The following is a 52,664-nucleotide window of genomic DNA, read 5'->3' as shown; positions in this document are numbered from 1 at the left end:
CCGTCCCGTTTTATCCACCCGTCCCCGTAAAGGAAGCCGAGGAAATAAGCGAGTTCGGGGGTTATGTACGCGACTTTAAGGCGCTCCCTGCGATAGTTCGGACCATACGTTAGGGGCCTCTCGCGCCATTCATCATAGATTCCCAGCTTACGAAGTATCTTCCTGAACTTTCCAACACTTATAGAGCCCTTTCCGGAGAGGGAATCCCTCGAAACGTTGTACTTCCTGTTGAACTCAGCGAGGCTCTTAAATCTCTTAAGAACTTCGGCCTTCAGCTCTCTTTTCTCCTCAGGAGTCAGTTTGATCTTCCAAGTGGACGGCAAGATGTCAAGTATGTAAACCCTGTTTCTCACCGAGGGAAGCTTTAGCGGGGCAACTACCTTGTCTCCAACCCTGAACTTCTCTGCCTCCTTCCACTCAAGGGTCTGGCCGTCTATCAGGAGGTGGTCTGGAGTTAGGGTTACCTCGTTGCCGGAGCGGAACTTCAGCCTGAGTAGCTCGCCTTTCCAGGGCTTCCTGCGGATTATCGTGGCCGTGGAAGCCTTCGTCCTCATGCTTCCCAAATCTAGCGCGGTAACTCCCATCTCCTTCTCCTGAATGTCCACAACCTGACCGTCGGAGAGCGCCTTGTAGGATTTCTCAAGCTCGAAGAGGTCTTCGATGCGAACGTACTTCCCATCTGCCAATACCCTCGAATCGGGGTGCAGGCAGGCGAAGCCACCATCTGCTAAGACGAGAACACCAGCCTCCAGAACCCAAGATCCTGTGAACTCGTCCCGGACAGCTGCGGCCGTCAAACCGGCCGCCGAACTGCTCTTTCCGCTCGTGTAGATTGCCCTCGGCGCTAAATTGGCAACGTAGCGGAGGAGCTGGCTGTTGTGGACGAAGATGTCGTTGGCTATGAAGTTGTGGTGCTCTGGAACCTGGAGATCATAAACCCAGGGATGCTCTGGGTTGTACTCTTCGATTTCAACGACCCTGTCCCAGAAGATATCCGAGCTGGCTAAGAGTTCAAGAACTTTTAACTCTTTGGACTCCGATAAGTGTTGTTTAAGGGCTTCTACTACTATTTTGAGCTTCTCTCTGCTGGGCAGTCTGTCACCGCGCTCGTAGTGCATGTAAGTTGAGCGGTTAATTCCCATTTGCTTCTGGGTTAATCCTGCTTCACTCCGAAGCTTCCACAGAAGCTTGCCAACTCCGGGAACAATGTCCACGTTGGTGTTTGGCTTCATGCCCTGAGTAACCTGTTCAAGAATTTTGTGTTTCCTCGACACTTCTAACCCAATGAGTTCCTTAAATCTCACGGCATCTTCTCCAGTAATGAATAGGCGGTAATACTTTCTGGCGGTTTTCATTCTCCCGTTTGTTGCACGGGATCTGGTTTCGTGGAGCTGGGATTTTATGCCAAACCTGAGGAGCAGATGCTGAACGCCTTTAAGAAGCTCTTCTGAGGCAGAAACAACGGTGATCTTTGGTCTTTTCCGGTCCACTGTGGCTTCGGCGTCGAAGTAGCCTCTAAGGAACGCTTTAACATCCTCCAGTCTTGCTCCGAACAACTGGGGGGGTACTTTTTTCTCTGATAAATTCTGTGCGATACCGAGCCACTTCATGAGTTGGTAGAGTTCTATTCCGCTCGCATAGACTTCCTTGGCGGTTTTTCCTTTGTGAGGATCTCTGATGGTTGGATTTAATCCGATCTTTTTGAAGTACTCGTAGACCTTTTCGATAAGCCTGTCGTCGTTGTTCGTGAAATACACAGTTGCACTACTTCCTCTTTTCTGGGTGTACCCCTCTCCTGTCAGGAGCCCAATCACGTACCAGAACTCCTCATCGGCAAACTCTGGAAGCTGTAATCTGCTCTTTGCAGTTTTGGGCTTTTCAATGGGTACCTCTGAAAGCTTTACGGGCCTGCCACCAGCTGGAATAGCCCTTGGAACCGCAATGAAACAGCCTTCTTTAAGCTCCTCTGCCTTCCTCGTCCTGAACTGCCCGTCCTCGAAGGTGAAAAACGGATGGGTGGGTGTTACCCTTATCTCCCTTCCGCTCGCCGTCCTTATGCGGTACATCCGTTCGGGAGCGGTCCTCTTCCAGGCGATGTTGGCTCTAACCTTTCTGACCTTCAGGGTTTTCGCGTCGAGAGCGTACAGCTCAAGGTCTATTGGGGCATAAAAACCATCGTCTACCTTTTTGAGCTTTCCCTCTTCTTCTGCCCTCCTCACGGCCTCCTCCACTACATCTCCAATCTCCCTCAGGCTCCCGTCAGCGAGCAGAACCTTCGTGTGGTAGTCCACACATTTTGCAACACCAGGATCTCCGACCAGCAGAACGTGGCTCTCTCCCCTTAGCTTCGTTCCATCGGGGAGCGTCCTCTGCACGCCACCGAAGAGAGCTAAAGCTATGCCCTTCTTCACAGTCCTGTGGCCCCAGATTGCCGGGGCGATTGAGTCAACTATCGCATCGACGATGTCCTTTCTCTTTGCCAGCTCCCGTATCTTCTGCTCGTCCTCTGGCGAGATCTCAAGCTCCTCTATCTCCTTGCTGAGCTGCTCGATGTGGTTCACCTCGAGAACCTTCTTGAATATCGGCCTCTTGTCCTTCTGCTCCAGGATAACGCGCAGGATTCCCGTGACAAGAACCCTGTCGCCCGGCAGTGCCGTGTCCACCATGTCATCGAGCAGGATTGCATCAACGAAGCGCGGCATCTGGCCCCCTTTGAGGCTCTCGGGCCTGTCCTGAAGGCGGAAGCTCTGGAAGTTTATGAAACGGCTCTTCTCCACGTCGAGCTCTATGTTCCTTGAGCCGCAGGCGTCGCACTTGGCAGGCTTGACGAGGTTCTCGTAGGGCCTTTGGAGCCTGACCATCTCGTTGCCGCAGTCCTTGCAGACGAATACCGCTTTCTCGACGAAGGGCTTGACCTCGCTAACGCGCGTGATGATGCCCTCGACCTGAATCAGCCTGTTTATGTGCTCGCTACCCAGCTCCTTGACGAGTAGCGTGTGGGGGAGGTTGTAAAACCTCGCGTGGACCTTGAACTCTCTCTCGACGAGCAACGGAGGCTCGCGGAGAATTATCTGTATCGCATCTTCCGCCGCCAGAATGCTCTCCTCGGGGTTCTCAATCAGCTCCCCCGCCAGCTCGGGATCGAAGGAGTTGAGGTGGGTCCAGTCTATCGCGAGGGAGCGCTTTGGCGTGACGGTTAGCAGATCCTTCAGCTTGTTGAGGTAGACCTCCTTTCCGTCGTCGTCCACGTACTCCCTTAGAAACCTCGCGTACCGCTCGATCATCTCCTCCCTGTCCATCAGTCCTCACCGAGCCACTCGTTTCTTATCTTTGAGAGCTGGAGGTAAACCCTCCTCTCCTCCGGCGAAAGGCGGGAGAGGAGTTCGAGGCTGTTGGGCCTGAGCATGACCGCCTTGAGAATCTTGTTGAACCGTATCGTTTTGAGATGCTCAAGCTTTTTCTTCAGGTTGGCGAGCTTGGTGAGCTTGACGTTTATGGTTTCTATTCCTTCACCGGCGTTCAGCCTCACGTAGTTCTCGAGGTAATACATGTAAAACTCGGCCCTCTCGTACAGTCCTGCGGGAAGGGCGGTTATGGGTTCGCTCCCCCTCTCCTCGGCTATCGCCTTGTCTATCTCGCCTATCACCTTGTCCGTCTCGTCCACTATCTCAACTATCCCCGACTCCCAAAGCTCCTTGGCCTTCCAGTCCTCCACGAGCACTATATCCCCGGTCTTCCAGTCGCCGAAGGGCTTTAGCACCTTGACAGCTATGACCGCCCTCCCCGTGAACATCTCACCACCTTTAATCCGCTATGCCATAGGGCTAATAAACCTTGTTGGAACAGCCTGGGGCGCCGTTGCACTTGGCTATGCCAGTTCCGTTTCCATTCGAATGTGTTCATGTGTCCCTTCGAACACGCGATAACCCTATAAACTTGAACGGAAAGTCCGTTTTAGGTGAATGGTGATGTTGATAGGCATAATGAGTGACACCCACGACAACCTCCAGGCGATCGCGAAGGCGGTTGAACTGTTCAACCGGGAGAACGTCGAGCTTGTCATTCACGCTGGGGACTACGTTGCGCCTTTCGTTGCGCGGGAGCTGAAGAAGCTGAAGGCACCGCTCAAGGGAGTTTTTGGCAACAACGACGGCGAGAGGAAAGGCCTCTACGAGGCCCTTGGCATATACGACGAGCTGATAGAGCTGGAAGCTGACGGAATGAAGATAGCGGTGACCCACGGTACCAACGGGGTTCTGGTGAGGGCCCTCGTCAGGAGCAGGCTGTACGATGTCGTTGTCGTCGGCCACACCCACCGCTACGAAATAAGGGAGGAGGGGAGGACGATACTCGTCAATCCCGGTGAGGTCTGCGGCTACGTCAGCGGCGTCAAGAGCGTGGCCCTGCTCGACACGCGGAAGAGGGAAGTGAGAATAATCAACCTCGACACCGGGGAGCTGCTCGGGGCGATGAGTCTTTGAGGTTTTATTCTCTCCAATCAACGCTTCAACGGCGGTCGATATGGACGACATACTGGTTCCAAAGGAAAGAACCGATGCGGTAGTGTTCATAGGCGTGGACGACTCGGGGGGCGTTGAGTTCGTCAAGGTCTACGCCGTGGACGAGGAAAAAGCCAGGGCCGCTCTGGAGGAGTTCTTCAGTGCCAGGGGGCTCTTTCCTGCCGATTACCGGCTGGTCAGCAGAGGATTGGAAGACGTCTCCGGCAAGGGTGCAATAACCACCAGAAGCGAGGCCGAACTGAGCGCCTCCCTCGCGAGGTTGGGGTTAAAGCTTCTCTCCAACGGCGTCTTGGACGTCGGGGGCCTTGACAGGGTCTACCAGTTCACCCTGGTGAGCGAGGAGCTTTACCTCAAACTCAGGCGGAAGGAAGAGGCGGAGAAGGCCAAAAAGAGGGGGCTTGCCCTGACTATCAGGGCCGCTATCGAGCTCGGCTTTCACACCCTCATTGTGAACCTCAGGGGAATAAACCTCGAACCCCTCCTTCCTGAAGGTGCCAAACTGCTCCGCGAGCCGTCGCCGGGGGAGGTTCTGCGGGAGATGGGGCGGGGAGAGTTTCAAGTGGTCGTGGAGACTGTGTGGCCGGACAAGTACTACACCGTCCCCTTTGGGGCCAGGATAAAAATCCCTCCCATGTCGAGGCAGGAATTCGCCCGGGAGCTTGAGAACCTCGTAGGGGTTCCGGTTGATGAGGGGATTCTCGATGACTACCCTGAGTGGCTGTTCAACTACAGGAACCTTGAGATGATAGTCCAAATCTTCGAGAAGCTCAGGAAGAGGGGCATGGAAAAGGAGAAAGCTCTTGAAACCGCGATCTTTGTTAATCTCGGCTTTGTGCCATCTGAATTCGAGGGGCTGGACGACGGGATTAGACCCTCAAAGCCCTGAAGTAAGCCTTAACAGCTTCTCGGAACTCCGGCTTGTGCTTCCCCAGCGCGGCGTTTGCAAGCTCTTTCAGTTCTCCCTCTGCGAGATAGCTGAGGAGAAGTCCTTCGTCCACCGTAAGCTCTTCCACGAATTTGGAACCCCTGAGGAACTCCTCCCTGCTTTTGGCCCTTTCGTGCAGTTCCCTCAGCTTCTCCAGATACGGCTCGACCCTCTCGGACCTTCTCTTGAACTCCAGCCAGTTCACGGTGAGCCTCTCCCCAGGGCTAACGTATCTCCCCGGGCTCTCGAGGTATGGCCTGAGGCGCTCCCCCAGCTTCGAGCCGAGCATCTTTCTCCTGAAGCCCTCGATGGAGTCATAGTTATCGTTCAGCCGTTTCCTGTCCACCATGTCCAAGGCATCGAAGAGCGCTATGGAGGTGAGGTAACACAGGGCCGCGAAGGGAACCTTTGGGAGGATTATGAAGCCCCTTCCCACCTTGACCTTCTCGCCCTCCCTTCTCTCAAGCCCCTCTAAGAGCATTCCGAGGGGATAGCTGAGGCTCTTCACGCAGAACTCAAGTTCGTCCATGCCATCACCGCCCAAGGTTATTCGGCAACACTAAAAGAATTTCGTCAGGTTTTTAGGCCCTTTGCGGTTCGATTCACATGGGTGGGAGAATGAACTGGGTAGAAATAGACGGCTCCTACGGCGAGGGCGGGGGACAGATCCTGAGGACGAGCGTTGCTCTCTCGGTAATCACCGGAAAGCCGGTCAGGATTTACAACATCCGCGCCAACAGGCCGAATCCCGGCTTGAGGCCACAGCACCTCCACGGGATTTTAGCGTTGAAGGAGCTGAGCAACGCGAGGGTTAAGGGCGCTCAGGTCGGCTCAACGGTTCTTGAGTTCGTTCCCGGGAAGGCCAGGGCCAAGCACGTCCGCGTTCCGATAAAGACGGCCGGGAGCGTAACTCTTGTCCTCCAGGCCCTGCTTCCGGCGATGGCCTTCACCGGGGGAAGCTTCGAGGTAACCGGGGGAACCGACGTCCCCTGGAGCCCGCCGGTGGACTACCTCAGGAACGTTACGCTCTTCGCGCTGGAGAAGATGGGTCTTAAAGTTGAACTCGAAATCAGGCGGAGGGGTCACTACCCGAAGGGCGGCGGGCTGGTCACCGGAAGGGTCGAGCCCTGGGAGGAGAGGAAACCCCTGAAGGCCCTCGAGTGGAGCAGAATAGAGCGCTTCGCCGGAATAAGCCACGCCACCAACCTTCCTTCTCACGTCGCCGAGAGGCAGGCAAAGGCAGCCGAGGAGAGGCTGAGGGAGCTCTACGGCGTCCCGGTGGAAATTGAGACTGAACTTTCCCGCTCGCTCGGGCCGGGGAGCGGTATCGTCGTCTGGGCCGAGACCGATAAGTTAAGGCTCGGCGGCGACGCCCTCGGCAAGCGCGGGAAGCCGGCTGAGGTCGTCGGAGGAGAGGCAGCCGACGAGCTGATAGCACAGCTGACGCCCGGGAAGGCCGCTGATAGGTTCCTCGGCGACCAGCTGATACCGTTTTTGGCCTTTGCAGGCGGCGAGCTTGGGGTGGCGGAGGTTACCAACCACCTTGTCACCAACGTCTGGGTGGTTGAGCGGTTCCTGGGCAAGATCTTCGAGGTCGAGGGTGAAATCGGTGAACCCGGAATTGTGAGGGTGGTGAAGCGGGCAGAGTCCTGATTTCCTCTTTACTCTTCCAGCTCCACCCCGTAGACCTTCTCCGGGTTCTCGACGTGAATCTTGTAGACGTCCTCCTCGGTGAAGAGGCCGTTCTGAAGGAAGGCCTTAGTCCTCTTCGGCACGGTCTTCGGCCCGAGAACAGCCCCGGGACGGCGCTTGTCGTCTATGTAGTCGGTCTCCATCATGAACCTGTTGCCCTGCTTTATCGCCTCTTCGATGTTCTTCCTGCTCGCTATGATGCTCGGGAAGACGCCGACTTCCTCGGCGACCTTCACCAGCGGCGGCGAGAAGTGCTTTACCACCTTGTACGGCTTTATCCCGACCTCCCTCACGTACTCGCCGAGCTCCATGAACTTCTCCTCGTCGAAGCTCTCCGTGTGGAGCTGGACCGCGCAGTCGGCTTCCTTGGCAAGGCTCATCCCGTACTTCATCAGCTCTATGCTTGCCTCCCAGATTTCCTCGCTTACCTCGTAGTGGGGCCTGCCTATTTCGCCTATCGCTATGGCCTTCCCTTCCAGGCAAAGTCTCTGGACGTATTCGAGGGCCTTCATGACCTCGTTTTTGGCATAGTTTAGGCCCCTCTGCTCGGCCAGGTAGACGAACTCCGCGGGGTGAACGCCGACGACGGCATAGGCTTTAACCGGCGTTTCTCGGTTGATTTTCTCGACGAGCTCGATATGGAAATCCATCGCCTTGATGAAGTCCTCGGCCCTTAGACCTTGGAAGCCGTAGTCGTGGGCCGTCTTGTAGACAACCACCAGGTGGGTTCCTCCGGCCCTGTGGAACTGCTTGATGGCCTCAAGGAAAAGGCCCTTGAATGGGTCAACATGAAAGTGGTCGTCGAGGATTATCATACAATCACCTCACGAGCGGTAGACGTTGAGGACCTCCCCCGTCTTGACCTCCATATGCCCCTCGAGGAGCAGGGCCACCTCGTCGCCCCCGACGGCGAAGTCTATCTTCCTGTTCTGGATGTATATCTCCCTTATGAGCGCCACGTTCTTGCCCTTTAGCTTGTAGCCCGGGTATATGAGTCCCTCCTTCACTATCCCCGCGAGAACCTGCTTTCCGAGGACGTAGGTGACGCCGGCGACGATGAACTTTCCCACCGGCTCGCGGGATACGACCTCAACCTCACCCTTCTTTCTGAACCTGTCGAGTATCCCCATCGGGCTCCCCCAGAAAAAAGAGGGGCGGGAGGATAAAAGCTTTGCCGCTCAGAGCTTCGCGAAATGCACCGAGCAGGAGATGCAGGGGTCAAAGGCCCTTACCGTCTCCTCAAGCCTCCCGAGCATTTCCTCCTCTGGAACCTCGCCGTAAAGCTCCCTCGCCTCCCAGAGGAGCGCGCGCTCCATCATCGCGTGGTTCAGCGCGGTTGGGGTTATTATGTTGGAGTAGGATATGCTTCCGTTTCCGTCTATCCTGTAGTGGTGAATGAGCACGCCTCTGGGCGCCTCCACGTAGCCTATCCCCTCGCCCTCCCTGGCTTCAACAGGGACGTTCTCCCTTTCGATGCCCCCATCGAGGAGGGTCTTCGCTATCTCTTTCGCCCGTTCGAGGGAGTAAACCAGCTCTATCGCCTGGGCAAGGTTGTTGTAGCTGACGTAGCCGGTCTCCAGTTTTTCCCTGTGCTCCTCGAAGAGCCGCCTGGCAAGGGGCGTTAGGGAATCCCCCTTCAGGAGGAGCCTTGCGAGCGATCCCACGAGGAAGGGTCTTCCGTTGTAGAGGCTCTGCTTCGCAAAGCTGTAAACGAGTGGGCGCTCCTCTATCCGCTCGGTGTAGTGGAAGTTCTTCTCGATGTTTGAGATAAGGGATTCCCCCGTGAGGTAACCGTCGGTCGCCACAAAGAGCTCTGCCTTTCCGCCGTAGGGCCCTATCTCTGAGAAGAGTCGAACCGAGCGCCTGGCTATTGTCAGCAATCCATCCGCTTCCCTTTCTACCGCTTCCAGCTCCTCGGGGAGGGGCCACCTGCCGAAGCCGCCTGGCTTGACGTTTATACCGTGTATCTCCCGGCCGCCCACCATGACCCTTATCCTGTTCCCGAAGGACTTGAGGGCCAGGCCTTCCTTTACAAGCTCTCCGTGCTTCGTGGCCATTCTTATGGCGTCCGGATAGCCGAACAGGTCGGGGGCAACTAGGAGGTAGAGGTGGAGGGAGTGGCTCTCAAGGAACTCTCCTATCAGGCCAAGCTCCCTGATGAGCTGAATCTCCTCCGGAACCTCCACGCCGAAAGCCCTCTCAATGCCCAGAACCGAGGCGACGCTGTGGGAGAGGTAGCAGATGGCACATATCCTCGCTTCGAGATCGGGCACGTCGTAGTAATGCCTGCCAAGGGTTAGAAGCTCAAAAAAGCGCGGCCCCTCGATGATCTTAAGCCTGACGTCCTTTACCTCCCCGTCCTCTATGACGATCTCCGCCTTGCCGTTGCCCTCCACGCGGGTGAACTCCCTAGTCTCGATGATCATGGCTCCCACCTCGCGAAGGTCTTGAACTTCCTTATGATGTATTCGTCATCGTAGCCGAGCTCCCTGAGTACCTCGTATTCGCCCGCAGGGTTCACTTCTCCGGGCAGCGGACCGCGGCAGCCGATGCATCCCAGACCCGAGCGCACGCAGACGGCGTTGCAGCCGCCGTAGGTTATCGGGCCGAGGCAGGGAAGGCCCTTCTTCACCAGCACGCACTCGTATTCATTGAGCTTGCACTCGAGGCAGACAGGATAGTCTTTTTTAACGGGCTCGATGCCCTTGGCGATGTCCAGGAGCACTTGATAGACCTCGTTCTTGTCGTAAGGACAGCCCGGGAGCGCGAAATCAACTGCCACGTACTCCACCACCGGCTTTGAATCGAGGGCACGCATCGGATTGCCTTCATCTCCGTAAACGGCCTTCAGCTTTTCTCTGATTGGCAGTTCAACGCTGGCCTGAACTGAGCCGTGTGTTGCGCAGGTTCCGAGTGCTATCAGGTAATCGGAGTGGTTCCTCGCCTCCTTGAGCAGGTTCAGGTCGCGCTGGGTCGAGACCGTTCCGGTAACGAGGGCGACGTCGTAGTGGTTCCCCTCGCGCAGACTGGTTGCCATGTGGAACTCGGTTATCTCGTAGAACTCAAGGAGGTCGAAGAGCCTCTCGTAGAGGAAGAGCATGTTCAGGGCACAGCCGCCGCAGTCGGTAAGCTCGAAAACCCCCAGCTTGAGCTTGTCCATCATATCAACCCCCTCGTGGAGAGAGCGTCCCAGTAGGTGAAGACCGGGCCGTCCTGGCAGATGTACTTCATGGAGACGCTTGTTCCGACGACGCAGTGGCCGCATTTGCCGACTCCGCAGCGCATGCGCCTTTCAAGGGTCATGTAAATCCTGCCAGGTGAGAGCTTCCTGTCAAGGAGCTCCCTTATGACAAAGCGGTACATGACCGGCGGGCCGCAGATGAGGGCGTATGCCCTGTTAACGTCAAACTCCTCTCCCCTGAAGAGGTCGGTAACGACGCCTCTGCAGACCCTGTCCGAGAACCCCTGCTCTAGGTAGATGCACGATGGGCTTTCGACCTCGTAGGCCAGCTTGACCGTGCAGCCCATTGCGGAACCGTGCTTCAGGAGGTGAATTATCTCGTCGCGGAAGAGGATGTCCTCGTAGGCTTTGGTTCCGTAAAAGAGCCAGACGTGCTCGTATTTGCCGGTGTCGATGGCATACCAGAGCACCGAGCGGAGGGGAGCCATTCCAAGGCCACCTGCCACAAGAACCAGGTTCGAGCCCTCCATCTTCTCCATCGGGAAGCCGTTGCCATAGGGCCCGCGGATTCCTACTACGTCCCCTTCCTTCATCTTGTGGATGAACTTTGTCATCCTGCCCGCTTTCCTTATGCAGAGCTGGATGGGACTCCTCGTTGGGGGCGAGCACAGACTTATCGGGAACTCGCCGAAGCCCGGGACATCAACGATGACGAACTGCCCGGGCCTGAATGTGAACCTCTCGTTCAGATCTTCGTCAAGGAAGCGCAGGGTGAAGAGCTTCTCCCGCGGTGTCAGGTCCCTTACCTCAAGGATTCTCGCAGGGTGGCTTTCGTAGGGATTCATTCCAGAGACCCCCTTATTTCGTCGAGGACTTTAACGTGCTCTATCTTCGCCGGGCAGAACTCGTCGCAGCGACCGCAGCCGACGCAGTTGTAGCCCGAGGAGGGGTCAAAGTAGCTCTTGCAGTAGTAGCGGTGCCTGAAGCGGTCCAACCGCGTGGGCCTGAAGTTATGGCCTCCAGCAACGAGTCCGTGGTTCTCCATGAAGCAGGAGTCGTAGCGTCTCTCCCTCACCGCGCTGTAGGCGTCGACCCAGCGGTCGCAGACCTCGTAGCAGCGGCAGGTCGGACAGACCATGTTACAGTTGCCGCAGGCGAGACAGATGTCCGCGTACTTCTTCCACACCGGGCTGTTGTATGCCAAATCGAGCATGTCGGCGAGGCCTTCCTGCGGAAGCTCCTTTTGAAAGGAGTTGGCGCGCCTCTCCTCGAACTCCTTGAAGTTGGCGAGGTCTTCGTCGGTCACCTCCTCGAACAGCTCACCGTTCTCCCAGACTATCTCGTGGCCGCGGACGCTCCCGATTCTGACCAGCCAGCCGTCGGGAAGCTCGTGGAGAAACAGATCGAAGCCGTCCATCGCGAAGTGCGTTCCGAGGCTCTTGCAGAAGCAGTACTCATCGGGCATACAGCTTATTCCTATTACTAAAGTCTTCTCGCGCCTGCTCTTGTAGTACGGATCGGCCGGCTCGTCGAGGTATACCCTGTCGAGTATCTTAAGACCGTGAATGTCACAGGAGTGGAGCCCGAAGAGAACCGTCGGTTCCGCTTCAAGGTTTTCTTCCCAGTGGCCGTTCTTCAGCCTGAGAATAGCCTCTTTGGGTCTGAAGAAAAACTTCTTCGGCGGAAGCATGGTTCTGTTGTAGTCCAGCGCTATCTCCGCCGGGTCGTGCACTTCCTGGAAAGAATAGATACCCCCTCTTTTGACCGGGGCATACACACTGCCCCAGGCCTCAAGGGACTTGAAGAACTTCCCAAAGTTTTCGGAGGGCAGTTTTATATATCTCAAGGGCATCACCGCCTTAAATGGGATTACATTTTTAAGTTTGTAAAGAATTGATTTAAGAATTTTTCAAACGAATGGTTACCAACCAGATGTTACAAACTTGTACTTTAGTGCACGCTTATAAACATTGAAGTTGAGACTCTTTTGAGAAATCCCGTGGTGATGCGAGATGGAAGCCTCGTTCGATTACATGCGCTCTTATCCGCCGGAGCCGAGTTCTCTAATCCCTCTTCTCCAGAGAACCCAGGAGCGCTTTGGCTACCTTCCCAGGGAGGCCCTTGAAGAGATTGCGAACTACCTCGGGATTCCCCTCAGCAGGGTCTACGGGGTCGCGACTTTCTACGCCCAGTTCCGCTTCGAGCCCCTCGGGAAGTACGTCGTCAAGATCTGCCACGGAACTGCCTGTCACGTCAACGGTGCCGTCAACATAGCGCAGGCCATAACCGAGGAGCTCGGGATTGAGGAGGGTCAGACGACCGGGGACGGCCTTGTAACGCTGGAGCGCGTCGCCTGCCTCGGCTGCTGCAGCCTTGCCCCGGTGATAATGATAAACGAGAAGGTCTTCGGCAAGCTGAACCCTGACAAGGTGAGGAAGCTGATGAGAAAGCTCAGGGAGGGGAAGCTCGATGTCTGAAATCAGGGCCATAGCGGTCGGCATGAACTCCTGCGGTATAGCGGCTGGAGCCAAAGAGACGTACGAGGCGATAAAGGCCGAGCTTGAGAGGAGAGACCTTGATGTGAAGCTCAAGATAGTCGGCTGCGTTGGCATGTGCTACCGCGAGCCTCTCGTGGACATCATCACCGAGGACGAGATAATCACCTACGGCCACGTCGACCCGAAGAAGGTTCCGAGGATTATAGAGGAGCACGTCATTAATGGAAAACCAGTAGAGGAGTGGGTGGTCAAGCGCGACTGGTGGGAGAACGGGGAAAGAAAGACGTGGGACGTTGACGGCTACTTTGCCAAGCAGAAGAAGATAGTGCTCGAGAATTCGGGATACATTGACCCCGAGAACATCGATGAGTACATAGCTGCTGGCGGCTACGAGGCCCTCAAAAAGGCCCTCAAGATGGAGCCCGAGGAGATCATAGACGTAATCATGAAGTCAGGCCTTAGGGGAAGGGGCGGAGCGGGCTTCCCGACGGGACTGAAGTGGAAGTTCGCCCGCGAGGCTAAAGGGGACGTCAAGTACATCGTCTGCAACGCCGACGAAGGTGACCCCGGAGCCTTCATGGACAGGAACGTCCTTGAGGGCGACCCGCACAGGGTAATAGAGGGCATGATAATTGGAGCCTACGCGATCGGAGCGACGAAGGGCTTCATCTACGTCCGCGCCGAGTACCCGCTCGCGATAAGGAGATTGAAGATAGCGCTGAAGCAGGCCCGCGAGAGGGGATTCCTCGGCGAGAACATCCTTGGCTCGGGGTTCTCCTTCGACATCGTCATCAAGGAAGGTGCCGGGGCCTTTGTCTGCGGTGAGGAAACCGCTCTGATAGCCTCGATAGAGGGCAGGCGCGGAATGCCGAGGCCGAGGCCGCCGTACCCGGCTCAAAAAGGCCTCTGGGGCAAGCCCACGAACATCAACAACGTCGAGACGTGGGCAAACGTGCCGTGGATAATAAAGCACGGCTGGGAGGCCTACGCCTCAATCGGAACGGAGAAGAGCAAAGGAACGAAGGTTTTCGCCCTCTCAGGCAAGATAAAGCACGGCGGAAACGTCGAGGTTCCGATGGGCATGACCCTGAGGGAGATACTCTACGATATCGGCGGCGGGACGAAGACTGGCAAGAAAATCAAAGCCGTCCAGCTCGGCGGTCCTTCAGGTGGCTGTATCCCGGAGTACCTCTTTGACACTCCCGTTGATTACGAGAGCGTCAACGCAACCGGTGCAATAATGGGGAGCGGCGGAATGGTGGTCATGGACGAGGACACCTGTATGGTCGATGTCGCCAAGTTCTTCCTGGACTTTACAGTGAAAGAGTCCTGCGGGAAGTGCACCTTCTGCCGCCTCGGAACAAAGAGGATGTGGGAAATCCTCGACAAGTTCACCCAGGGCAAGGCCACCGGGGAAGACCTTGAGAAGCTCGAAAGGCTCGCCTACCAGGTCAAGGCCGGCTCTCTCTGCGGCCTCGGCCAGACGGCACCAAATCCAGTTCTAACAACGCTCCGCTACTTCAGGGACGAGTACTTAGCGCACATCGAAGGAAAATGCCCGGCCAAGGTCTGCAAGCCGCTCATCAGGTACGTCATAATCGCCGACAGGTGCACCGGCTGTACGGCATGTGCGATCTTCTGCCCGGTGAAGGCGATAAGCGGCGAGAGGCTCAAGCCCCACGTCATCAACCAGGACGAGTGCATCAAGTGCGGGACCTGCTACGAGGTGTGCCGGTTCAACGCCATCGAGATAGTCGATGCGGGGGGTGAGTGAGATGGTCAAAATCATAGTCAACGGTAAAGAGCTTGAAGCTCCCGAGGGAAAGCCGCTCATAGACTTCCTGCGTGAAATCGGGGAGCACATCCCGGGCTTCTGCTACACGAACGAACTCGACCCCTACGGCTCGTGCAGGCTCTGTCTCGTTTCAACGCCCAGAGGAGTGACAACCTCGTGCACGCTCAAACCAATGGAGGGGCTGAAGATAGAGACCCTCAGCGATGAAGTCGTTTCAATGAGAAAGACCGCGCTGGAGCTCATCCTCTCGGATCACTACGGCGACTGCATCGGCCCATGTCAGGACGGCTGTCCGGCGCACAGCGATGTTCAGGGCTATCTGGCGCTCATAGCGATGGGCAAATACCACGAGGCTGTTAAGCTGATGAAGGAGAAGTACATCCTTCCGGCGGTTCTTGGAAGGGTCTGCCCTGCCTTCTGTGAGGAGGCCTGCCGGAGGAACCTCGTGGATGAACCCCTGGCGATAAGGCAGCTCAAACGTTTTGCCGCCGACTACGACCTCGAGCACGGCCCGTGGATGCCGGAGATACCGCCCTCGACTGGAAAGAGGATAGCCGTCGTCGGCGGGGGACCAGCTGGCCTCGCCTGCGCCTATTACCTCAGGACCATGGGGCACGAGGTTACGATAATCGAGGCCATGCCCGAGCTCGGCGGAATGATGCGCTACGGGATTCCGCCCTACAGGCTCCCGAGGGACGTTCTCGACAGAGACATTGCGACGGTGATGAACACGGGCATCGAGGTGAAAACAAACACCGCCCTCGGAAGGGACGTTACCCTCGAAGAGCTCCGCGAGAGCTATGATGCCGTCTTCCTCGGCGTCGGTGCCTGGAGAAGCAGAAAGATGGGAATTCCGGGCGAGGAGCTTGAAGGCGTCATGCACGGCATAGAGTTCCTCCGGAAGGTCAACATGGGCGAAAAGGTCGAGCTCGGCGAGCGCGTCATAGTTGTCGGAGGCGGAAACACCGCGATGGACGTGGCGAGGACGGCTTTAAGGCTCGGTGCAAAGGTTACCGTCGTCTACAGGCGCTCAAAGGCCGAGATGCCCGCCAACGAGAGGGAAGTCGAGGAGGCGATGGAGGAAGGCGTTGAGTTCATGTTCCTCACCAACCCGGTCAGAATCCTTGGGGACGGCAGAGTCGAGGAAGTCGAGCTGGTGAAGATGAAGCTCGGCGAGCCGGATTCGAGCGGCAGGAGGAGGCCGATACCGATAGAGGGTTCGGAGTTCCGCGTTAAGGCCGACAACGTTATCCTCGCCATAGGTCAGTACTGCGACGAGGGGTTCCTGAATAGCCTTGGCATTGAGGCGAAGCGCGGAAAGGCTGTAGTTGATGAGGTGACACTTCAGACGAGTATTCCTGGGGTCTTCGCCGGCGGCGATCTCGTTCTCGGACCCTCAACGGTTATCGAGAGTATCGCAACCGGAAGAAGGGCCGCGATAATGATAGACCTCTACCTCAAGGGCAAGCTTGACAAGGCTAAGGCCGTGCTTACCGAGCCTGAGAAGCACATAGAGGAGGTCCTCAGCGACGACGACCTGTATAGGGTTCTCTTTGACCTCAGGCCCTACAACCACTGGAAGAGGGTCACGGAGAAGGACTACGAGGGTGTTGAAAGAAAGCCGAGGGCGAAGGTGAAGCTCCTTGAACCGGAAAGGAGGAAGAAGACCTTCGATGAGGTCGAGCCGGCCTTGAGTGAGGAGGAGGTTCTGAAGGAAGCCCAGCGCTGTATGAGCTGCGGCTGTATGGAGGTCTTCCGCTGCAAGCTGAGGGAGTATGCCACGCTCTACGGTGCCGAACAGCACGCCTTTGAGGGCGAGGGGAACAAGTTCGAAATAGACGAGAGCCATCAGTGGGTGACGCTCGACAACAACAAGTGCGTCCTCTGCGGCCAGTGCGTCCGCTTTACCCATGAGGTCGCTGGAGAGGGCGTCCTTGACTACCTGTTCAGGGGCTTTGCCACGAGAATCGGGCCTCCGCTCGGCGATAAGATGGCCGACCTAAGGGGGAGCTTCATCGGTGAGCTTGCCGACGTCTGTCCGGTAGGGGCTATAACCGAGAAGCTCCCCTTCGTCAAGCCCGGCCCGTGGAAGACGAAGCCGGTAAAGACCGTCTGCAACGGCTGCTCCTTCGCCTGCGAGATGAACGTGGAGGTCTACGACGGCATGCTCGTCAGGGCATCGAGCATAGCTGACTCATGGAACAGGCATATCTGCGACCACTGCAGGTTTGACAGGCCCTGGGCCGAGGATTTAACCCAGCCGCTCCTCAACGGAAAGCCCGTAAGCTGGGAGGAGGCAAAGCGCTTCATAGCTGAGAGGAGCTACGCCCTTATCCTGAGTCCCGACTTAACCAACGAGGAGATTGCCTTCCTGAAGGCCTTCGCCGAGCGGAAGGGGGTTACCATAGGCTCAACAGCGAGTGGAAGCCCCTCGACGGCTACGCTGGAGGACGTCAGAAACGCCAAGAGGGTTCTCCTGAAGGCCGACCCGGAGAAGTTCCCGCTCCTCAAGATACTGCTGAGGGGGAAGGAAATCGTTGAGGAGAACTATGATCTGGCTGTGCTCGAGGGCCCGGCGGAGCCGCTCGAAGTGCCAACACTGATCCTGCACGAAGGCGTCAACGCGGCCGGACTGCTGAAGGCCGGCGTTAAGGGAATCCCGGAGAGTGAAGCTTACGTGGTCATAGGCAGGCCGGGGAAGGAGCTACCTGGTGACGTCCTCGTGATTCCGGCCGGAGTGTGGGCGGAGAAGAGCGGAACGGTAACGAACGCCCTCGGAATGGAGCTGAAAATGGAGAGTGCGAGGGAGGGCTACTCGCCGCTGGGCCTTTTTGAGTGATTTTTGTCTTTACCCCTCCACTTTCTTCCGGACCTTTCCGGGATAGGTAGGTTCTGGCTTAGTCCTCTGGAACCCGTCTGGAAGTTGGAAATGCTCTCCGAAGTTTTTAAATAGCATAATGACGATTATATAATCATGATTACGCAAAAGTTCGTTGACAGGGAGGAGGAAATCGCGACCCTGCGGAGGGCATTTGAAAGGGGCGCCCTCATTGTGGTCTACGGAAGGAGGCGAGTCGGGAAGACGCGGCTTCTCATCGAGGCCTCGAAGGGCTTCGAAACCCTCTACCACCTGTGCAAGGAGGAAGAGCCGAGGGAAACCTTAAAGTCCCTCAACGCAAAGCTCTTCTCGCTGACGGGGGATGACTCTCTCCTCAGACACCCGGTCAGCTCCTTCGAGGAGTTTTTTGAGCGGCTTCCCGAAGGAGTCGTGGTGATATTCGACGAGTTTCAGGTGCTGGTCAGGAACCACCCGAGAATCCTCGGCGTCCTGCAGGAGTACTGGGACTTCGGGGGGAAGGGCAGCCTTGTCCTCTGCGGCTCAAGCGTCTCGATGATGGAGGAGCTGACCTCCTACGGGAGCCCGATCTACGGCAGGAGGACGCTCTCCCTGAAGGTTCAGCCCTTAAAGTTCCGCCACGTGGGGGAGTTCTTCCCGGGTTACAGCCTCGAAGATGACGTCAAGGTTTACGGCGCGGTGGGCGGTGTTCCGGAGTACCTCCTCCGCCTCGACCCCTCGCTTCCGCCTGAAGAGAACGTACGGAGAGAGTTCTTTGGCAGGGGTTTTCTCTACGAGGAAGCTGAGTACCTGCTCCGCTACGAGCTCAGGGATTTGAGCACCTACAACACGATACTTGAGGCAATAAGCTACGGCTACCGCTCATTCAACGAGCTGAAGACCGCGACGGAAATTGACGGCTCGAAGCTGACCCGCTACCTGAGCATACTGATAAACCTCGGCATCGTTGGGAGGGAACTGCCGGTCACGGCCACGGCAAAGAAGAGGCGGAGGAACTCCCGCTACTTCATAAAGGACAACTACTTTGCCTTCTACTACACCTTCGTCCACCCATTCAAGGAGGAAATCGAGCTCGGCATTCCGGATGTGGCTATTGAACATTTCGAGCGGAGCTTCAACCGCTACCTCGGCTTCACCTTCGAGGGCATCGCCAGGGAGTTCCTCCTGGAGATGAACAGGGCCGGAAAGTTACCGTTCAGGTTCACCAAAATAGGCCGCTGGTGGCACAGAGGAGAAGAAATCGATTTAGTGGCTCTGAACGAGAGGGAGAGGAAGGCGCTGTTTGTGGAGGTGAAGTGGAAAAGCCTGAGGGAGAGGGAAGCACGTGGGATTTTGAAGGACCTTGAAAGAAAGGCTGGGCTTGTGGGTCTTGATGGGTGGGAGAAGAACTATGGCTTGGTGGCGAGGAGGATTAAAGACAAAGAGAAGCTGAGGGAAGATGGCTACTTCGCCTGGGATTTGGGGGACTTCGAAAGGCTGAAAGGGGCGGAGGGGCTCTGAGTTTTCGAAACGTTTGCCCCTCAGATCACCGCCGGAACGCCCGGAATCCTCGGGAACGGCTGAACCTCGGCTATGTGCTTTGCCCCCACCATGTAGCGGATCAGCCTCTCGACGCCAATTCCTGCCCCGGCGCTCGGCCTCAGCAGGCCGGCTTTGGCCACCTCCAGGTAGGGTCTGAAAGCATCGAGGCTTATGCCGGCTCTCTTCATCTTCCTGACGATGACCTCGTACTCCCACTCCCTCTCGCCGCCGCTCGAAACTTCACCGTAGCCCTCCGGCAGGTAGAGGTCGTAGTTCCTGAAGTGGCCGGGTCTTTCCGGGTCCTCCCTGTCGTAGAACTCCCTTTCGATGTCCGTGACCCAGAAAGGTTCCTTCATAACCCTGCTGGCCTCGTCCTCATCTCCGAACTCCGCCTTTATCTCCTCCAGCGTGAAGCGCTTGAAGGGCGGCCTGACCCTGGGCACCTCCCTCTCGAGGCCCCAGCCCCTGGCCTCCTTGAACAGTCCGCTTATAAGACCCTCGATGAGCCCCATCACATCGTCCATACTTGCATAGGCCATCTCAAAGTCCAGCTGGGTGAACTCGTAGGCGTGCCTGCCGTCGTCTGCCGAGCGACCTTCAAGCCTGATGTTGGGCGAGAGGACGAAGAGCCTATCGATGCCCATCGCAACTGCCATCTGCTTGTGGAGTATCATGCTGTGGGTCAGCCTCAGCCTGGAACCATAGACCTCGACTTCGGGCGGCTTCAGCGCCTCTTCCGCCGCTGGATCCGGCCAGAGGGGGTCGGTTATGGAGCTGAGCATGACCGGAAGGAGCCACTTGAAGCCCTGGCTCACCATGTATCTTGTCATATAGTCAACCATTCTCGTCTGAACTTCCATAACTGGTTCAATTTTTCTGGTCACAATTTGGAGAGCGTTCATGTTTATCACCTGATTTCTGTCACTGACTTTTTCCTTTATGGCCTTTGTGCAAAAACTTTTGGATTTTGGGCAAGATATGACATTTAATTCCGGCCCTTTTTGGATATATGACAGTATACTGGGCTTTGTTTGACGTTCATCAAAGCCCTGCGGCGATAGCGTTATAACGCCCGCTGAGAACCCTGTATGGTGGTAAAGCATGGGAGTGTACATATTCACACCTGAGGACCTGATCCGCTACGGCGCCGCAACAGAGGAGCAGTTTGAGGTTCTGAAGAACGCGATTCTCTCCAAGAAGGACATCCTCGTGGTTGGTTCCAGCCGCTCCGGAAAGACCAAGCTGGTTGAGGCGCTGATGCACTTCATACCCGGCGACTGGAAGGTGGCCGTTATAACCGCCTACGGGGAGTTCAAGCCCTTCAAACCGAACATCGTTGTGGTGGATACTCAGTTCGACAGCCAGCCCCTGGAGAGGCGCACATCAAAGGTCATCTCAAAAATCAAGGCACTGAACCCGGACTACGTGGTCATAGACACCCTTCACACGGTAGATGTCGCGAGGATATTCCGCGAGCTTATAGACGACTACGCATTCATAGTGACCTCCCTTGCGCTGACCGACGACATAAAGGGCGAGGTTAAGCACTGGCTCCGCATAGACGACGAGACCTTTGACAAGTTCGACATAGTCGTCGAGCTCAAGAGGGACTTCAGGACAGGCAGAAAGAGCATAAACCGCATCTATGAGGTAAAGAACGGGGAGCTCAGGCCCGTTATTTAGAGCGTCCTTTCAGCCACTCCTTTACCTTTCCCCAGCCGTTATGGATTTCGTTTCTGACCTTCCTCTGCCGTTCTCTTGTAAAGTAGCCCTTCCTCCAGGCCGCGAACATCACCCCGTTGAATGCCAGGGTCGCCACTATGGCCAGGAAGAGGGAGTCGAAGGTTATGCCGGCCATCGAGTACTGGGTTCTCCTGAACATTCCGAGGGCAACGTAGTCGTCCGGGGTCATGTGCCTCATGGGGAGCACGACCCTCTCCGTCCCGTTTTCGGGCAGGAGGGACAGCATGTGGTTCCAGGTAACCACGTAGACCTTCACGTGCGTTCCGTTGACGGCGCAGTCGGGGACGACCGTGTTCTCCTCGATCCAGAGGCAGCTGCCATTATCGAGGAGCTGTCCGTTGACGTTGGTGTGTCCGTAGGTCTGGAAGTAGAAGGTTCCATTGTCCGGGTTCACCTTTACTACCTCTATGTCCTGCGTCGCCCCGCCGTAGACGAGGCCGCGGAAGAAGCGGTAGAGCTTGTCTATGAGCGAGTTGCTGAAGTACTCGTCCTCCCAGACGATGTAATAGTAGATGACGCCGTCGTAGTCCACCATGTAGAGGATTCCGACGGGCTTGTCGTCCGGGGCGGTGTAGACAACGGGGGTGTACTGATCTACCTTGTCGCTTTCTCCGGGCAGGTAGCCCTCCATGGAGTAGCCGCTCGAAGCTAAGCCGACGAACCAGAATATGAGGAAGTTGAGAACGAGCCACGTGGTTATCCATCTCTTCGATATCATGCCCCTCACTGGAATAAAGGGAAAGGGGCTCAGCCCTTAAGCTTTTCTATGACCTCGCGGAGGTTGGCGAGCATTTCCTCGATGTCCTCGAAGGTCATGTAGCCCATGTTTCCAATGCGGAAGGTTCTTTCGGCGACGCTTCCGTAGCCCTTGGCCAGCTCGAAGCCGCGCTCGCGCATCGCGTTGTAGACGTCGACACCCTTCATTCCTTCGGGGACGACGACGGCTGTAATGGTCGGGCTCTCGTAGCCGGGCTCGGCGAGTATCCCAAGCCCCATCTCCTTGACTCCCTCGCGTATCATCTCGCTCCTCTTCCTGTACATGTCGAGCCAAGCCTCTTTGCCGCCCATCTTCTCAACAATGCGGAGCACGACGTTGAGACCAAACACCTGCGGGAGCGGCGGAGTTGAGGGCGTTCCCTTCTTTTTCTCGTTGAACTTCTTGTAGAGCGGAAGGTCGAAGTACCAGCCGCGCTCGGGCATCTTCTCCGCTATCTCAAAGACCCTCTCGCTGACGGCAGCAACAGCTAACCCCGGCGGGACGCCGAAGGCCTTCTGCGAGCTGGCGAATATCATGTCGAGGCCCCACTCGTCAAACTTTATGTCTGCACCGCCCATCGCGGAAACAGCGTCGACGAAGAGCAGCTTGTCGTGCTCGTGGACGACCTTTGCCAGCTCGGGGAGCGGGTTCAGCACGCCGGTCGAGGTCTCGTTGTAGGTTATGGTTACCGCAACGACGTCGGGGTTCTTTCTCAAAGCCTCGTCGAGCTCCTCCGGCTTGATAGCTTTTCCCGGCTCCTTCTCGAGGATTATCGCTCTCCTTCCATTGGCCTCGACGACGTCTGCAAAGCGTTTTCCGAAGGCGCCAATGACGGTGACGAGAACTTTTCCGCCGTGAGGAACCGTGTTCCTGACCGCGGCCTCCATGAAGCCTGTACCGGAGCTGGGGAAGAGTATTATCTCGCCTTTCTCAGCTTCAAGGAACTTCCTGAGCCTCTCAAGGGTGTCAACGTGAACGGCCTTTGCCTCAGCAGAGCGGTGGCTGAACATCTGGACGCTCATTATCGCGAGAACCTCGGGGAAGCAGGCAACGGGTCCGGCGGTGAAGAGCTTGTACTTTGGCTTGACGAGCTCGTACAGCTCCCTGTAGGCTTCTTCATACTCCATTTCGAACCTGAGTTCCATCAACATCACCTCGGCGGGAGTTGAGCCGGGATCTATAAAAGGGTTCTCCCAGGCTTTGCGGGGGGTTTCTGAAGCTTTTTCCGTTGCCCGTGAACATAAATGAAAAGTTTTCAACCCTACTAAGACTTTTAAAAGCTACGCCCTAACGCTTAGAAGGTGGTCTGATGGAACGGAGACGCCTGGCTGGGATAGTCCTGCTCATCATTTCGGCCTTCACGGGGACGATAGCCTTCCGCCTGGCAACGCCTGCGATAGCCTTCTACACCCGTGACGTGCTCCAGGCTTCCATGCTCTCAATCTCGATAGTCTCGATGTCCTTCGTGCTCGCGAGGGCATTTTCGTCGATATTCGGGGGATGGTTCCTCGAGAGGGGGAAAAGGCTCGTCTACATAGGGGCCATTGCCATGATGGGAAATGCAATAGCCGTTCAGCTCTACCCCCTCACCTCGAGCTGGCTTCAGGTCGCCGGGATAAAGCTCCTGAACGGCTTCCTCAACGGTCTGAGCTGGCCGATGGCGCAGTTTGTAATAGCCGTTGCCACACCCAAGGAGATAAGGGCGAGGGTAACTGCCGTGTATTTCTTCTTCGGGAGCATAGCCTCCCTCCTCGGGAACTACGTCTACGCCTACACCATAGACCTGGGACTTGGAGGCCAGATGTGGATTTCCTCGGTCTTCTTTGTCCTCACTGGCCTGATAATGGTTGCCAGCTACGCTCTCCTCTACGGGCTGATAACGCCGAGGAGAAAGGAAACCCCCGGTGGAGAGGGGCCGAGCCTCGACCCGAAGAGGATTTTGATAATCGCATCGCTGATGGCGGTAATAGTTGCCTTCACCTCCGGCGAGATAACCTACGTCTACGTCTCCGAGGCCCTCGGGCTGGAGAAGGCAAGGACGGCCACGCTCATCGGCTGGGCTGGCTTTCTCTCCGCGATGCTGAGCTACTTCGCTTCCTGGCTCGCCGACGTCAGGAGCGAGAGGAGAATGGTCCTGCTCACCTCCATTATGGCGGCGGTTTCTCCGCTTCTGGCGGCCGTGAAGACAGCTCCTACGGTTTTCCTGGGGATATTCCTTGCTCTCTTTGCCTTCCAGAGCTTCAGGCCGATATCGAGAAAGGTTCTCGCTTCCTACCACCGCTCCTCCCTCGCGATAGGAGGGGTAAACGCGGTTCAGAACCTATCGACCTTCCTAGGCGGCATGCTCTTCGGCTTTGCCTATTCCCTCGGCGAGCTCCACGGTGCTGTAACGCTCAACCTCGCCCTGCTGGCGTTTCTTCCGGTGTCAGTGGCACTGCTCTGGCAGAGCGTTAAGCTTAAAGGTCGTGGCAAATAATCCCTGATGAGAGCAAGCGCTCCAAAACTTTTATAAAAGCGAGGTCAAGCTAAGTTTAGGCTTAGCTTACGCTCATTTGGAGGTGAGATAATGGGACTGAGACCAGCCAAGATTGATAGGGACGTTGATAAGCCCGCTTACACGAGGAGGGAGTACATACGCGGCGCGCCCGGACCGAAGATAACGATCTTCGACATGGGCAACCTCTCAGCCGAGTTTGAATACGAGGTCAGCCTTCACGCCGAGCAGGCCATGCAGATAAGGCAGAACGCCCTTGAGGCCATTCGTATCCAGGTGAACAGGTACCTCCAGAAGAACGTCGGAAGGAGCAACTACCACTTCAAGATCCGCGTTTACCCGTTCCAGGTGCTTAGGGAGAACCCTATGGCAACCGGAAGAAAGGCCGACCGTTACGGAAACGGTATGCGCAGGCCCTTCGGAAAGCCGATTGGCCTTGCCGCCCGCGTCAAGAAGGACCAGAAGATACTCACCGTCTGGGTGAACGAGAACCACCTCAAGTTTGCCCTCGGTGCCATGCACAGGGCCAAGATGAAGCTCCCCTACAGCGCTTACTTCAGGATATACGACAAGGAAGGCAACGACGTCACCACCAAGGTCCTCTCCACGATGAAGCGCTGAATCATTTTTCCCTATTATCTTGCCCTTTTCTCTGTTGTGATTCCAGGATTGGTGTGCGTTTGTCATATACTCATAATGATTATTAACGATGCCGTCCAAATTAGGTCGGTGGGACGATGGTAAGTTCCGACTTTAAGGCCATGCTCCTCAAGCTCGGCGTCCCGGAGGAGCGCCTTAACGTTCTGGAGGGCAAGGGCGGCATAGTTGAGGACGAATTTGGGGGCATCAGGTACGTTCGCTTCCGCGACTCCGCCAGGGGCTTCCGGCGCGGGACGGTGGTCTTTGAGAACGGCGACGTTGTTTTGGGCTTCCCCCACATAAAGCGCATCGTTCAGCTGGAGAACGGAATAAGGCGAGTCTTCAAGGGCAGACCCTTCTACGTCGAAGAGAAGGTGGACGGCTACAACGTGCGCGTCGTGAAGGTGAAGGATAAGATTCTTGCCCTCACGAGGGGTGGTTTTGTCTGCCCCTTCACGACGGAGAGAATACTCGACTTCGTGAACGAGGAGTTCTTCAGGGACTACCCGAACCTCGTCCTGGCGGGAGAGATGGCCGGACCGGAGAGTCCGTACATTGTCGAGGGACCCCCATACGTTAAGGAGGACATCCGGTTCTTCCTCTTTGACATACAGGAGAAGGGAACGGGGCGGAGCCTTCCAGTGGAGGAGAGGCTCAAGTTGGCTGAGGAGTACGGTATCGAGCACGTTGAGACCTTCGGCGTCTACGACCGCTCGAAAATCGACGAGCTGTACGAGCTAATCGAGAGGCTCAGCCGCGAGAGGAGGGAGGGCATCGTCATGAAAACACCCGACATGAAGAGAATCGCGAAATACGTCACCCCCTACGCCAACATAAACGACATCAGGATAGGCTCCCACATATTCTTTGACCTTCCTCATGGTTACTTCATGGGGAGGATTAAACGCCTCGCCTTTTACCTGGCCGAGAGGAAGGTGAAGGGGGAGGAGTTCGACGGGTACGCCAGGGCCCTTGGAAAGGCCCTCCTAGGGCCCTTCGTCGAGAGCATCCACGAGGTTGCCAGCGGCGGCGAGGTCGAGGAGGTCTTCACGGTGCGGGTGAAGAGCATCAGCACCGCACATAAGATGGTGACCCACTTCGAGAGGCTTGGGGTCAGGATACACATCGAGGACATCGAGGACCTGAAGAACGGCTACTGGAAGATAACCTTCAAGCGCGTTTATCCCGACGCCACGCGGGAGATGAGGGAGCTGTGGAATGGTTTGGCGTTTGTGGACTGAGATATTATCTGAGTGAAGATTATCCCGGGGAAGATAATCTTTATTTTAACTTGTACCCCCGCAAGCTACTCGTGGGGATACAAGTTGAGTTTACACATTTTTGCCCCATATTATAAGCTTTGAAACATCTTCCTGGCAGGGGAGCTGTTGGGACAACGGTTGCTTCTGTAAATTCCGCCAAAAGCCTGTGGCTCTTCACAACGTGAAGTCTGCTTTGCAAAAAAGTTTCACACCATCAACACCAAAAAAGGGTGGAAGGGTTCGAAAGCCTTTTAAATAGTCTCCATAGACCCCACTTCAGCGTTGAAGTTAGCACAGCGAAGGATGACGGAAAAATGGCCTGGCACGTCTTCATTCCCGATTCGCTCCTCGAGGAAACCGACGACCCAAAAATCAGGACGTACAAGGTTGGACAGATAGCCAGGAGCTGCGCGATATTCGGCGTCGAGCACGTCTGGATATACAGGGCGGGCGGCAGGGACGGGAGGTTCATCAAGACGATCCTGGAGTACGCGGAAACGCCCCAGTACCTCAGGAAGAGGCTGTTCCCGCTGATGCCCGAGCTCAGGTACGTCGGCGTTATCCCGCCGCTGAGGACGCCCCACCACAAGCTCAAAGGCAAGCCCAGGGTTGGGGAAATCCGCGAGGGCTTCGCCTTCCGGAAGGGCAGAAGGGTCTACGCGGACATCGGCCTCGACGAGCTCGCCCTGGTGGAGGGGGACGTTGAAGGGCGCACAACCTTCAGAATCGTCTCGGTAAGGCCGCTCAGGGTAGTGCCCGCGAAGCCAGAGAAGTACTGGGGATACAGGGTGCATCTCACGAGGAAGTCACTGGCAAAAACACTTAAAAAGGCCAGGCTGGATCTGACCATCGCGACCTCAAGGAGGGGTCGCGACGTCAGGGAGGTGAAGCTTCCCCCGCTCGAGGGGGAGGTCGGATTCGTCTTCGGCTCACCGAGGAAGGGCGTGATGGAGCTCCTCGGCGAGGAGGAATATGACTTTGATCTAATCCTCAACACCGTTCCAAATCAGCGGACTAAAACAGTCCGCACCGAGGAGGCACTCCTCGCTACACTCGCGGTGTTTAATCTCATAAGGAGGGATTGAGATGGGAAAAATACACAGGCCAAGGAGAGGTTCACTGGCTTACTCCCCAAGAAAGAGGGCCAAGAGCATAGTCCCGAGAATCAGAAAGTGGCCGCAGGACAGTGAGGTCAGGATGCTTGGTTTCGCCGGCTACAAGGCCGGCATGACCCACGTCCTTATGATAGACGACAGACCAGGACTCACCAAGGGCAAGGAGATATTCATGCCGGTCACGGTAGTCGAGGTCCCGCCGCTCTTCGTCTACGGCATCAGGGCCTACAGGCAGGGCTACCTCGGACTTGAAACGGCCACCGAGGTCTGGTTCCACGAGCTCAACGATTACGTTAGGAGGCGCATAAAGACCCTGCCGAAGAACTACGACGAGGAGGCTTTCAAGGCCAAGCTCGGCCAGCTTGAGGATCTCGTCAACGACGGCGAGATAGTTGACGTCCGCCTTCTCGTCCACACCCAGCCGTGGCTCATCAAGCTCAAGAAGAAGCCCGAGGTCATGGAGTACGCCATCGGTGGCGACGACGTCAGGGCCAAGTTCGACTACGCCAAGGAGAAGATCGGCAAGGAGCTCCGCGCGAGCGAGGTTCTCCACGAGGGCGAGCTACTCGACGTCATAGCGGTGACCAAGGGCAAGGGAACCCAGGGCCCGGTCAAGCGCTGGGGTGTCAAGATACAGTTCCACAAGGCCCAGCGCGCTGGAAAGGGCAGGCACATCGGTAACCTCGGCCCGTGGCACCCGACCAGGGTCATGTGGACCGTCCCGCAGGCGGGCCAGATGGGCTTCCACCACAGGACCGAGTTCAACAAGAGACTCATAGCCATAGGCGAGAACGGCAAGCTCAAGCTCGACGAGAAGAACGAGATCGAGATCACCCCGAAGGGAGGCTTCCCGCACTACGGAATAATAAGGAGCGACTTCCTCATGATACAGGGCACCGTGCCTGGTTCCTTCAAGAGGATCATCAGGGTCAGGCCTGCCATAAGGCCGCCGAAGAAGAAGCCGCCCGTTGAGAGGCCGCAGATAACCTACGTCAGTAGGGAGTCCAAGCAGTGAGGTGAGATAGATGAAGGTTAAGGTTTTCAATCTCGAAGGCGAGCCGGTGGAGGAGATAGAGCTTCCAAAGGTCTTCAGCACTCCTTACAGGCCCGACCTCATCAGGCGTGCCGTCATCGCTTCCTGGACCCACAGGATACAGCCCCAGGGCAGGGACCCGATGGCCGGCAAGAGAAGGGTCACCGAGAACATAGGCAAGGGCCACGGAATGGCCAGGGTTGAGAGGATAAAGACCTCCCCGAGGTTTGCCGCCTTCGTGCCGTTCGCGAGGGGTGGAAGGAGAACCCACCCGCCCAAGGTCGAGAAGATCATCTGGGAGGACATCAACAAGAAGGAGCGCAGGCTCGCCATAATGAGCGCGATAGCGGCTACGGCCAACTACGACCTCGTCAGGGCCAGGGGTCACATCGTTGACAACGTCCCGCAGGTTCCGATAGTGGTCACCGACGACCTCGAGAAGGTCTTCAAGACCGCCCAGACCAGGGAGATATTCAAGAAGCTCGGCGTCTGGGACGACATCGAGAGGGCCAAGAGGAACACCAAGATAAGGGCCGGTAAGGGTAAGATGCGCGGAAGGCGCTACAAGAAGGCCAAGGGCCCGCTCATCGTCGTTGCCAAGAACGAGGGCATCGTCCAGGGCGCGAGGAACCACCCCGGCGTTGACGTGGTCACCGTTGAGAACCTCAGTGCCGAGCTCCTCGCCCCGGGAACCCACCCCGGAAGGCTCACCATATGGACGAAGGGAGCCATAGAGAGGCTTAGGGAGATTTACGGGTGATGAGAGATGGATCCGTACAAGGTCATCATCAAGCCGGTCGTCACGGAGAAGGCCGTGGCGATGATAGAGAACGAGAACAAGCTCACCTTCATAGTTGACAGGAGAGCCACCAAGCAGGACATCAAGAGGGCCGTGGAAGAGATGTTCGAGGTCAAGGTCGAGAAGGTCAACACCCTCATAACCATGAGGGGAGAGAAGAAGGCCTACGTGAAGCTCAAGCCTGAGTACAGCGCAAGTGAGGTTGCCGCAAGGATAGGATTGTTCTGACGGGGTGAGTGAGATGGGAAAGAGTTTGATCCAGCAGAGGAGAGGTAAGGGAACCACGACCTTTAGGGCCCCTTCCCATAGATACAGGGGTGCCGTCAGGTACGTTCCACTCAACATTACCAAGGAGAAGACCCTCGTCGGCAAGGTCGTCGAGATACTCCACGACCCGGGCAGGACCGCTCCGGTCGCCCGCGTCAAGTTCGAGAACGGTATGGAGAAGCTCATCATCGCCCCCGAGGGACTCCTCGTTGGCGAGGAGATAGCGATAGGCCCGAACGCCCCGATAAAGATAGGCAACACCCTTCCGCTCGCGATGATACCTGAGGGAAGCTACGTCTACGACATCGAGGGTGTTCCGGGCGATGGCGGCAAGTACGTCCGCGCTGGAGGTGCCTACGCGCTCGTCGTCAGCAGGGAGAAGGACAAGGTCATAGTCCAGCTTCCGAGCGGTGAGCTCAAGCAGTTCAAGCCCGAGTGCAGGGCCACCATAGGTGTCGTCGCCGGCGGTGGAAGGCTCGAGAAGCCAATCGTCAAGGCGGGCAAGGCCTACTACATAGCCAAGGCCAGGAACAGGTTCTGGCCGAAGCCGAGGGGTGTCAAGATGAACGCGGTGAACCACCCGCACGGTGGTAAGGAGCACCACATAGGAAGGCCGAGCACCGTTTCGAGGCGCGCTCCGCCCGGAAGGAAGGTCGGTCACATAGCCGCGAGAAGAACGGGTAGGAGGAAGTGATGAAGATGGCGAGAAAGAAGGAGTTCAGGTATAGGGGTTACACCTTCGAGGAACTGCTCAACATGTCACTGGAGGACTTCGCCAAGCTCCTCCCGGCCAGGCAGAGGAGAAGCCTCAAGCGCGGTCTTTCCCCGGAGCAGAAGAAGCTCCTGAGGAAGATAAGGCTCGCCAAGAAGGGCAAGTACAAGAAGCCCATAAGGACCCACAGCAGGGACATGGTCATACTCCCCGAGATGGTCGGCATTACCATACACGTCTACAATGGAAAGGAGTTCGTCCCGATTGAGATCAAGGAGGAGATGATAGGCCACTACCTCGGCGAGTTCGCCCTCACGAGGAAGATCGTCCAGCACGGCTCGCCGGGTGTCGGTGCGACCAGGTCATCGATGTTCGTGGCGGTCAAGTGAGGTGGTTTAGATGAGCAGGGGCAGGTTTTCCTACTCATTCCAAAATTTTGACCCAGATAGAATGGCTCGCGCCAGCGGAAGGGATCTCAGGATATCCCCCAAGCACAGCGTCGAGCTCCTCAGGGAGATAAGGGGCATGATGCTCAACGACGCTCTCCGCTACCTCGACGACGTCATAAACCTTAGAAGGCCGGTTCCGATGAGGCGCTTCAACGACAGCCAGGGCCACAAGCCGGGCAAGGGCTTCGGTCCGGGACGCTACCCGGTCAAGGTCGCCAAGGCCGTTAAGAAGGTCCTCCTCAACGCCAAGAACAACGCCGAGCAGAAGGGCCTCGACCCGGACAGGCTCAGGATAATCCACGCCGCGGCACACAGGGGGCCCGTCCTCAGGGGTTACATACCGAGGGCCTTCGGCAGAGCCACGCCGTTCAACGAGCAGACCACCCACATCGAGATAGTCGTTGAGGAAGTTAGGAGGTGAGACTTTTGGCGATCGAGAGATACTTCATCAAGGAAGGCGTTAAGGAGATGCTCATCGACGAGTACCTTGAGAAGGAGCTCCGCAGGGCGGGCTACGGTGGAATAGACATCAAGAAGACTCCCCTTGGAACCAAGGTCACCATCTTCGCCGCCAACCCCGGCTACGTCATAGGCAGAGGTGGAAGGCGCATCAGGGAGCTCACCAGGATCCTTGAGAGGCAGTTCGGCCTTGAGAACCCGCAGATTGAGGTTGAGGAAATAAAGAACCCCTACCTCAACGCCAAAGTTCAGGCGGTTCGCTTGGCTCAGGCCCTCGAGAGGGGCGTCCACTTCAGGAGGGCTGCCTATTCAGCAATCAGGGCCATCATGAGGAACGGTGCAAGGGGCGTTGAGATTCGCCTGAGCGGAAAGCTCACCGGAGAGAGGGCAAAGAGCGTCCGCTTCTACCAGGGCTACCTCGCCAAGGTTGGCAACCCGGCCGAGACCCTCGTCAGCAAGGGCTACGCCCAGGCCAAGCTCAAGCTCGGTGTCATAGGTGTCAAGGTCTCCATCATGCCGCCCGACGCCAAGCTCCCGGACGAGATTGAGGTCCTTGAGAAGGTTCAGGAGGAAGAGGTGAGCACCAATGAAGCCGAGTGAGATTAGGGAGATGAGCATTGAGGAGATAGACAAGAAGCTCAGGGAGCTCCGCCTCGAGCTTGCCAAGGAGAGGGGTGTGCTCACCATGGGGGCCTCCATCGAGAACCCCATGGTCATAAGGAACCTCAGGCGCGACATAGCGCGCCTGCTTACCATAAAGAAGGAGAAGCTTAGGGAGAAAAGGTGAGGTTCGGTGCCAAGGATTGTTAACCCTCTGGATGAGATGCTCTTTAAGGAGGTCCTGAAGGAGCAACAGAGGATTAGGGTCTACATCGAGAAGGCCAGATACGGAAAGCTTAAAACCATAATCGAGGGCATAGACGAGAAGGAGTTTGACCTCGAGGACATAGCAAAGAAGCTGAAGGCGAAGCTGGCATGCGGTGGGACTGTAAAGAAGGGAAGGATAGAACTCCAGGGCGACCACAGAGAAAGGGTCAAGAAATTGCTCGCAGACCTTGGGTTTTCAGAGGAGCTCATAGAGGTCGAGTGAACCAGAAAAACATAATCTGGAGCGAGCTTATAGGGCTGAAAGCAAAAATTATAAGGGCATCTCATCCAGAGCTGGTTGGCATCGAGGGCTACGTCCTTGACGAGACTAGGAACACCCTCACCATCGGCGGTGAGAGGGTCTGGGTTATCCCGAAGGACGTGGTGGAGCTCGAGTTTGAGGTTGGCGATAAGAGAATCCGGATCAACGGAAAAGAGCTGATTGGAAGACCCGAGATGAGATTGAAGAAGAGGTGGCGAAAATGAGAGAGATTGGATTGAAGGTTCAGCCTCCCGCTGAGAAGTGTGACGATCCCCACTGCCCCTGGCACGGGCACCTCAAGATACACGGCAGGTACTTCGAGGGAATAGTCGTCAGCGACAAGGGCAAGAAGACCGTCGTCGTCGAGAGGCAGCACTACCACTACCTCAAGAAGTACGAGAGGTATGAGCTCAGGAGGAGCAAGGTTCACGCTCACAACCCCGAGTGCATAAACGCCAGGGTCGGTGACAGGGTCCTCATAGCCGAGACCAGGCCGATAAGCAAGACCAAGAGCTGGGTCGTCGTTGCCGTTACCAAGAGGGCTGGCGAGAGGTGATATGAATGGCGAAGAAGGGTGCAGGTGCTACGAGAGGAATTAGTCCAGTCAGGCCGACCCGCGCTCTCCCAATAGGTGCTTACCTCAAGGTTGCCGACAACAGCGGCGCCAAGGTCATCCAGATAATCGGCGTCGTCGGCTACAAGGGCACCAGGAGGAGGCTCGCTAGCGCTGGAGTCGGCGACATGGTCGTCGCCACCGTCAAGAAGGGAAGGCCCGACATCAGGCACCAGGTCGTCAGGGCGGTTATTGTCAGGCAGAGGAAGGAATACAGGCGCCTTGACGGCATGCGCGTCAAGTTCGAGGACAACGCGGCAGCGATAGTTACCCCTGAGGGTGTTCCGAGGGGAACCGAGATTAGAGGTGCCATAGCCAGGGAGGCCGCCGAGCGCTGGGTCAGGCTCGGCAGCATAGCGAGCATAGTGTTGTGAGGTGAGAAAGATGGAGTTGAAGACCAGGCAGCCGAGGAAGCAGAGGAAGTTCCTCTACAACGCTCCCCTTCACCTTAGGAGCAAGATAATGGCCGCTACCCTGAGCAAGGAGCTCAGGAACAAGTACGGCATCAGGAGCATGCCCATTAGGGAGGGCGACAAGGTTCGCGTTATGCGCGGCGACTTCAAGGGCAAGGAAGGAAAGGTCGTTGAGGTTGACCTCAAGAGGTACAGGATACACGTTGAGGGCGTCACCCAGAAGAGGACCGACGGGACCGAGGTGTTCTACCCGCTCCACCCGTCGAACGTTATGATAATCGAGCTCAACCTCGACGATGAGAGGAGAGAGAAGATAATTAATAGGAGGGCTGGTTGATGGCGAGGAAAGGAGCCAAGAGGCACCTTAAGAGGCTTGCCGCTCCCAATCAGTGGTATATACACAGGAAGGCCTACAAGTGGGCGGTCAGGCCGAGGCCGGGTCCGCACAGTATGAAGACCTCGATACCCCTGCTCTACATCGTGAGGGACTACCTCGGCTACGCCAGGACCGCCCGCGAGGCTAGGAAGATACTCAACGAGGGCAAGATACTCGTTGATGGCAGGGTTAGGAAGGACTACAAGTTCCCGGTCGGAATCATGGACGTCATCTCTATTCCCGAGACCGGCGAGCACTACAGGGTTCTTCCGAACAGGATCGGTAAGCTCATACTCCACCCGATAAGCGAGAAGGAAGCCAACATCAAGCCGCTCAGGATAAGCAACAAGCGCATGGTCAAGGGAGCCAAGGTTCAGCTCAACCTCCACGACGGAAGCAACCACCTGGTCACCATCGACGAGAAGGACAAGTACATGACCGCCTACACCGTCCTCATGAAGGTCCCCGACAGGGAGGTCATCGAAGTTCTCCCGTTCGAGGTCGGTGCCTACGTCTTCGTTACCCAGGGTAAGAACGTCGCGAGGAAGGGTAAGGTCGTCGAGGTCAGGCAGTTCCCGATGGGCTGGCCGGACGTCGTCACCATCGAGGACGAGAACGGCGAGCTCTTCGATACCCTGAAGGAGTACGCCTTCGTCGTTGGTAAGGACAAGCCGGAGATTTCCCTTCCGTGAGGTGAGATGAGATGCAGATCAACAGAGAGGCCATCCTGGCGGACTGGGAAGCTCACCCGATGAGAAGGCCCAGGATTGCGAAGGTCACCATAAACATTGGTGTCGGCGAGAGCGGTGAGAGGCTTACCAAGGCCGAGACCATGCTGGAGGGACTCGTCGGCCAGAAGCCGATAAGGAGAAGGGCCAAGCAGACCAACAAGGACTTCGGCATCAGGCGCGGCGAGCCGATAGCGGTCAAGGTCACCCTCCGCGGCAAGAAGGCCGAGGAGATGCTCGACAGACTCCTTGAGGCCGTAGACAGGAAGCTCAAAGCCAGCAACTTCGACGAGCACGGCAACTTCTGCTTCGGAATCCAGGAGCATATCAACATACCCGGCGTCGAGTACGACCCGGAGATAGGCATCTTCGGTATGGACGTCTGCGTCACCCTCGAGAGGCCCGGATTCAGGGTCGCCAAGAGGAAGAGGCAGAGGAAGAAGATACCGAACAGGCACAAGCTGACCAAGGAGGAGGGTATCGTCTTCGCTATGGAGGAGTTTAAGGTCACCGTGGAGGGATTGTGAGATGGCGAAGGCTGACTACAACAAGAGGAAGCCCAGAAAGTTTGGGAAGGGCGCGAGAAGGTGCGTGCGCTGCGGCCAGTACGGGCCGATAATCAGGATACACGGCCTTATGCTCTGCAGGCACTGCTTTAGAGAGATAGCCCCCAAGCTGGGCTTTAAGAAGTACGAGTGAGGTGAGAGGAGATGACTCTACTTGATCCGCTGGCGAACGCTCTCTCCCACATAACCAACAGCGAGAGGGTCGGGAAGAAGGAGGTCTACCTCAAGCCGGCCTCCAAGCTCATGGGAGAGGTTCTCAGGGTTATGCAGGAGAACGGCTACATCGGCGAGTTTGAGTTCATAGACGACGGAAGGGCAGGCATCTACAGGGTGCAGCTCATAGGCAAGATCAACAAGGCTGGCGCAATAAAGCCACGCTTCCCGGTCAAGGCCAGGGAGTTCGAGGCCTGGGAGAAGAGGTTCCTTCCGGCCTTCGAGTTCGGTATCCTTATCGTCTCGACCTCCCAGGGCGTCATGACCCACAAGGAAGCCATCGAGAAGGGAATCGGCGGAAGGCTGATAGCCTACGTCTACTGAGGTGAGAGCAATGCCGATAGACGCGTGGGTAAGGGAAGAGGTTGAGATTCCAGAGGGAGTCGAGGTCACCGTTGAGAACAACGTCGTCAAGGTCAGGGGTCCCAAGGGCGAGCTCGAGAGGGAGCTCAGGTACCCTGGCGTTCAGATTTTCACCGAGGACGGCAAGGTTGTCGTCTTCAAGGAGTTCCCGAGGAAGCGCGATATAGCCATAGCGAGAACCTTCAAGGCCCACATAGCCAACATGATCAGGGGTGTCACCGAGGGCTTTACCTACAAGCTTAAGGTTGTCTACAGCCACTTCCCCATGACCGTCAAAGTTCAGGGCGATGAAGTCGTCATCGAGAACTTCCTCGGTGAGAAGAACCCGAGGAGGGCCAAGATACTACCGGGCGTCACCGTCAAGGTTCGCGGTCAGGAGGTCATCGTGGAGGGCATCGACAAGGAGGCGGTCGGCCAGACCGCTGCCAACATCGAACAGGCAACGAGGATAACCAAGTGGGACAGGCGCGTCTTCCAGGACGGAATTTACATCGTTGAGAAGGCTGGTAAGCCGATAAAGTTCTGAGGTGTGAGAAATGAACGAGAAGGCGAGACTCCTTAAGATAAGGGCCAGGATCAAGAGGAAGAAGCCCCGCTTCCTCCGCCAGGAGTGGTGGCGCTATCCGAAGTTCAAGAACGACCCGAAGTGGCGCAGGCCGAAGGGAATCGACAGCAAGATGAGGCTCAAGAAGAAGGGCAAGCCCCGCTCACCCAGCATAGGCTGGAGTTCACCGAAGGCCGTTCGCGGGCTCCACCCGAGCGGCTACGAGGAAGTTCTCGTCCACAACGTCAAGGAGCTTGAGGCCATCGACCCGACCAGGCAGGCCGCAAGGATCGCGAGAACCGTTGGCGCCAGGAAGAGGGAGGCAATACTCGCCAGGGCGAGGGAGCTTGGAGTGAAGGTACTCAACCCGTGAGGTGAGGCTCATGCTCAAGATGCAGAGAAGGATTGCCGCTGATTTGTTGAAGTGCGGTGAGAACAGGGTCTGGATCGACCCCGAGAGGATTGACGACGTTGCGGCTGCCATCACCAGGGAGGACGTGAGAAGGCTTATTAACGACGGTGTCATCAGGAAGAAGCCCGTCAAGGGCCAGAGCAGGGCAAGGGCGAGGGCTTTCCAGGAGGCCAGGAAGAAGGGCCGTCACAGGGGGCCTGGAAGCAAGAAGGGTAAGAAGACCGCCAGAATGGGCAAGAAGGAGCGCTGGATAATGACCATTCGCGCCCTCAGGAAGGAGCTCAGGAAGCTCAAGGCCGAGGGCAAGATCGACGAGCACACCTACAGGAGGCTCTACATCAGGGCCAAGGGCGGCCAGTTCAAGAACAAGAGGCAGCTCTACCTGTTCATGCAGGAGCACGGTATCTTGAAGGAGTGAGGTGAGAGAGATGGCACACGGACCGAGGTATAGGGTTCCGTTCAGGAGGAGGAGAGAGGGTAAGACTAACTATCACAAGAGGCTAGCCCTCCTCAAGTCTGGAAAGCCTAGGCTTGTGGTGAGGAAGACCCTCAACCACCACATTGCCCAGATAGTGGTTTACGACCCAAAGGGTGACAAGACGATAGTTTCGGCTCACACCAGAGAGCTCATGAGGGACTTCGGCTGGAAAGGCCACGGAGGAAACACTCCATCTGCTTACCTGCTCGGTCTCCTCATCGGCTACAAGGCCAAGAAGGCCGGCGTTGAGGAGGCCATACTGGACATAGGCCTCCACCCGCCGACCAGGGGTTCCAGCATATTCGCCGTCCTCAAGGGTGCCGTTGATGCTGGCCTCAACGTCCCGCACAGCGAGGAGATCTACCCGGAGGACTACAGGATAAACGGTGAGCACATAGCCAGCTACGCCAAGGCCCTCAAGGAGGAGGACGAGGCGCGCTATAGGAAGCAGTTCTCCGGTTACCTCGTCAAGGGCCTTGAGCCCGAGAAGCTCCCCGAGCACTTTGAGGAGGTTAAGGCTAAGATAATCGAGAAGTTTGAGGGGGCGAGAGAATGAGCGACCCGAGAGAGATAGCCCAGCGCGTCCTTGAGGAGTGGGAGCCGAGGACCAAGCTCGGTATGCTCGTCAAGGAGGGCCAGATAACTGACATTCACGAGATATTCCGCAAGGGATACCAGATCAAGGAGCCGGAGATAGTTGATGTGCTCCTTCCCGAGGTGAACCTCAGGGAGAACCAGGAGGTTCTTGACATAGCCCTAACCGTCAGAATGACCGACAGCGGCAGGAGGATCCGCTTCCGCGTTCTCGCGGCAGTTGGCAACAGGGACGGCTACGTCGGCCTTGGCATCGGCCACGGGAAGGAGGTTGGAATAGCCATCAGGAAGGCCATCAACTACGCCAAGATGAACATCATCGAGATAAAGCGTGGCTGCGGTTCCTGGGAGTGCAGGTGCAGGAGACCACACTCGATTCCGTTCGCCGTCGAGGGCAAGGAAGGCAGCGTCCGCGTCAAGCTCATGCCGGGACCGCGTGGACTTGGTCTCGTTATAGGTGACGTCGGCAAGAAGATACTTAGCCTCGCCGGCGTCCAGGACGTCTGGTCCCAGACCCTCGGTGAGACGAGAACCACCGTTAACTTCGCCAAGGCAGTCTTCAACGCCCTCTACAACACCAACCGCGTTGCCATTAAGCCCGAGGACATCGAGCGCTACGGTATCATAGTTGGAAGGGAGATGCCAACAAGCTTCCAGGTTGAGTGAGGTGAGAGAAGATGGCAAAGCTCGCACTCATCAGGCTTAGGAGCGGGATAAGGGCGAGGGGTGAAGTTAGGGACACCCTCGCCATGCTCCGCCTTCACAGGATCAACCACCTCGTCCTCGTCGACGACACCCCTAGCTACAGGGGTATGGTTCAGAAGGTCAAGGACTACATCACCTGGGGCGAGATTGACAAGGAAACCCTCGCCAAGCTCATCAGAAAGAGGGGCAGGCTCATCGGTAACAAACCGGTTACCGACGAGTACGTCAAGGAGAAGCTTGGAATGACCATCGAGGAGTTCGCCGAGAAGGTCGTCAGCGGTGAGATGAAGCTCACAGACCTGCCGAACATCAAGCCGGTCTTCAGGCTCCACCCGCCGAGGGGAGGGCTGAAGGGCAGCAAGAAGCGCAGCTTTAGGGAAGGCGGAGCACTCGGCTACCGCGGCGAGAAGATAAACGAGCTCATTGAGAGAATGCTCTGAGGTGGCGAGAGATGATAAGGAGAAGGAAGAAGGTTAGGAAGCTCCGCGGAAGTCACACTCACGGGTGGGGCTGCAAGAAGAAGCACCGCGGCGGCGGTAGCAAGGGCGGTAAGGGAATGGCCGGAACCGGTAAGAGGAAGAACACCAAGTGGACCTGGACCATCAAGTACGCCCCGGACCACCTTGGCAAGAGGGGCTTCCACAGGCCAAAAGCAGTTCAGTACACCCCGAAGACCATAAACCTCAGCGACATCGATGAGAACCTCCAGCTCTTCCTCGACATGGGCGTCGCCTACGAGGAGGAGGGGAAGATAGTCGTCGATGTTACCCAGCTCGGCATCGACAAGGTTCTCGGAACCGGGAAGCTCACGAGGCCCATTACCATCAAGGCCTACTACGTCACCCCAAAGGCTGAGGAGAAGATCAAGGCCGCTGGCGGCGAGGTTCTCCTCGCCTGATTCCCCTTTAATTTAACACTTTTGGCGGGTGTTAATCATGGGGTTCAGAAACGTAGTGTTCGCGATTGAGAGGTACTTCCCCGAAGTCGAGCGGCCCAAGAGGCACGTGCCGCTCAAGGAGAAGTTCATGTGGACGGGCATTGTTCTACTGTTATACTTCATTCTCGCGGAGATTCCCCTCTACGGAATCCCCGCTCAGATTCAGGACTACTTCGCCACTCTGAGGTTCGTGCTCGCTGGGAGAAGTGGTTCGCTCCTGACCCTTGGTATCGGTCCAATCGTCACCGCCAGCATCATTATGCAGCTTCTCGTTGGTTCTGAAATCGTTCACCTCGATCTCTCGAATCACGAGGATAGGAGGTTTTACCAGGCCGCTCAGAAGCTGTTTGCAGTATTCATGAGCTTCTTTGAGGCGGCCATCTACGTGTTCGCTGGAGCCTTTGGTAAAGTGGACATGGGGCTTGGTGCCTTCCAAACCGTCACGACACCCGCCGGACAGGTTTACATTGGCCTGGGCCTGGGAATACTCATCATACTCCAGCTTGGATTTGCCTCGACAATACTTATCCTCCTTGATGAGCTGGTGAGCAAGTGGGGAATAGGGAGCGGTATAAGCCTCTTCATCGCAGCTGGTGTCTCCCAGACCGTCATCACCAAGGCATTCAATCCCTTCACCACCAACGAGTACATAGACCCGGTCACCGGTGGACCGGCGATAATAGGTGCCATTCCGGCCTTCATACAGCACCTTATCCACGGGGACCTCACTGGTGCGCTCTACAGGGGAACCCTCCCGGACATGCTGGACGTTGCAGCCACTGTATTGGTGTTCCTCGTGGTCGTTTACCTGGAGAGCATGCGCGTTGAGATCCCGCTTAGCTACGGCCGCGTTACCGTTCGTGGAAGGTACCCGATAAGGTTCATGTACGTCAGCAACATTCCGATTATCCTGACCTTTGCCCTCTACGCCAACATACAGCTCTGGGCCAGACTGCTCAACAACTACGGCTACACCTTCTTGGGAACCTTCGACCAGAACGGCTACCCCCTGACCGGATTCGTCACCTATCTCTACCCGCCCAGGGACATCTACCACGTCATAGCCGACCCGGGAAGGGCACTGGTCTACGCGCTGATGACAATATTCTGGTCAATAATCTTCGGTTTCCTGTGGGTCGAGCTCACCGGCTTGGACGCCAAGAGCATTGCCAGACAGCTCCAGAGCGCGGGCCTTCAGATACCGGGATTCAGAAGGGACCCGAGGATACTGGAGAGGGTGCTCAACAGGTACATCCCCTACGTTACCTTCTGGGGATCCTTCACACTAGCATTGGTAGCGGTGCTCGCGGACTTCCTCGGGGCGCTCGGTACCGGAACGGGAATCCTCCTTACGGTGGGCATACTCTACAGGTTCTACGAGGAGATAGCCAGGGAGCAGGCCACCGAGATGTTCCCGGCACTGAGGAAGTTCTTTGCCAAGTGACTTTCTTTTCTTTCACAAAACCTTTTAAACTCGGGTCTGTTACTTTCTCCAGAAACCTTCCTGGGTGAGCATGATGCCGTTTGTGGTCATGATAACAGGAATTCCAGGGGTGGGAAAGAGCACCATAACCCGGCTGGCACTCAAGAAGGCCCGGGCCAAGTTCCGGCTCGTGAACTTCGGCGACATAATGTTCGAGGAGGCCGTTAAGGCAGGTTTGGTCAAGCACCGGGACGAGATGCGGAAGCTCAACCCCAACGTTCAGAAGGACCTTCAGATGAAGGCCGCGAGGAGGATAGTGGAGATGGCCCAGAGTGAGCCCATTCTGATAGACACCCACGCGACCATAAGGACACCCGTTGGCTACCTTCTCGGCTTCCCCAGGGAGGTTATCGAGGTTATAAACCCAAACTTCATCGTGATCATCGAGGCCACCCCGAGCGAGATCCTCGGAAGGCGCCTCCGCGACCTGAAGCGCGACCGCGATGTAGAGACCGAAGAGCAGATACAGAGGCACCAGGATCTGAACCGTGCCGCTGCCGTGAGTTACGCCATGCACTCGAACGCGCTTATTAAGATAATTGAAAACCATGAGGATAAGGGCCTTGAGGAGGCCGTCCACGAGCTTGTTGAAGTACTTGATCTGGCGGTGGGAGAGTATGATTGAGGGGATATACGCTTTCCTTGATAGTGTATTCGGACCCATGATACAGTCCTACCACCCGATATGGGTAGTTACGGTATCGGGAATAATACTCGGTGGCTTCTTCACGATACTGAACTACGTTCTGGTCGACCAGAACAAGGTGAAGATGCTTCAAAAGAAGAGCAAGGAGTTCCAGAAGAAGTACAAGGAGGCCCAGGCTGCCAAGGACGAGAAGAGGCTCAAGAAGCTCCAGCAGGAGCAGATGGAGCTCATGAAGCTCCAGAGTGAGGTCATGAAGGACACGATGTTCAAGGTCACCCTCCTGACGCTGCCGATATTCTGGATATTCTTCGGCTGGCTCAGGAGATGGTACGTCGAGGTGGGCATAGTTAAGTCCCCCTTCGACTTCTTCCTCTTCGACTGGTTCCACGGCCTCTACCACTCCGCACTACCAGCGAGCGAGCTAGGCTACGTCGGCTGGTACGTTCTGACGTCGATGATAACCGGCTATGTCCTTAGGAAGCTCCTTGACATGGGTTAAATTTAAAAACACTCCGAAAATAGGGGTTGCGAGGTGAGAGGAATGAAGCCGATGTACAGGTCAAGGTCATGGAGGAGGAAGTACGTCAGGACTCCGGGCGGAAGGACGGTTATCCACTTCGAGCGCAGGAAGCCCAAGGTTGCCCACTGCGCTATGTGCGGAAGGCCCCTCAACGGCGTTCCGCGCGGAAGGCCGAGTGAGCTCAGGAAGCTCCCGAAGACTGCGAAGAGGCCCGAGAGGCCCTACCCGAACCTCTGCCCGAGCTGCATGAGGAAGGTCATGAAGGCTCAGGTCAGGGCTGGCATAGCCCTTTGATACGCTGAGGTGCTAACATGCCGAAGGGCTGCCTCGTCATAACTGTCAGCGGCTTGGCCGGTTCCGGGACGACCACTCTCTGCAGGAACCTGGCCAGGCACTATGGATTCAAGCACATCTACGCGGGCCTAATCTTCCGCCAAATGGCCAAGGAGATGGGTATGTCCCTGGAGGAGTTCCAGCAGTACGCCGAGCTTCACCCCGAGATCGACCGAGAGGTGGACAGAAGGCAGGTCGAGGCAGCCAAGGAGTGCAACGTCGTTATTGAGGGCCGCCTCGCGGGCTGGATGGTGAAGGAAGCGGACCTCAAGATATGGCTCGACGCTCCGATAATGGAGCGCGCCAGACGCGTCGCGAGGAGGGAAGGTATCTCCGTTGAGGAGGCCTTTGTCCAGATTGCCGAGCGCGAGAAGGGCAACAGGAAAAGGTATTTAAACCTCTACGGGATTGACATCGACGACAAGTCGATTTACGACTTGATAATCAACACCGCCCACTGGGATCCCGATGGGGTCTTCGCTATAGTGAAGGCCGCCATCGACCACCTATACCCCGACGGTGACGCGGGGTCGGGTGCAAACCCGGGCAACAAAAAGAAGGAGGTGGGATGAATGCCAGCTATTGAGGTTGGAAGGCTCGCGGTTGTTATAGCCGGAAGGAGGGCAGGTCAGAAGGTCGTCGTCGTGGACATCATCGACAAGAACTTCGTCCTCGTTACAGGCGCCGGCCTCAACAAGGTCAAGCGCAGGAGGATGAACGTCAAGCACCTCGAGCCCCTTCCGGAGAAGATCAGCATCGAGCGCGGCGCCGACGACGAGGCCGTCAAGGCCGCCCTCGAGCAGGCTGGAATCAGCCTCGAGTGAACGGGGGAGCTTGCCTCCCCAACTTCTCAACGCTTTTAAGTCTCTTCTCCAACACCCTTCGGTGGTTCCATGAAAACCGCTCTTGTGACGGGTGCAACCGGGGGCATAGGCAGGCTTCTGGTGGAAGGGCTTGTTGAAAAAGGCTATCTGGTCGTAGGAGTCGGCAGGAACAGGGAGCGGCTAGAGAGTCTCAAAGGCCTGGGGAACTTTGAGTACATTGTTGCGGATCTCCGCGACCGGAACTCTCCGGAGAGGATAGCCGGGGCCCTGCGTGAGCTGGGCATTGGCAAACTCGATCTGCTCATCAACAACGCCGGATTCGCCCTGAGAAAGCCCCTCCTTGATCACTCGGGAGATGAGCTGGAAGGCGTTTTTAGGGTCAATGCCGTGGCCCCGGTGGAGCTTACCCGAGAGCTTCTCCCCTTCCTCAGCGAAGGCTCCACGGTGGTGTTCATAATCAGCGGCGTCGCCTTCGTCAACGTCCCCGAGCTGCCCTCTTACTGTGCCGCTAAGGGTGCACTCCACTACCTGGTGGTGAACCTCGAAAAGGAGCTTCTGGATAGGGGAATCCATGTTATGAGGGTGTATCCCAAGCAGGTCAGGACCGGATTCTGGAACGGAAAGGTTCCGAAGGGCTCGATAGAGCCGGAAGGGGTTGCAAGAGCGGTATTGAAGGGGCTTGAAAAGGGCAAGCGGGAGGTTTTCGTGCCGGGCTACTTGAAACTCGTCAAATACCTCCCGAACTGGCCGGTCTTTACTTACCGGTTTAAATACTAAGCTCAGGTTTATAAGGCGCTATTCCGAACTTAGGGCGATAACGCTCATCGGGTGATGCTCATGGCGAGGGACGAAGTGAGGAGAATACTCCCTGCTGACATAAAGCGAGAAGTCCTTGTCAAGGACGATAAGGCCGAGACAAATCCAAAGTGGGGCTTTCCGCCGGAGAAGAGGCCCATGGAGATGCACATGCAGTTTGGCATAATCAACCTCGACAAGCCCCCTGGACCGACGAGCCACGAGGTGGTCGCGTGGATCAAGAGGCTGTTCAACCTGAACAAGGCCGGCCACGGCGGAACCCTTGACCCCAAGGTCAGCGGTGTTCTTCCAGTCGCTCTGGAGAGGGCCACGAGGGTGGTTCAGGCACTTTTGCCGGCCGGGAAAGAGTACGTGGCTCTAATGCACCTCCACGGTGAGGTCCCGGAGGACAAAATATACGCCGTCATGAAGGAGTTCGAGGGAGAGATAATCCAGAGGCCGCCCCTGAGGAGCGCAGTCAAGAGAAGGCTCAGGACGAGGAAGGTGTACTACATTGAGATACTCGAGATAGACGGCAAGGACGTGCTCTTCCGGGTTGGAGTTGAGGCGGGAACCTACATAAGGTCGCTTATCCACCACATCGGCCTGGCCCTTGGAGTCGGTGCCCACATGGCCGAGCTGAGGAGGACGAGGAGCGGTCCCTTCAAGGAGGACGAGACGCTGGTGACGCTTCACGACCTCGTGGACTACTACCACTTCTGGAAGGAGGACGGCATCGAGGAGTACTTCAGGAAGGCGATACAGCCTATGGAAAAAGCGGTGGAGCACCTCCCAAAGGTCTGGATTAGAGATTCTGCCGTTGCGGCGGTAACCCACGGTGCTGATTTAGCCGTTCCGGGGATAGTCAAGGTTCACAAGGGCATCAAGAAGGGAGACCTCGTCGCGGTCATGACCCTTAAAGACGAACTCGTGGCTTTGGGCAAGGCCACCATGACGAGCGGCGAGATGCTCCAGAGGAGCAAGGGCATAGCCGTCGATGTAGACAAGGTCTTCATGCCGAGGGACTGGTATCCGAAGATGTGGTAGAAACTTTGCGGAGCAAAGTTTCATCAAAGTTGGTAGCTCCTTCCCAAAGTTCCTTTTTTGAATGATTCCTTGATTAATGGGTTGTTTGAAAGGGAGAACTAAGTTAGGTACTCTTTTGCTGAGGTTTAGCTCTAAAAAGACGCCCGAAGGGCGTCAAAAGAAAAGCAAACCTATACAAAAGGGCCCCTGCAAAAGGATTCTCACTTAAAACGTCGGGCTTTAAGTTGGAAACCAGCCCTTCAGGGGTAACGCAATGGAGGAGCTACAATTTTTGGTCAAGCTTTTGCGCAAGCAAAGGTTGATAAACCCCTCAACGAACCACCGCACATGAGCCACTACTACTCAGAAGAACCGAACGTCCCGCTGAAGACGAAGACCATAGAGGTCTGTCTTAGAGGGCACTGCTTCCGGTTCATCACAGCGAGCGGTGTCTTCTCCTTCGGCAAGCTCGACAGGGGAACGGAGTTGCTCATAGAGAGTATGGTACTTGATGATGGCTGGCGCGTCTTGGATTTGGGTTGCGGCTACGGGGCGATTGGGATAGTGGCTTCTCGCTTCGTGGACTACGTGGTGATGACCGACGTGAACAGAAGGGCCGTAAAAATGGCGAGGAAAAACTTAAAAATCAACGGCGTTAGAAACGCCGAGGTTAGGTGGGGAAACCTCTACGAGCCTGTTGAAGGCGAGAAGTTCGACGCAATCATCACTAATCCCCCGGTGCACGCGGGAAAGGAAGTGCTGAGGGAAATAGTTATAAACGCTCCCCGGCATCTCAACGATGGAGGCCTCCTGCAACTGGTAATCAAGACCAAGCAGGGGGCAAAGTATATTAAGGCTCTGATGAATGACCACTTCACCGAAGTGAGAGAGCTGGCTAAGGGGAGCGGCTACCGCGTGTATGCCGGGATCGCCTAGCCTGGGATGGCGCGGGCCTTGAGAGCCCGTGTCCGTATGGACACCGGGGTTCAAATCCCCGTCCCGGCGCCAAAATCCTCTCTGAAGGATTGAGACGGAGGTGTATTCGTAATGACGGACAACTTCAGACACATCGTCCGTGTAGCGGGAGTTGATCTGGACGGAAATAAGCAGCTTAGATGGGCCCTTACGGGCATCAAGGGTATAGGCATAAACTTCGCGACCATGGTGCTCAGGGTTGCAGGGATCGACCCGTACATGAAGACTGGCTATCTGACCGACGAGCAGGTCAAGAAGATTGAGAAGATACTCGAGGACCCGATCGCCCACGGCATTCCTGCCTGGGCAGTGAACAGGCCGAAGGACTACGAGACTGGCAAGGACATGCACCTCATCACCGCCAAGCTCGTCATGGCCTGGCGCGAGGACGTCAACAGGCTCAGGAGAATACGCGCTTACCGCGGCATAAGGCACGAGCTCGGCCTGCCGCTCCGCGGACAGAGGACCAGGTCGAACTTCAGGCACGGTAGCACCCTCGGTGTGAGCAGGAGGAAGAAGTGAGGTGGTGTAAATGGGAGACCCGAAGAGGCAGAGGAAGAAGTACGAGACTCCCTCTCACCCCTGGATTAAGGAGAGGCTCGACCGCGAGAGAGTCCTCATGAAGAAGTACGCCCTCAAGAACAAGAAGGAGCTTTGGAGGCATGAGACCCAGCTCAAGGAGTTCAGGCGTAGGGCGAGGCGTCTCCTCGCCGCTCGCGGCAAGCAGGCTGAGATTGAGAGGCAGCAGCTCCTTCAGAGGCTCAACAGGCTCGGACTCCTTCCGGCCGACGCGGTCCTCGATGACGTTCTCTCCCTTACCGTTGAGGACGTCCTTGACAGGCGCCTCCAGACCATCGTCTACAAGAAGGGCCTCGCCAGGACCATCAGCCAGGCCAGGCAGCTCATAGTCCACGGCCACATAGAGGTGAACGGCCAGATAATCCGCTCGCCGGGCTACCTCGTCCTTCGCGAGGAGGAGGACACCATCACCTACTCGAAGACCTCTCCTTTCGCCAAGGAGAGCCACCCCGAGAGAATGGTTATCGAACAGGCCAAGCAGGGTGGTGAGGCATGAGCGAGGAGCAGCAGATTAACATAAAGAAGAAGGAGAAGTGGGGAGTGGCTCACATCTACTCGAGCTACAACAACACGATAATCCACATCACCGACCTCACCGGGGCCGAGACGGTCAGCAGGTGGAGCGGTGGTATGGTCGTCAAGGCTGACAGGGACGAGCCCTCCCCGTATGCGGCTATGATCGCCGCCAGGAGGGCCGCTGAGGAGGCCATGGAGAAGGGCTTCGTCGGTGTTCACATCAAGGTCCGCGCCCCGGGAGGAAGCAAGAGCAAGAGCCCGGGACCGGGTGCCCAGGCCGCCATCAGGGCCCTCTCCAGGGCTGGTCTCAGGATAGGAAGGGTTGAGGACGTCACCCCGATTCCGCACGACGGCACCAGGCCGAAGGGCGGAAGAAGGGGCAGGCGCGTCTGACCCCATAACTTCTTTTTTGGTGATGCCGATGGAGCCAAAGTTTCAGATTCTTGAGAAAAGGGAGGACTCGATTAAGTTCATCGTCGAGGGGATAGACGTTCCCTTCGCCAACGCCCTCAGGAGGACCATTCTTGCCGAGGTTCCCACCTTCGCCGTTGATGAGGTCGAGTTCTTTGAGAACGATTCCGCCCTCTTCGACGAGATAATCGCCCACAGGCTGGCGATGATTCCGCTCACCACCCCTGCCGAGAGGTTCTCTCTCGATGCGCTCGAGCTCGACGACTACACCGTCACTCTGTCCCTTGAGGCCGAGGGTCCCGGAATGGTTTACTCCGGTGACCTCAGGAGCAGTGACGAGGCGATAAAGCCGGCAAACCCCGACATACCAATAGTCAAACTGGCAGAGGGACAGAGGCTGACCTTCAACGCCTACGCGAGGCTTGGCAGGGGTAAGGATCACGCCAAGTGGCAGCCGGGCTTCGTCTACTACAAGTACCTCACCAGGATTCATGTGAGCAAGGAGGTTCCCGACTGGGAGGAGCTCAAGGAGCTCGCCGAGAGGCGCGGTCTTCCAGTGGAGGAGACCGGGGAGGAGCTTATCATCACGACCATCAAGGCCTTCTACCTTCCGAGGAAGTTCGAAGGTTATGAGGGGGACAAGATCCGGGAAGAGGTAGTGCCCGGTGCCTTCGTCTTCACCGTCGAGACCAACGGAGAGCTTCCTGTGGAGGAAATAGTGGCCACAGCGCTCAAGATACTCATGAGGAAGAGCGATAGATTTATAAACGAACTCCATAAATTAGCCGACTGACGCGGGGGTAGCCGAGCCTGGCCAAAGGCGCGGGATTCAGGGTCCCGTCCCGTAGGGGTTCCGGGGTTCAAATCCCCGCCCCCGCACCAGTATTTACGCTCACCCCGTTGGACCTGTCGGTTTCCCACCTGCGAGAGAGCGTTAGGGAGGTATGTTCATGGTCAAGAGAACCGGACCCACTGACATTAACCTGAGGAGGCTCATTCGCTACCTCAGAAAGAAGTCGAATGAAGAAGGGGTTAAGATCTGGAAGGACATCGCCTGGCGCCTCGAGAGGCCCAGGAGGCAGAGGGCTGAGGTGAACGTCAGCAAGATAAACCGCTACACCAAGGAGGGTGACACCGTCATCGTTCCGGGAAGCGTCCTCGGCGCCGGAAAGCTTGAGCACAAGGTCACCGTTGCCGCCTGGAAGTTCAGCGAGAGTGCAAAGAAGAAGATAGTCGAGGCCGGTGGAGAGGCCATCACCATCGAGGAGCTTATGGAGAGAAACCCGAAGGGTAGTGGAGTAATCATAATGGAGTGATGGGCCATGAGGATAATTAACGCTGAGGGACTCATACTCGGAAGGCTCGCCTCTAAGGTGGCCAAGATGCTCCTTGAGGGCGAGGAGGTCGTCATAGTCAATGCCGAGAAGGCCATCATCACCGGAAACCGCGAGGACATCTTCGCCAAGTACAAGCAGAGGACCGAGCTGAGAACCAGGACCAACCCGAGGAAGGGTCCGTTCTACCCGAAGAGGAGCGACGAGATAGTCAGGAGAACCGTCAGGGGAATGCTTCCCTGGAAGACCGACCGCGGAAGGAAGGCCTTCAAGAGGCTCAGGGTCTACGTTGGAATCCCAAAGGAGTTCGAGGGCAGGGAGCTTGAGACCATAAGCGAGGCCCACATGTCAAGGCTTGCAACCCCGAAGTACGTCACCGTTGGCGAGGTTGCCAAGTTCCTCGGTGGAAAGTTCTGAGGTGAGAAAGATGAGGGTCATTCAGACTGCTGGTAAGAGGAAGACGGCCATCGCGAGGGCCACCATAAGGGAAGGAAAGGGCAGAGTCAGGATCAACCACAGGCCGGTCGAGATCATTGAGCCGGAGATAGCGCGCTTCACCATAATGGAGCCGCTCGTCCTCGCTGGCGAGGAGATAGTCAGCAAAGTGGACATAGACGTCAAGGTCGAGGGCGGTGGCTTCATGGGTCAGGCCGAGGCCGCTAGGGTTGCCATAGCCAGGGCCCTCGTCGAGTGGACCAACGACATGAACCTCAAGGAAAAGTTTATGAAGTACGACAGAACCATGCTCGTTGGGGACAGCAGGAGAACCGAGCCGCACAAGCCCAACCGCTCCACCAAGGGTCCGAGGGCCAAGAGGCAGAAGTCCTACCGCTGACCGCTTTCCTTTAATATTCGAGAAGGTGATACGGGTGATAGTTCCCGTCAGGTGCTTCACGTGTGGGAAGGTCATAGGTGACAAGTACTACGAGTTCAAGGCCCGAGTTGAGAAGGGCGAGGACCCCGAGAAGGTCCTTGACGACCTCGGGATTGAGAGGTACTGCTGCAGGAGGACCCTCCTCAGCCACGTCGAACTCATCGATCACGCGATGCAGTACAGAGTGTATTAAAAACCGCACTTCTCGGGGGGCCGTGGGGTAGCTTGGTCTATCCTCCCGGCTTGGGGTGCCGGAGACCCGGGTTCAAATCCCGGCGGCCCCACCAAACATTTGCACTGGATTGGGTTGGAATGTGGAAGCAGGGGTGGTAGTCATGTTTAAGTATACCCGCTTTGAGAAGGCCCGTATCATTGGAGCCAGGGCCCTTCAGATAGCGATGGGTGCTCCGATACTCATCGACGTTCCAGAGGGAGTGACCCCGCTCGATGCCGCGATGCTCGAGTTTGAAAAGGGCATAATTCCGCTCACCGTAATAAGGCCGAGCTGATGAGAGATGACCGTGATAGAGAACGTAATCGGCAGGGTCGCGGTGCTCAGGGGGGGCAGGTATTCCGTCGAGGTGGACGTCATAACCAGCTCGGGCTTTGGAAGGTTTGCCGCGCCCATAGACGAGAACCCGAGCCTCTACATAGCCGAGGCTCACCGCGCCGTGAGCGAGGTTGATGAGATAATCGGGCCCGAGCTGATAGGCTTTGATGCGAGCGAGCAGGAGCTCATAGACAGCTACCTGTGGGAAATAGACGGCACCGAGAACTTCAGCCACATAGGGGCGAACACCGCCCTGGCCGTTTCAATAGCGGTCGCCAAAGCGGCAGCGAGTGTCAAGAAGATGCCCCTCTACGGCTACATTGGAGGCACGTTCACGACCGAACTTCCGGTTCCGATACTTGAGGTGGGGGGCGGCGAGAGCTTTGACTACTACGTGATGGTCAGGGATTTGATGGAGATTACCGACGTCGTCGATGCCGCCAACAAGGTCCTCGAGCACGCAGGGGACGGAACAGTGGAGGCATTTTCGAAGGCGACCGAGAAGGCGACCGACGAGCTAGGCCTTGAGGTTGCCCTTGGCCTCGTGCAGAAGGTTCCAATGGAGACCGAGAAAGTGCTGTCGATCGTCGAGGACAACAACGTTGCCTACATAAAGCCGATCGGGGAGGAAGAGCTGTTCCTCGAACTGATAGCCGGGACCCACGAAGTGTTCGTCGATGGTGAGTACCTCTTCCGCGAGAAGGATATACTCGACAGGCGCTACTACAACGCGCTCTCCATAAAACCCATAAACCTTGGCACTCTCACCGACTTATACAACCTCGTGAACGACGCCAAGTCGGAGAGGATCGTCCCAATCCTCGCGGAGGCTCGCTACGAGTCCTCCGACGAGGCCCTGGCCCACGTTGCTGTGGGCCTTCGCTGTCCGGCGATGGTGCTCCGCAAGGATTCCATCGCCAAGCTGAACGAGCTGATTCGCATAGCGGAAGATTTGGGTGAAAGGGGAAGGATAATAACCTTTGAAGGATAGAGGAGGTGTGAAGAATGGAGGAATACCTTGTTCCGCTCGACCAGTACCTTGCCGCCGGTGTCCACATCGGCACCCAGCAGAAGACCCAGGACATGAAGAAGTTCATATACCGCGTTAGGCAGGACGGTCTCTACGTCCTCGACGTCAGGAAGACCGATGAGAGGCTCCGCGTTGCCGGTAAGTTCCTCGCCAAGTTCGACCCGGAGAACATACTCGCCGTTAGCGTCAGGCTCTACGGCCAGAAGCCGGTCAAGAAGTTCGGCGACGTCACCGGCGCCCGCTCCATACCGGGACGTTTCCTCCCGGGAACAATGACCAACCCGCAGGTCAAGAACTTCTTTGAGCCCGACGTGCTCATCGTCACCGACCCGAGGGCAGACCACCAGGCCATGAAGGAGGCCATCGAGATCGGCATACCGATAGTGGCCCTCGTCGATACCGAGAACTTCCTCAGCTACGTTGACGTTGCTATCCCGACCAACAACAAGGGTAGGAAGGCCCTCGCTCTCATCTACTGGATCCTCGCGAGGGAGATACTCTACAACAGGAAGGAAATCGAGAGCAGGGAGGACTTCAAGGTTCCCGTTGAGGACTTTGAGATGAGGATCATCAGGACCTGAGGGGCTAAAGGTTTTTAACGTTCCCCTCTTTACACTCCCTCGCGCGGGGGTGCCCGAGCCTGGCCAAAGGGGCCGGACTTAAGATCCGGTGCCGCAGGGCTTCGCGGGTTCGAATCCCGTCCCCCGCACCAAAGCTTTAAAAGTCCGTTGCGGTAGGTGTGTTGGATTAAGATCATGAGGTGATCACGATGGCGAGATTCCCAGAGGCTGAGGCCAGAATCTTTAGGAAGTACATTTGCATGCGCTGCGGCGCTACCAACCCGTGGAAGGCCAAGAAGTGCAGGAAGTGCGGCTACAAGGGTCTCCGCCCGAAGGCTAGAGAGCCGCGCGGTGGAATGGGACGCTGATGTCTGCCCTCTTGGTTTTTCATTCTCGTCATTTTTCTCGTGTTCCTGTCATCAAGAATTGAAAGGATTCAGGCACGGGTTCACCTGGATCCCTTAAGCTTTGTCAGCATGTCCTCGAGAAAAGCTATGCCGTCCTCCAGGAGCTTTTCACCCGCTGGGGTGAGTTTGTAGTACTTCCTCGAGGGCTTCCCAGTCTGGCTCTCCTGCCACTCCGCCGTTACGTATCCTTCCTTCTCGAGCTTGTAGAGGACAACGTACGAGCTGACCGTTGCTGGTTCGAAATCAAAGGCTTCTCTTATCCTCTCCTTCAGCTCGTAGGCGTACATTGGTCTCTCCCGGAGGAGCCGGAGTATGTACAGCCAGAGCACCTCCTTCGTGATCTTGTTTCTGAGCCTCTCCATGGGCGTTGTCATGATCCCACCCTAACTTTTATGGTTTGCAAATATTTTGGCCCCATTTAATTTAAACGTTTTGGCAACAAGTTTTTATTCGGTGACGTACAAGAACCTCTAGGGTGGTAGAATGGAGTTCGACCTGAACGCCATGATGGGCGACGTTGGGGTTGGGGCACTTGTCGGTTTCATAACGGGCTTTGCCTTGAAGAAGCTGATGAAGCTGGCGATGGCGATAATTGGGGCGTATCTGCTGAGCCTCTTCTGGCTCGAGCAAAAGGGAGTTATAATAATAGACAAAGACAGACTGTTCAACCTCGCGGGGGACTGGAGCCACGAAATCCTGACCCTCGGTGAAAAGGTCATGGGTATTCTGCCGGGAACCGCCGCGTTCATGGGTGGCTTCTACCTCGGGTTCAAAAAAGGGTGAGGTCAGACCCTTCCCCTGTAAAGAATTTTCACGAGCTCCTCGGGAAGGCCCTCCCTCTTGATTTTTTCCTCTATGAGCCTCTTTTCCTTTTCGTAGTCCACTTCTATGAACTTGGTGTGGAGCGTGTCTACATCAACCAGAGCGAAAGTGGCTTTGTGGTTCTTGTCCGGTGGGTAGCCAATGCTTCCGGGGCAGATGACCCTTCCATACCTTGTCATGGCATTGACTG

Annotated in this window: 72 protein-coding genes and 4 tRNA genes (2 of these 76 only partly in view); 62 read left to right on the top strand and 14 right to left on the bottom strand. The window is 56.6% G+C overall.

Going from position 1 to position 52,664, the window contains the following annotated elements; genetic code table 11:
• Together CL1_RS03390 and CL1_RS03385 are read right to left on the bottom strand one after the other, a co-directional pair.
• A protein-coding gene (locus tag CL1_RS03390) for an LAGLIDADG family homing endonuclease (protein WP_148267272.1) crosses the window boundary here: on the bottom strand, positions 1–3,299 show its 5' portion. Its footprint begins 2,776 nt before the window's first position; the window shows 3,299 of its 6,075 coding nt (coding positions 1–3,299); its start codon is at positions 3,297–3,299; its stop codon lies off the left edge, out of view.
• Positions 3,299–3,793, bottom strand: a complete 495-nt coding sequence (locus tag CL1_RS03385) for a hypothetical protein (RefSeq protein ID WP_014788493.1) — start codon at positions 3,791–3,793, stop codon at positions 3,299–3,301. Before CL1_RS03385 ends, CL1_RS03390 begins: the two co-directional genes overlap by 1 nt.
• Positions 3,794–3,968: 175 nt before the next feature.
• Between CL1_RS03385 and CL1_RS03380 the strand changes: the two genes are divergently transcribed.
• Complete coding sequence (locus CL1_RS03380) at positions 3,969–4,481, top strand: metallophosphoesterase (protein WP_014788492.1); 513 nt, start codon at positions 3,969–3,971, stop codon at positions 4,479–4,481.
• Positions 4,482–4,521: 40 nt separating this feature from the next.
• Positions 4,522–5,406, top strand: a complete 885-nt coding sequence (locus CL1_RS03375) for a hypothetical protein (RefSeq protein WP_014788491.1) — start codon at positions 4,522–4,524, stop codon at positions 5,404–5,406.
• On the opposite strand, the gene CL1_RS03370 is transcribed toward CL1_RS03375, so the two are convergent.
• Positions 5,387–5,974, bottom strand: coding sequence for a hypothetical protein (locus tag CL1_RS03370; RefSeq protein ID WP_014788490.1), 588 nt, complete (start codon positions 5,972–5,974; stop codon positions 5,387–5,389). The two genes, CL1_RS03375 and CL1_RS03370, sit on opposite strands and share 20 nt — an antisense overlap.
• Before the next feature lie 89 nt (positions 5,975–6,063).
• Here CL1_RS03370 and rtcA point away from each other — a divergent pair, with 89 nt between their 5' ends.
• Positions 6,064–7,098, top strand: coding sequence for an RNA 3'-terminal phosphate cyclase (rtcA, locus tag CL1_RS03365; RefSeq protein ID WP_014788489.1), 1,035 nt, complete (start codon positions 6,064–6,066; stop codon positions 7,096–7,098).
• A gap of 8 nt (positions 7,099–7,106) precedes the next feature.
• On the opposite strand, the gene CL1_RS03360 is transcribed toward rtcA, so the two are convergent.
• From CL1_RS03360 to shyB, 6 genes are read right to left on the bottom strand one after another with little or no spacing between them, the layout of a single operon-like run.
• A complete protein-coding gene (locus tag CL1_RS03360; RefSeq protein WP_014788488.1) occupies positions 7,107–7,952 on the bottom strand; it encodes a TatD family hydrolase in 846 nt (281 codons plus the stop codon).
• 9 nt (positions 7,953–7,961) lie between these two features.
• On the bottom strand, positions 7,962–8,267 hold the full coding sequence (pbp11, locus tag CL1_RS03355; RefSeq protein WP_014788487.1) for a tRNA-binding protein Pbp11: 306 nt from the start codon (positions 8,265–8,267) through the stop codon (positions 7,962–7,964).
• A 48-nt stretch (positions 8,268–8,315) separates the two neighbouring features.
• Entirely contained in the window at positions 8,316–9,563 is a 1,248-nt protein-coding gene (gene shyA / locus CL1_RS03350; protein WP_014788486.1) for an NAD(P)-dependent hydrogenase/sulfhydrogenase 2 subunit alpha, read from the bottom strand.
• Entirely contained in the window at positions 9,560–10,300 is a 741-nt protein-coding gene (gene shyD / locus CL1_RS03345; RefSeq protein WP_048151869.1) for an NAD(P)-dependent hydrogenase/sulfhydrogenase 2 subunit delta, read from the bottom strand. Before shyD ends, shyA begins: the two co-directional genes overlap by 4 nt.
• Positions 10,297–11,163, bottom strand: coding sequence for an NAD(P)-dependent hydrogenase/sulfhydrogenase 2 subunit gamma (gene shyC / locus CL1_RS03340; RefSeq protein ID WP_014788484.1), 867 nt, complete (start codon positions 11,161–11,163; stop codon positions 10,297–10,299). Before shyC ends, shyD begins: the two co-directional genes overlap by 4 nt.
• Complete coding sequence (shyB, locus tag CL1_RS03335; RefSeq protein WP_048151864.1) at positions 11,160–12,164, bottom strand: NAD(P)-dependent hydrogenase/sulfhydrogenase 2 subunit beta; 1,005 nt, start codon at positions 12,162–12,164, stop codon at positions 11,160–11,162. Before shyB ends, shyC begins: the two co-directional genes overlap by 4 nt.
• Before the next feature lie 166 nt (positions 12,165–12,330).
• Here shyB and nuoE point away from each other — a divergent pair, with 166 nt between their 5' ends.
• The 4 genes from nuoE (at position 12,331) to CL1_RS03315 (ending at position 18,968) form a co-directional block, all read left to right on the top strand.
• Entirely contained in the window at positions 12,331–12,795 is a 465-nt protein-coding gene (gene nuoE, locus CL1_RS03330) for an NADH-quinone oxidoreductase subunit NuoE (protein WP_014788482.1), read from the top strand.
• The gene (gene nuoF / locus CL1_RS03325) at positions 12,788–14,590 is read left to right on the top strand and encodes an NADH-quinone oxidoreductase subunit NuoF (RefSeq protein ID WP_014788481.1); all 1,803 of its coding nucleotides are present in this window, start codon (positions 12,788–12,790) and stop codon (positions 14,588–14,590) included. Before nuoE ends, nuoF begins: the two co-directional genes overlap by 8 nt.
• 1 nt (position 14,591) lies before the next feature.
• Positions 14,592–17,450: an NAD(P)-binding protein gene (locus CL1_RS03320; RefSeq protein WP_014788480.1), complete on the top strand. Its 2,859-nt coding sequence runs from the start codon at positions 14,592–14,594 to the stop codon at positions 17,448–17,450.
• A gap of 135 nt (positions 17,451–17,585) precedes the next feature.
• Positions 17,586–18,968, top strand: a complete 1,383-nt coding sequence (locus tag CL1_RS03315) for an ATP-binding protein (RefSeq protein WP_014788479.1) — start codon at positions 17,586–17,588, stop codon at positions 18,966–18,968.
• 20 nt (positions 18,969–18,988) lie between these two features.
• On the opposite strand, the gene CL1_RS03310 is transcribed toward CL1_RS03315, so the two are convergent.
• Positions 18,989–19,897, bottom strand: a complete 909-nt coding sequence (locus CL1_RS03310; RefSeq protein ID WP_394295198.1) for an asparagine synthetase A — start codon at positions 19,895–19,897, stop codon at positions 18,989–18,991.
• 193 nt (positions 19,898–20,090) lie between these two features.
• Between CL1_RS03310 and CL1_RS03305 the strand changes: the two genes are divergently transcribed.
• A complete protein-coding gene (locus tag CL1_RS03305) occupies positions 20,091–20,672 on the top strand; it encodes a Flp pilus assembly complex ATPase component TadA (RefSeq protein WP_014788477.1) in 582 nt (193 codons plus the stop codon).
• Here CL1_RS03305 and CL1_RS03300 read toward each other — a convergent pair.
• Both CL1_RS03300 and CL1_RS03295 read right to left on the bottom strand, forming a co-directional pair.
• Positions 20,665–21,450 carry a hypothetical protein gene (locus CL1_RS03300; protein WP_014788476.1) on the bottom strand — a complete coding sequence of 262 codons (786 nt, stop codon included), beginning with the start codon at positions 21,448–21,450 and terminating at the stop codon, positions 20,665–20,667. The genes CL1_RS03305 and CL1_RS03300 overlap by 8 nt on opposite strands.
• A gap of 29 nt (positions 21,451–21,479) precedes the next feature.
• Positions 21,480–22,634 carry a pyridoxal-phosphate-dependent aminotransferase family protein gene (locus CL1_RS03295; RefSeq protein ID WP_014788475.1) on the bottom strand — a complete coding sequence of 385 codons (1,155 nt, stop codon included), beginning with the start codon at positions 22,632–22,634 and terminating at the stop codon, positions 21,480–21,482.
• Between the two features lie 164 nt (positions 22,635–22,798).
• Between CL1_RS03295 and CL1_RS03290 the strand changes: the two genes are divergently transcribed.
• The 53 genes from CL1_RS03290 (at position 22,799) to CL1_RS03030 (ending at position 51,613) form a co-directional block, all read left to right on the top strand.
• A complete protein-coding gene (locus tag CL1_RS03290) occupies positions 22,799–23,965 on the top strand; it encodes an MFS transporter (RefSeq protein WP_014788474.1) in 1,167 nt (388 codons plus the stop codon).
• Between the two features lie 90 nt (positions 23,966–24,055).
• Complete coding sequence (locus CL1_RS03285) at positions 24,056–24,604, top strand: 50S ribosomal protein L16 (RefSeq protein ID WP_014788473.1); 549 nt, start codon at positions 24,056–24,058, stop codon at positions 24,602–24,604.
• Positions 24,605–24,720: 116 nt separating this feature from the next.
• Positions 24,721–25,863 carry an RNA ligase gene (locus CL1_RS03280; protein WP_014788472.1) on the top strand — a complete coding sequence of 381 codons (1,143 nt, stop codon included), beginning with the start codon at positions 24,721–24,723 and terminating at the stop codon, positions 25,861–25,863.
• A gap of 335 nt (positions 25,864–26,198) precedes the next feature.
• A complete protein-coding gene (locus CL1_RS03275; protein ID WP_014788471.1) occupies positions 26,199–26,969 on the top strand; it encodes a putative RNA uridine N3 methyltransferase in 771 nt (256 codons plus the stop codon).
• 1 nt (position 26,970) lies between these two features.
• Positions 26,971–28,014, top strand: coding sequence for a 50S ribosomal protein L3 (locus CL1_RS03270; RefSeq protein WP_014788470.1), 1,044 nt, complete (start codon positions 26,971–26,973; stop codon positions 28,012–28,014).
• Positions 28,015–28,024: 10 nt separating this feature from the next.
• Positions 28,025–28,792, top strand: a complete 768-nt coding sequence (gene rpl4p / locus CL1_RS03265) for a 50S ribosomal protein L4 (RefSeq protein ID WP_014788469.1) — start codon at positions 28,025–28,027, stop codon at positions 28,790–28,792.
• A gap of 6 nt (positions 28,793–28,798) precedes the next feature.
• Positions 28,799–29,059: a 50S ribosomal protein L23 gene (locus CL1_RS03260; RefSeq protein WP_014788468.1), complete on the top strand. Its 261-nt coding sequence runs from the start codon at positions 28,799–28,801 to the stop codon at positions 29,057–29,059.
• 13 nt (positions 29,060–29,072) lie between these two features.
• On the top strand, positions 29,073–29,792 hold the full coding sequence (locus CL1_RS03255) for a 50S ribosomal protein L2 (protein WP_014788467.1): 720 nt from the start codon (positions 29,073–29,075) through the stop codon (positions 29,790–29,792).
• A 5-nt stretch (positions 29,793–29,797) separates the two neighbouring features.
• The gene (locus tag CL1_RS03250; protein WP_048152347.1) at positions 29,798–30,199 is read left to right on the top strand and encodes a 30S ribosomal protein S19; all 402 of its coding nucleotides are present in this window, start codon (positions 29,798–29,800) and stop codon (positions 30,197–30,199) included.
• A 10-nt stretch (positions 30,200–30,209) separates the two neighbouring features.
• A complete protein-coding gene (rplV, locus tag CL1_RS03245) occupies positions 30,210–30,680 on the top strand; it encodes a 50S ribosomal protein L22 (protein ID WP_014788465.1) in 471 nt (156 codons plus the stop codon).
• Positions 30,681–30,685: 5 nt separating this feature from the next.
• A complete protein-coding gene (locus CL1_RS03240) occupies positions 30,686–31,318 on the top strand; it encodes a 30S ribosomal protein S3 (protein WP_014788464.1) in 633 nt (210 codons plus the stop codon).
• Positions 31,305–31,505: a 50S ribosomal protein L29 gene (rpmC, locus tag CL1_RS03235; protein WP_014012554.1), complete on the top strand. Its 201-nt coding sequence runs from the start codon at positions 31,305–31,307 to the stop codon at positions 31,503–31,505. Before CL1_RS03240 ends, rpmC begins: the two co-directional genes overlap by 14 nt.
• 36 nt (positions 31,506–31,541) lie before the next feature.
• Positions 31,542–31,808, top strand: coding sequence for a stress response translation initiation inhibitor YciH (gene yciH / locus CL1_RS03230; RefSeq protein ID WP_014788463.1), 267 nt, complete (start codon positions 31,542–31,544; stop codon positions 31,806–31,808).
• The gene (locus CL1_RS03225) at positions 31,694–32,071 is read left to right on the top strand and encodes a ribonuclease P protein component 1 (protein ID WP_083830184.1); all 378 of its coding nucleotides are present in this window, start codon (positions 31,694–31,696) and stop codon (positions 32,069–32,071) included. Before yciH ends, CL1_RS03225 begins: the two co-directional genes overlap by 115 nt.
• Entirely contained in the window at positions 32,068–32,403 is a 336-nt protein-coding gene (locus CL1_RS03220) for a 30S ribosomal protein S17 (RefSeq protein WP_014788462.1), read from the top strand. Before CL1_RS03225 ends, CL1_RS03220 begins: the two co-directional genes overlap by 4 nt.
• Positions 32,404–32,408: 5 nt before the next feature.
• Positions 32,409–32,834, top strand: coding sequence for a 50S ribosomal protein L14 (locus CL1_RS03215; protein ID WP_014788461.1), 426 nt, complete (start codon positions 32,409–32,411; stop codon positions 32,832–32,834).
• A 10-nt stretch (positions 32,835–32,844) separates the two neighbouring features.
• A complete protein-coding gene (gene rplX, locus CL1_RS03210; protein ID WP_014788460.1) occupies positions 32,845–33,210 on the top strand; it encodes a 50S ribosomal protein L24 in 366 nt (121 codons plus the stop codon).
• Positions 33,210–33,941: a 30S ribosomal protein S4e gene (locus tag CL1_RS03205; RefSeq protein ID WP_014788459.1), complete on the top strand. Its 732-nt coding sequence runs from the start codon at positions 33,210–33,212 to the stop codon at positions 33,939–33,941. Before rplX ends, CL1_RS03205 begins: the two co-directional genes overlap by 1 nt.
• Before the next feature lie 11 nt (positions 33,942–33,952).
• On the top strand, positions 33,953–34,504 hold the full coding sequence (locus tag CL1_RS03200; RefSeq protein WP_014788458.1) for a 50S ribosomal protein L5: 552 nt from the start codon (positions 33,953–33,955) through the stop codon (positions 34,502–34,504).
• A 1-nt stretch (position 34,505) separates the two neighbouring features.
• The gene (locus tag CL1_RS03195) at positions 34,506–34,676 is read left to right on the top strand and encodes a 30S ribosomal protein S14 (protein WP_012571038.1); all 171 of its coding nucleotides are present in this window, start codon (positions 34,506–34,508) and stop codon (positions 34,674–34,676) included.
• Between the two features lie 11 nt (positions 34,677–34,687).
• Positions 34,688–35,080 (top strand): 30S ribosomal protein S8, encoded by a 393-nt coding sequence (locus CL1_RS03190; RefSeq protein WP_014788457.1) that lies wholly within the window; start codon positions 34,688–34,690, stop codon positions 35,078–35,080.
• Between the two features lie 10 nt (positions 35,081–35,090).
• On the top strand, positions 35,091–35,645 hold the full coding sequence (locus tag CL1_RS03185) for a 50S ribosomal protein L6 (protein WP_014788456.1): 555 nt from the start codon (positions 35,091–35,093) through the stop codon (positions 35,643–35,645).
• Between the two features lie 10 nt (positions 35,646–35,655).
• The gene (locus CL1_RS03180; protein ID WP_014788455.1) at positions 35,656–36,036 is read left to right on the top strand and encodes a 50S ribosomal protein L32e; all 381 of its coding nucleotides are present in this window, start codon (positions 35,656–35,658) and stop codon (positions 36,034–36,036) included.
• A gap of 10 nt (positions 36,037–36,046) precedes the next feature.
• Positions 36,047–36,493 (top strand): 50S ribosomal protein L19e, encoded by a 447-nt coding sequence (locus tag CL1_RS03175; protein WP_014788454.1) that lies wholly within the window; start codon positions 36,047–36,049, stop codon positions 36,491–36,493.
• 10 nt (positions 36,494–36,503) lie between these two features.
• Positions 36,504–37,109 (top strand): 50S ribosomal protein L18, encoded by a 606-nt coding sequence (locus CL1_RS03170; protein WP_014788453.1) that lies wholly within the window; start codon positions 36,504–36,506, stop codon positions 37,107–37,109.
• On the top strand, positions 37,106–37,813 hold the full coding sequence (rpsE, locus tag CL1_RS03165) for a 30S ribosomal protein S5 (RefSeq protein WP_014788452.1): 708 nt from the start codon (positions 37,106–37,108) through the stop codon (positions 37,811–37,813). Before CL1_RS03170 ends, rpsE begins: the two co-directional genes overlap by 4 nt.
• A gap of 11 nt (positions 37,814–37,824) precedes the next feature.
• Entirely contained in the window at positions 37,825–38,292 is a 468-nt protein-coding gene (locus CL1_RS03160) for a 50S ribosomal protein L30 (RefSeq protein WP_014788451.1), read from the top strand.
• Positions 38,293–38,303: 11 nt separating this feature from the next.
• Positions 38,304–38,750 (top strand): uL15m family ribosomal protein, encoded by a 447-nt coding sequence (locus CL1_RS03155; protein WP_014788450.1) that lies wholly within the window; start codon positions 38,304–38,306, stop codon positions 38,748–38,750.
• 37 nt (positions 38,751–38,787) lie between these two features.
• Positions 38,788–40,233, top strand: a complete 1,446-nt coding sequence (gene secY, locus CL1_RS03150; protein WP_014788449.1) for a preprotein translocase subunit SecY — start codon at positions 38,788–38,790, stop codon at positions 40,231–40,233.
• 73 nt (positions 40,234–40,306) lie between these two features.
• Positions 40,307–40,897, top strand: a complete 591-nt coding sequence (locus tag CL1_RS03145) for an adenylate kinase (RefSeq protein WP_014788448.1) — start codon at positions 40,307–40,309, stop codon at positions 40,895–40,897.
• A complete protein-coding gene (locus CL1_RS03140) occupies positions 40,890–41,417 on the top strand; it encodes a DUF106 domain-containing protein (RefSeq protein ID WP_014788447.1) in 528 nt (175 codons plus the stop codon). The genes CL1_RS03145 and CL1_RS03140 overlap by 8 nt, the downstream gene beginning before the upstream one ends.
• A 42-nt stretch (positions 41,418–41,459) precedes the next feature.
• Positions 41,460–41,732, top strand: coding sequence for a 50S ribosomal protein L34e (locus tag CL1_RS03135; protein ID WP_014788446.1), 273 nt, complete (start codon positions 41,460–41,462; stop codon positions 41,730–41,732).
• Positions 41,733–41,749: 17 nt separating this feature from the next.
• The gene (gene cmk, locus CL1_RS03130) at positions 41,750–42,343 is read left to right on the top strand and encodes a (d)CMP kinase (protein ID WP_014788445.1); all 594 of its coding nucleotides are present in this window, start codon (positions 41,750–41,752) and stop codon (positions 42,341–42,343) included.
• Complete coding sequence (locus CL1_RS03125; RefSeq protein WP_014788444.1) at positions 42,344–42,595, top strand: 50S ribosomal protein L14e; 252 nt, start codon at positions 42,344–42,346, stop codon at positions 42,593–42,595.
• 69 nt (positions 42,596–42,664) lie between these two features.
• On the top strand, positions 42,665–43,372 hold the full coding sequence (locus CL1_RS03120) for an SDR family NAD(P)-dependent oxidoreductase (protein ID WP_014788443.1): 708 nt from the start codon (positions 42,665–42,667) through the stop codon (positions 43,370–43,372).
• Between the two features lie 60 nt (positions 43,373–43,432).
• Entirely contained in the window at positions 43,433–44,437 is a 1,005-nt protein-coding gene (locus CL1_RS03115; protein WP_014788442.1) for an RNA-guided pseudouridylation complex pseudouridine synthase subunit Cbf5, read from the top strand.
• A 327-nt stretch (positions 44,438–44,764) separates the two neighbouring features.
• Complete coding sequence (locus tag CL1_RS10550) at positions 44,765–45,352, top strand: class I SAM-dependent methyltransferase (RefSeq protein WP_083830183.1); 588 nt, start codon at positions 44,765–44,767, stop codon at positions 45,350–45,352.
• Positions 45,338–45,424, top strand: a tRNA-Ser gene (locus tag CL1_RS03105). The genes CL1_RS10550 and CL1_RS03105 overlap by 15 nt, the downstream gene beginning before the upstream one ends.
• Positions 45,425–45,463: 39 nt before the next feature.
• Positions 45,464–45,913: a 30S ribosomal protein S13 gene (locus tag CL1_RS03100; protein WP_014788441.1), complete on the top strand. Its 450-nt coding sequence runs from the start codon at positions 45,464–45,466 to the stop codon at positions 45,911–45,913.
• A 10-nt stretch (positions 45,914–45,923) separates the two neighbouring features.
• Complete coding sequence (locus CL1_RS03095; RefSeq protein ID WP_014788440.1) at positions 45,924–46,466, top strand: 30S ribosomal protein S4; 543 nt, start codon at positions 45,924–45,926, stop codon at positions 46,464–46,466.
• Positions 46,463–46,879, top strand: coding sequence for a 30S ribosomal protein S11 (locus CL1_RS03090; RefSeq protein ID WP_014788439.1), 417 nt, complete (start codon positions 46,463–46,465; stop codon positions 46,877–46,879). Before CL1_RS03095 ends, CL1_RS03090 begins: the two co-directional genes overlap by 4 nt.
• Before the next feature lie 28 nt (positions 46,880–46,907).
• Positions 46,908–47,690: a DNA-directed RNA polymerase subunit D gene (locus CL1_RS03085; protein WP_014788438.1), complete on the top strand. Its 783-nt coding sequence runs from the start codon at positions 46,908–46,910 to the stop codon at positions 47,688–47,690.
• A gap of 1 nt (position 47,691) precedes the next feature.
• Positions 47,692–47,779, top strand: a tRNA-Leu gene (locus tag CL1_RS03080).
• Between the two features lie 68 nt (positions 47,780–47,847).
• Positions 47,848–48,213 carry a 50S ribosomal protein L18e gene (locus CL1_RS03075; RefSeq protein WP_014788437.1) on the top strand — a complete coding sequence of 122 codons (366 nt, stop codon included), beginning with the start codon at positions 47,848–47,850 and terminating at the stop codon, positions 48,211–48,213.
• A 6-nt stretch (positions 48,214–48,219) separates the two neighbouring features.
• Positions 48,220–48,648, top strand: coding sequence for a 50S ribosomal protein L13 (gene rplM / locus CL1_RS03070; protein ID WP_014788436.1), 429 nt, complete (start codon positions 48,220–48,222; stop codon positions 48,646–48,648).
• A 10-nt stretch (positions 48,649–48,658) separates the two neighbouring features.
• A complete protein-coding gene (locus CL1_RS03065; protein WP_014788435.1) occupies positions 48,659–49,066 on the top strand; it encodes a 30S ribosomal protein S9 in 408 nt (135 codons plus the stop codon).
• Between the two features lie 34 nt (positions 49,067–49,100).
• A complete protein-coding gene (locus CL1_RS03060) occupies positions 49,101–49,298 on the top strand; it encodes a DNA-directed RNA polymerase subunit N (protein ID WP_014788434.1) in 198 nt (65 codons plus the stop codon).
• Positions 49,299–49,314: 16 nt separating this feature from the next.
• Positions 49,315–49,392: transfer RNA gene (locus CL1_RS03055), tRNA-Pro, on the top strand.
• A gap of 48 nt (positions 49,393–49,440) precedes the next feature.
• Positions 49,441–49,614, top strand: a complete 174-nt coding sequence (locus tag CL1_RS03050; protein ID WP_014788433.1) for a DNA-directed RNA polymerase subunit K — start codon at positions 49,441–49,443, stop codon at positions 49,612–49,614.
• 6 nt (positions 49,615–49,620) lie between these two features.
• Positions 49,621–50,646 (top strand): hypothetical protein, encoded by a 1,026-nt coding sequence (locus CL1_RS03045; protein ID WP_014788432.1) that lies wholly within the window; start codon positions 49,621–49,623, stop codon positions 50,644–50,646.
• Positions 50,647–50,660: 14 nt separating this feature from the next.
• On the top strand, positions 50,661–51,266 hold the full coding sequence (rpsB, locus tag CL1_RS03040) for a 30S ribosomal protein S2 (protein WP_014788431.1): 606 nt from the start codon (positions 50,661–50,663) through the stop codon (positions 51,264–51,266).
• 43 nt (positions 51,267–51,309) lie between these two features.
• Positions 51,310–51,397 (top strand) — tRNA-Leu (locus CL1_RS03035).
• A 57-nt stretch (positions 51,398–51,454) separates the two neighbouring features.
• Entirely contained in the window at positions 51,455–51,613 is a 159-nt protein-coding gene (locus tag CL1_RS03030; RefSeq protein ID WP_012571071.1) for a 50S ribosomal protein L40e, read from the top strand.
• Positions 51,614–51,693: 80 nt separating this feature from the next.
• Here the strand turns inward: CL1_RS03030 and CL1_RS03025 are convergent, their stop codons facing one another.
• Positions 51,694–52,026: a PadR family transcriptional regulator gene (locus CL1_RS03025; protein WP_014788430.1), complete on the bottom strand. Its 333-nt coding sequence runs from the start codon at positions 52,024–52,026 to the stop codon at positions 51,694–51,696.
• A 109-nt stretch (positions 52,027–52,135) separates the two neighbouring features.
• Here CL1_RS03025 and CL1_RS03020 point away from each other — a divergent pair, with 109 nt between their 5' ends.
• Entirely contained in the window at positions 52,136–52,435 is a 300-nt protein-coding gene (locus tag CL1_RS03020) for an FUN14 domain-containing protein (RefSeq protein ID WP_014788429.1), read from the top strand.
• Between the two features lie 2 nt (positions 52,436–52,437).
• Here CL1_RS03020 and CL1_RS03015 read toward each other — a convergent pair whose 3' ends face one another.
• Positions 52,438–52,664, bottom strand: partial view of a metallophosphoesterase family protein gene (locus tag CL1_RS03015; RefSeq protein ID WP_014788428.1) — the 3' end only. The gene runs 535 nt beyond the window's last position; the window shows 227 of its 762 coding nt (coding positions 536–762); its start codon lies beyond the right edge, outside the window — the gene reads right to left on this strand; the stop codon is at positions 52,438–52,440.

Source organism: Thermococcus cleftensis, assembly GCF_000265525.1.
Taxonomy (GTDB): Archaea; Methanobacteriota_B; Thermococci; order Thermococcales; family Thermococcaceae; genus Thermococcus; species Thermococcus cleftensis.
The sequence above is the reverse complement of the archived record's forward strand: the minus strand, read 5'-3'. Positions and strand labels throughout refer to the sequence as shown.

Coding starts and splice junctions, on each gene's coding strand:
- CL1_RS03215 (WP_014788461.1), top strand. CDS start 32,409: ATGGCGAAGAAGGGTGCAGGTGCTACGAGAGGAATTAGTCCAGTCAGG.
- CL1_RS03050 (WP_014788433.1), top strand. CDS start 49,441: ATGTTTAAGTATACCCGCTTTGAGAAGGCCCGTATCATTGGAGCCAGG.
- CL1_RS03020 (WP_014788429.1), top strand. CDS start 52,136: ATGGAGTTCGACCTGAACGCCATGATGGGCGACGTTGGGGTTGGGGCA.
- CL1_RS03375 (WP_014788491.1), top strand. CDS start 4,522: ATGGACGACATACTGGTTCCAAAGGAAAGAACCGATGCGGTAGTGTTC.
- CL1_RS03120 (WP_014788443.1), top strand. CDS start 42,665: ATGAAAACCGCTCTTGTGACGGGTGCAACCGGGGGCATAGGCAGGCTT.
- shyA (WP_014788486.1), bottom strand. CDS start 9,563: ATGATCATCGAGACTAGGGAGTTCACCCGCGTGGAGGGCAACGGCAAG.
- rpsE (WP_014788452.1), top strand. CDS start 37,106: ATGAGCGACCCGAGAGAGATAGCCCAGCGCGTCCTTGAGGAGTGGGAG.
- CL1_RS03205 (WP_014788459.1), top strand. CDS start 33,210: ATGGCGAGGAAAGGAGCCAAGAGGCACCTTAAGAGGCTTGCCGCTCCC.
- CL1_RS03360 (WP_014788488.1), bottom strand. CDS start 7,952: ATGATAATCCTCGACGACCACTTTCATGTTGACCCATTCAAGGGCCTT.
- CL1_RS03270 (WP_014788470.1), top strand. CDS start 26,971: ATGGGAAAAATACACAGGCCAAGGAGAGGTTCACTGGCTTACTCCCCA.
- yciH (WP_014788463.1), top strand. CDS start 31,542: ATGCTCTTTAAGGAGGTCCTGAAGGAGCAACAGAGGATTAGGGTCTAC.
- CL1_RS03220 (WP_014788462.1), top strand. CDS start 32,068: ATGAGAGAGATTGGATTGAAGGTTCAGCCTCCCGCTGAGAAGTGTGAC.
- CL1_RS03300 (WP_014788476.1), bottom strand. CDS start 21,450: ATGATATCGAAGAGATGGATAACCACGTGGCTCGTTCTCAACTTCCTC.
- CL1_RS03195 (WP_012571038.1), top strand. CDS start 34,506: ATGGCGAAGGCTGACTACAACAAGAGGAAGCCCAGAAAGTTTGGGAAG.
- CL1_RS03090 (WP_014788439.1), top strand. CDS start 46,463: ATGAGCGAGGAGCAGCAGATTAACATAAAGAAGAAGGAGAAGTGGGGA.
- CL1_RS03370 (WP_014788490.1), bottom strand. CDS start 5,974: ATGGACGAACTTGAGTTCTGCGTGAAGAGCCTCAGCTATCCCCTCGGA.
- CL1_RS03075 (WP_014788437.1), top strand. CDS start 47,848: ATGGTCAAGAGAACCGGACCCACTGACATTAACCTGAGGAGGCTCATT.
- CL1_RS03255 (WP_014788467.1), top strand. CDS start 29,073: ATGGGAAAGAGTTTGATCCAGCAGAGGAGAGGTAAGGGAACCACGACC.
- CL1_RS03295 (WP_014788475.1), bottom strand. CDS start 22,634: ATGGAACTCAGGTTCGAAATGGAGTATGAAGAAGCCTACAGGGAGCTG.
- CL1_RS03045 (WP_014788432.1), top strand. CDS start 49,621: ATGACCGTGATAGAGAACGTAATCGGCAGGGTCGCGGTGCTCAGGGGG.
- CL1_RS03100 (WP_014788441.1), top strand. CDS start 45,464: ATGACGGACAACTTCAGACACATCGTCCGTGTAGCGGGAGTTGATCTG.
- CL1_RS03315 (WP_014788479.1), top strand. CDS start 17,586: ATGATTACGCAAAAGTTCGTTGACAGGGAGGAGGAAATCGCGACCCTG.
- CL1_RS03030 (WP_012571071.1), top strand. CDS start 51,455: ATGGCGAGATTCCCAGAGGCTGAGGCCAGAATCTTTAGGAAGTACATT.
- CL1_RS03115 (WP_014788442.1), top strand. CDS start 43,433: ATGGCGAGGGACGAAGTGAGGAGAATACTCCCTGCTGACATAAAGCGA.
- CL1_RS03290 (WP_014788474.1), top strand. CDS start 22,799: ATGGAACGGAGACGCCTGGCTGGGATAGTCCTGCTCATCATTTCGGCC.
- CL1_RS03385 (WP_014788493.1), bottom strand. CDS start 3,793: ATGTTCACGGGGAGGGCGGTCATAGCTGTCAAGGTGCTAAAGCCCTTC.
- CL1_RS03125 (WP_014788444.1), top strand. CDS start 42,344: ATGCCAGCTATTGAGGTTGGAAGGCTCGCGGTTGTTATAGCCGGAAGG.
- CL1_RS03200 (WP_014788458.1), top strand. CDS start 33,953: ATGCAGATCAACAGAGAGGCCATCCTGGCGGACTGGGAAGCTCACCCG.
- CL1_RS03320 (WP_014788480.1), top strand. CDS start 14,592: ATGGTCAAAATCATAGTCAACGGTAAAGAGCTTGAAGCTCCCGAGGGA.
- CL1_RS03175 (WP_014788454.1), top strand. CDS start 36,047: ATGCTCAAGATGCAGAGAAGGATTGCCGCTGATTTGTTGAAGTGCGGT.
- CL1_RS03065 (WP_014788435.1), top strand. CDS start 48,659: ATGAGGGTCATTCAGACTGCTGGTAAGAGGAAGACGGCCATCGCGAGG.
- CL1_RS03180 (WP_014788455.1), top strand. CDS start 35,656: ATGAACGAGAAGGCGAGACTCCTTAAGATAAGGGCCAGGATCAAGAGG.
- rplX (WP_014788460.1), top strand. CDS start 32,845: ATGGAGTTGAAGACCAGGCAGCCGAGGAAGCAGAGGAAGTTCCTCTAC.
- CL1_RS03025 (WP_014788430.1), bottom strand. CDS start 52,026: ATGACAACGCCCATGGAGAGGCTCAGAAACAAGATCACGAAGGAGGTG.
- CL1_RS03305 (WP_014788477.1), top strand. CDS start 20,091: ATGGGAGTGTACATATTCACACCTGAGGACCTGATCCGCTACGGCGCC.
- shyC (WP_014788484.1), bottom strand. CDS start 11,163: ATGAATCCCTACGAAAGCCACCCTGCGAGAATCCTTGAGGTAAGGGAC.
- nuoE (WP_014788482.1), top strand. CDS start 12,331: ATGGAAGCCTCGTTCGATTACATGCGCTCTTATCCGCCGGAGCCGAGT.
- CL1_RS10550 (WP_083830183.1), top strand. CDS start 44,765: ATGAGCCACTACTACTCAGAAGAACCGAACGTCCCGCTGAAGACGAAG.
- CL1_RS03190 (WP_014788457.1), top strand. CDS start 34,688: ATGACTCTACTTGATCCGCTGGCGAACGCTCTCTCCCACATAACCAAC.
- CL1_RS03275 (WP_014788471.1), top strand. CDS start 26,199: ATGGCCTGGCACGTCTTCATTCCCGATTCGCTCCTCGAGGAAACCGAC.
- shyD (WP_048151869.1), bottom strand. CDS start 10,300: ATGATGGACAAGCTCAAGCTGGGGGTTTTCGAGCTTACCGACTGCGGC.
- rpsB (WP_014788431.1), top strand. CDS start 50,661: ATGGAGGAATACCTTGTTCCGCTCGACCAGTACCTTGCCGCCGGTGTC.
- rpmC (WP_014012554.1), top strand. CDS start 31,305: ATGAAGCCGAGTGAGATTAGGGAGATGAGCATTGAGGAGATAGACAAG.
- secY (WP_014788449.1), top strand. CDS start 38,788: ATGGGGTTCAGAAACGTAGTGTTCGCGATTGAGAGGTACTTCCCCGAA.
- CL1_RS03145 (WP_014788448.1), top strand. CDS start 40,307: ATGCCGTTTGTGGTCATGATAACAGGAATTCCAGGGGTGGGAAAGAGC.
- pbp11 (WP_014788487.1), bottom strand. CDS start 8,267: ATGGGGATACTCGACAGGTTCAGAAAGAAGGGTGAGGTTGAGGTCGTA.
- CL1_RS03085 (WP_014788438.1), top strand. CDS start 46,908: ATGGAGCCAAAGTTTCAGATTCTTGAGAAAAGGGAGGACTCGATTAAG.
- rplV (WP_014788465.1), top strand. CDS start 30,210: ATGAGCAGGGGCAGGTTTTCCTACTCATTCCAAAATTTTGACCCAGAT.
- CL1_RS03280 (WP_014788472.1), top strand. CDS start 24,721: ATGGTAAGTTCCGACTTTAAGGCCATGCTCCTCAAGCTCGGCGTCCCG.
- rplM (WP_014788436.1), top strand. CDS start 48,220: ATGAGGATAATTAACGCTGAGGGACTCATACTCGGAAGGCTCGCCTCT.
- CL1_RS03380 (WP_014788492.1), top strand. CDS start 3,969: ATGTTGATAGGCATAATGAGTGACACCCACGACAACCTCCAGGCGATC.
- rtcA (WP_014788489.1), top strand. CDS start 6,064: ATGAACTGGGTAGAAATAGACGGCTCCTACGGCGAGGGCGGGGGACAG.
- CL1_RS03170 (WP_014788453.1), top strand. CDS start 36,504: ATGGCACACGGACCGAGGTATAGGGTTCCGTTCAGGAGGAGGAGAGAG.
- CL1_RS03155 (WP_014788450.1), top strand. CDS start 38,304: ATGATAAGGAGAAGGAAGAAGGTTAGGAAGCTCCGCGGAAGTCACACT.
- CL1_RS03185 (WP_014788456.1), top strand. CDS start 35,091: ATGCCGATAGACGCGTGGGTAAGGGAAGAGGTTGAGATTCCAGAGGGA.
- cmk (WP_014788445.1), top strand. CDS start 41,750: ATGCCGAAGGGCTGCCTCGTCATAACTGTCAGCGGCTTGGCCGGTTCC.
- CL1_RS03135 (WP_014788446.1), top strand. CDS start 41,460: ATGAAGCCGATGTACAGGTCAAGGTCATGGAGGAGGAAGTACGTCAGG.
- rpl4p (WP_014788469.1), top strand. CDS start 28,025: ATGAAGGTTAAGGTTTTCAATCTCGAAGGCGAGCCGGTGGAGGAGATA.
- CL1_RS03095 (WP_014788440.1), top strand. CDS start 45,924: ATGGGAGACCCGAAGAGGCAGAGGAAGAAGTACGAGACTCCCTCTCAC.
- CL1_RS03285 (WP_014788473.1), top strand. CDS start 24,056: ATGGGACTGAGACCAGCCAAGATTGATAGGGACGTTGATAAGCCCGCT.
- CL1_RS03140 (WP_014788447.1), top strand. CDS start 40,890: ATGATTGAGGGGATATACGCTTTCCTTGATAGTGTATTCGGACCCATG.
- nuoF (WP_014788481.1), top strand. CDS start 12,788: ATGTCTGAAATCAGGGCCATAGCGGTCGGCATGAACTCCTGCGGTATA.
- CL1_RS03160 (WP_014788451.1), top strand. CDS start 37,825: ATGGCAAAGCTCGCACTCATCAGGCTTAGGAGCGGGATAAGGGCGAGG.
- CL1_RS03225 (WP_083830184.1), top strand. CDS start 31,694: ATGCGGTGGGACTGTAAAGAAGGGAAGGATAGAACTCCAGGGCGACCA.
- CL1_RS03260 (WP_014788468.1), top strand. CDS start 28,799: ATGGATCCGTACAAGGTCATCATCAAGCCGGTCGTCACGGAGAAGGCC.
- CL1_RS03250 (WP_048152347.1), top strand. CDS start 29,798: ATGGCGAGAAAGAAGGAGTTCAGGTATAGGGGTTACACCTTCGAGGAA.